Below are 57,671 nucleotides of genomic sequence, written 5' to 3' on the forward strand. Positions count from 1 at the left end.
CATTTCCCCCACCTTCGCCCGGCGCGTCGCCCCCGTCGCGTGCCCGCAAGCGGATCATGGCGCTGATTGTCGCCAGCCTCATGATGATGGAACAGATCGACGGCACCGCCCTGACAACGGCGCTGCCCGCCATGGCGGGGGATTTCCATGTCGATATTCCACAGACCAGCATCGCACTGACGGTGTACATGCTGGGCCTTGCCGCCCTGATCCTGGCATCGGGCCATGTGGCCGAACGCTTTGGCAGCCGCACCACGCTGCGCTGCGCCATCGCGCTGTTCCTGTCGGGTTCGCTGCTGTGCGGCTGGGCGCCCGATCTGCCGGTGCTGGCGCTGGCACGGCTGGTGCAGGGGGCGGGGGGCGCGATGATGGTCCCGGTCGGACGGCTGGTGATCCTGCAGAACGTGCCCAAATCGGAACTGCTATCCGCCATGGCGTGGGTCATGCTGCCTGCCACCATCGGCCCCATGGCCGGGCCCGTGCTGGGGGGCGTGCTGACATCGTGGCTGTCCTGGCGTTGGATTTTCTACATCAACATTCCGCTTGGCCTGCTGGCCATTGCCCTGACAGGGCGGTTCATTCCCCAGATCCGCGCGGCCCGGCCGCCACCGTTCGACCTGCGCGGCAACATCCTGTCCGCAACCGGGCTGGCGGGGCTGATCTTCGGCATGGAAATGCTAACCCATCCGGGTTTCCCGACCGTCATATCGGCAGGGCTGCTGCTGCTTGCCCCGCTCTGCGCCGTGGCCTACCTGCGCCATGCGCGTGGGGTGCGGCACCCGGTACTGGACCTGTCGCTGCTGCGGGTGGCGACATTCCGCATCTCGGTCATGGCGGGCGGGTTTACGCGCATTGCGACGGCGGGGATCATATTCCTCCTGCCATCCCTGTTGCAGACGCGTTTCGGCGCAAGTGCCGCGCAGAGCGGGCTGATCACCTTCATCGCGCCCGTCGGCGCGCTGGCCATGCGGTTTGTCGCCCCCCGGATCTACCGTGGCCGGGGCTTCCGCGCCGTCATGTGCGCGACATGCCTGGTACTGCCGCTCGTCTGCCTGCTGCTGGCCGGGTTCAGGCCGGGCATGGACATGGGCTGGCTGCTGGGCCTGCTGGCGATCAACGGCATGGGGCAGACGCTGCTGTACACCGGCTATAACACCATCGCCTATGCCGACATGCCAAAGACGCGGATGGGGGCGGCCACAAGCCTGTATTCCACATGCCAGCAGGTCATGCTGACAATGGGCATATGCCTGTCCGCGGGCGTTCTGGCCGCGGGCCGCGCGGCATTGCCCACGTCGTGGCAGGGACAGGACTACACCGTGGCCTTCGTGGCATGCGCGCTGATCGCATCCATGGCGCTGCCGATCCTGCTGCGGCTGTCAGCCAATGCGGGGGCCACCGTCAGCGGACATGGCGATACCATTGTCAATCAGAAACGGAATTGAATCGCCATGCGGTTTTCCCCTTCCCCGCCACAGATACAATGTTACATTCGCTAACTTCGACCTATTCGAAGCCATGTTAATACTGCGGCAAGGCGAATCAGAAACCTTGTCTTTATCATAATGGCCCGGTCCTTCAGACAGGACGCCCGTTCGACAGCAGGCAGAAAACCGACCGCATGGATACAACTCCTCCCCCGTCCCATACCCCGGAAAACAGCACGCCGCCCACGGGCCGTCCACGGCGCGGGCGGCGCGTCCTTTATCTGGCGGGCGGGGCGCTGGCTGTTGTCCTGGCGGTGGCCTTCCTGCGCCCCCATTCCACCAGCAAGAAACACGCAACCAGTGGTGACCAGCCCGTGGCGGTCACGACCGTCAGTCGTGGCGACATGCCCGTCATCCTGACGGAACTGGGCACGGTCGTGCCGATCACCAATGTCACGGTGCAGTCGCGCATCGACGGCTACCTCATGCAGGTGCTGTTCACCGAGGGGCAGCACGTGCACAAGGGCGACCTGCTGGCGCTGATCGATACCCGCCCGTACGAGGTGCTTCTGGCGCAGTACGAAGGGCAGCTGGCGCAGGACATCGCCCAGCTGAACGCGGCAAAGGTGGATAACGCCCGTTACCAGCGCCTGATCCGCCAGGACAGCGTCGCGGCCATGACGGCGAAGGACCAGCAGTACAAGGTCGAGCAGCTGGAAGGCACGGTCAAGTCCGACCAGGCACAGGTGGATAACGAAAAGCTGCAGATCACCTACTGCCACATCCTAGCCCCGGTGGACGGGCGCGTGGGCATCCGTGCGGTGGACATGGGCAACTACATCACCGCGGGCCAGACCAACGGGCTGGTGACCCTGACGCAGATGCAGCCGATTTCCGTCATCTTCACCCTGCCTGAAAATGATATCGGCCCCGTGGCGGACCGCCTGCGCCTGGGCACGCCCCTGCCGGTGGAAGCATGGGACAGCGCCAACCTCAACAAGATCGCGACCGGGCAGGTCAGCGTGCTGGACAGCCAGATCGATACCTCCACCGGCACGGTGCGCATGCGCGCGCTCTTCGCCAATTCGCAGGAGGAGCTGTTCCCCAACCAGTTCGTCAACGCCCGCCTGCTGGTCAGCACCGACCATAATGTGCTGCTGGTGCCCACCAACGCCCTGCAGACCGGCCCGAATGGCCAGTTCGTCTATGTGGTCAAGGCCGACAGCACCGTGGAAATGCGTAACGTCAAGACCAGCCACGCCAATAACACCATGACCGTGCTGACCGACGGGGTGAAGGAAGGTGAAAGGGTCGTGACCGACGGGGTGGACCACCTGCGTGATGGCGTGAAGGTCAGCATCCCGCAGCCAGCCGATACGACGACAGGCACCACCACAAGCAAGGGCAAAGGCTAGAGTGTGCGCCTCCACGCCTGCCCCCCTGCCTGACTGCCTACCCCTGCCGCCGCCGGAGATTGCCGCGTGAACCCGTCCCGCCTGTTCATACACCGTCCGGTCGCGACCACCCTGCTCATGCTGGCCATCCTGCTGGCGGGGCTGCTGGGGTATCATTTCCTGCCTGTTTCCGCCCTGCCGGAAGTCGAATATCCAACCATCACGGTACAGACCTTCTATCCCGGCGCCAGCCCGGACGTGATGGCGACCTCCGTCACCGCCCCGCTGGAAACCCAGCTGGGTGAAATGTCGGGGCTGGAACAGATGACCTCGCGCTCGTCAGGCGGGGCGTCGGTCATCACGCTGCGCTTTGGCCTGACCATGACCATGGACATTGCCGAACAGGAAGTGCAGGCCGCGATCAACCAGGCCAATTCCCTGCTGCCCACCGACCTGCCCGCGCCACCGGTCTATGCCAAGGTCAATCCCGCCGACACGCCGGTCATGACGCTGGGCATCTCGTCCAAGACCATGCCGCTGACGGAGGTGGAGGATTATGTCGACACCCGGCTGGCTGAAAAGATCAGCCAGATTTCGGGCGTGGGGCTGGTGACGCTTTCGGGCGGTAACCGCAAGGCGCTGCGGGTGCGGGTCAACATTCCCAAGCTGACATCGTTCGGCATCGACCTTGATACGCTGCGCACCACCATCGGCAACGTGAACGTCAATTCCCCCACCGGCACGTTCGATGGCCCGCAGCGCGCGACCACGCTGCGCATCGACGGGCAGATTTCGGGCGTGGACCAGCTGCTCAACCAGGTCATCGCGTACCAGAACAACGGTCCCGTGCGCATCCGTGACGTGGCCAGCGTGGTGATCGGCCCCGAAAACACCGAACTGGCGGCATGGGCCAACCGCACGCCCGCCCTGGTCATGAACGTGCAGCGCCAGCCGGGTGCGAACGTGATCGGGGTGGTGGACAACATCAAATACGCGCTGCCACGCCTGCAGCAGTCGCTGCCGCCGGGCATCACCATAACCCCCCTGACCGACCGGACCACGACCATCCGCGCATCCGTCGAGGACGTGGAGTTCGAACTGGGCCTGGCGCTGGTGCTGGTGGTGGGCGTGATCTTCGTGTTCCTGCGCAATGTGCCGGCGACCCTGATCCCCAGCCTGTCGGTGCCGCTGTCGCTGGTGGGGACGCTGGCGGTCATGTACCTGTTCGGCTTCTCGCTCGACAACCTCTCGCTCATGTCGCTCACCATCGCCACGGGGTTCGTGGTGGATGATGCCATCGTGATGATCGAGAACATCGCCCGTTACATCGAAATGGGCGACAGCCGCATGGAAGCCGCGCTGAAGGGCGCGGGCGAGATCGGGTTCACCATCATCTCGCTGACCATATCGCTGATCGCGGTGCTGATCCCGCTGCTGTTCATGGGCGATGTGGTCGGTCGCCTGTTCCATGAATTCGCCATGACACTGGCGGTCACCATCATCCTGTCCGCCGTGGTCTCACTGACCCTGGTGCCAATGATGTGCGCGCGCCTGCTGCATGAACGTGACACAAAACATGCCGAACCGGCATGGTCGGCCGCAGTCGAACGCTGGACGGTCGCGACAATCAACGGCTATGGCCGCGCGCTGGATGTGGTGCTGCGCCACCAGCGGCTGACACTGGCGATATTTTGCGCGACCCTGGTGCTGACGGGCCTGCTGGCCGTTGTCATTCCCAAGGGCTTTTTTCCGGTGCAGGACACGGGCGTGATCCAGGGCATTTCGGTCATGGAGCAGTCCACGTCGTTCGCCGCGATGAAGCGCCACCAGCAGGAACTGGCCGACCGGATCCTGCAGGACAAGGATGTGGCCAGCCTGTCTTCGTTCGTCGGCGTGGACGGGCAGAACGTGACGCTGAACCAGGGGCGCTTCCTGATCAACCTCAAGCCGGTGGACAGCCGCGCCGACACCGCGCAGGAGGTGGCGACACGCCTGCGCGCGGAAACGGCGGATATCGCGGGGGCGGACCTGTACCTGCAGCCGGTGCAGGACCTGTCGCTGGATACATCGGTTGCCGCGACGCAGTACCAGTTCCTGCTGGAAAACCCCAGCTATGACCAGTTCACGACATGGGTGCCGAAATTCATCGCGCGCCTGCAACGCGAAAAGGCGCTGTCGGATGTCACATCCGACCTGCAGGCGGCGGGCCTTGTGGCGCATGTCGACCTGGACCGCACAACGGGGGCGCGGTATTCCATCACGCCCCAGACCATCGACAACGTGCTGTATGACAGCTTTGGCCAGCGCCAGATCTCGACCATCTTCACGCAGTCCAACCAGTACCGCGTGATCCTGGAGGCCACGCCCGCGTTCCAGCAGGACATGGGATCGCTCAACCAGATCTATCTACCCGGTATCAGCGGCAACGCGGGGGAAAGCACATCGGGGCCGACGCGTTCGCCCACATCGGGACTGGTGCCGCTGGCGTCCGTTACCAGTGTCACGCGCGATACCGCGCCGCTGCTGATTACCCATGTGGGGCAGTTCCCGGCCACGACCGTGTCGTTCAACGTCAGGTCCGGCTATGCGCTGGGGGACGCGACGGATGCGATCGAACGCGCGGCGAAGGACATCCACCTGCCATCCAGCTTCCAGACATCGTTCCAGGGCACGGCGGCGGCGTTCCGCAGTTCACTGTCCAACGAGGCATGGCTGGTGCTGGCGGCCCTGATCGCGGTCTATATCGTGCTGGGCATCCTGTATGAAAGCTTCGTCCATCCCGTCACCATCCTGTCCACCCTGCCCTCCGCCGGTGTGGGCGCGCTGCTGGCGCTGTGGATCACGGGATCGGGGCTGGATGTCATGGGCATCATCGGGCTGGTGCTGCTGATCGGCATTGTCAAGAAAAACGCCATCATGATGATCGACTTCGCGCTGGAAGCCGAACGGGTGGAGGGCATGACCTCGCTGCAGTCCATCCGCCATGCCGCGCTGCTGCGTTTCCGCCCCATCCTGATGACAACGCTGGCGGCCATGCTGGGTGCGGTGCCCATGATGCTGGGCACCGGCACAGGTTCCGAACTGCGCCGCCCCCTGGGCATCGCCATTGTCGGCGGGCTTGCGGTCAGCCAGTTGCTGACACTGTTCACCACGCCGGTCATCTACCTGCTCATGGACGGGATCAGCCAGAAGCTGTCGCGCCGCTTTGGCAATGCTGATGGCAAGGGCAAGGATGGGCTGCCCGGACCGCAGGCGCAGGCATGACACCGCTTTCCATCTTTGTCCGCAGGCCGGTGGCGACAGTCCTGCTGACGGTGGCGCTGATCATTGGCGGCATCATCGGCTATACCACGCTGCCGGTTGCCGACATGCCCAATGTGGATTTTCCGGTCATACAGGTACAGGCGCAGCAGGCCGGTGGCTCGCCCGAGGAAATCGCCAGTTCCGTCGCAGCCCCGCTGGAGCGGCATCTGGGCGCGATCGCGGGCCTGAACGAAATGACATCGCAGTCATCGGCCAACCAGGCGCGGATCACGCTGCAGTTCTCGCTTGACCGCGACATCAACGGGGCCGCGCGTGATGTGGAGGCCGCCCTGCAGGCAGCCCACGCGGACCTGCCGTCGTCGCTGCGGCAGAACCCGAGCTATTTCAAGGCCAATCCCAACGGCGCGCCGGTCATGATCCTGGCGCTGACATCGCGTACCCGTACTGCGGCACAGCTTTATGACCTTGCGTCCAACGTGCTGCAGCAGCACCTGTCACAGATACAGGGCGTGGGACAGGTTGAAATCGGTGGCAGTTCGCTGCCTGCGGTGCGGGTGGAGATGAACCCGCTGGCGCTGTACAAATTCGGCATAGGGTTCGAGGATATCCGCGCAGCCCTCGCCTCGGCCAACGCCCATACGCCAAAGGGCTTCATCGACGAGGGCGACCACCGTTTCGTGCTGTCGACCAATGACCAGGCGCATAATGCACAGGCCTACCGTGACCTGATCGTGGCCTACCATGACAGCCGTCCCGTCAAGCTGGAGGACGTGGCCTACGTCCATGATGGTGTGGAGGACGTGCGCAACGCCGGCTACGTGGATGGCAGGCACGGGGTGCTGGCCATCATCTTTGCGCAGGCCGGCGCCAACATCATCAACACCAATGACCAGATCCGCGCCAAGCTGCCCATGCTGCGTGATGCCCTGCCGGCCGACGTGGACCTGGGCAGGTTCATGGACCGGTCCACCACCATCCGCGCGGCCCTGGCCGATACGCAGTTCACGCTGGTGCTGTCGGTCTTCCTTGTGGTGCTGGTGGTGCTTCTGTTCCTGCGTTCGCCGCGCATCACCATCATTCCCGCAATCGTCGTGCCGACATCCATCATCGCCGCCTTTGGCGCGATGAAGCTGCTGGGCTATTCCATTGACAACCTGTCGCTCATGGCGCTGACCATTTCGACCGGTTTCGTGGTGGATGACGCCATTGTGGTGGTGGAAAACATAAGCCGCCACATGGAAGCGGGCATGGACCGCCTGCAGGCCACCCTGCTGGGCACGCGGGAGGTGGCGTTCACGGTCCTGTCCATTACCGTATCGCTGATCGCGGTGTTCCTGCCCATCCTGCTGCTCAGCGGTGTGGCGGGGCGTCTGTTCCATGAATTCGCCATGACGATGTCACTGACCATCGTCATTTCCATGATCCTGTCGCTGTCGCTGACGCCCATGCTGACCTCCCGCCTGCTGCGCCCGCATCTGGCGGCCCCGTCGAAGGGCTTTTTCGGCAGGGTTGGCGCATGGCTGGAACATATACTGACTGCCGCCCAGCAGGGTTACGCCAGTTCACTGGAATGGGCGCTGACGCACCGGCGGATCACCATCCTGTCGCTGCCCGTAACCATTGCCATCATGGTCGGGCTGTTCATCAAGATGCCCAAGAGCCTGTTTCCCGAATCCGATACCGGCATGCTGATGGGGCACCTGATGGGTGACCAGTCCATTTCGTTCCAGGCCATGCAGGGCAAAATCGCCACCACGCAGCAGGCCATCATGGCGGACCGTGACGTAGCCCATGTCATGGGGTTCATGGGCGGGCGCGGCAGTTCCAACCAGGCCAACATGTTCGTGACCCTGAAGGACAAGTCGCTGCGCAATGACACACCCGCGCAGACCATTGCCCGCATCACGCGCCGGTTGCGCAACATGGTGGGAGCGACGTTCTACATGTCCGCGCCGGGACAGCTGCGCATAGGCGGACGGCAGAGCAATGCGGCCTACCAGTATTCGCTGCACTCCGATTCCTCGAAGGATCTGTATAAATGGACGCCGCTGCTGGTCAGCGCGTTGCAGAAGCATCCCGAACTGTCCGACATTTCATCGGATGTACTGCAGGGTGGTTCGGCGCTGGATGTGCAGATAGACCGCGATACCGCAAGCCGCCTGAACATTACGCCCCAGCTTGTGTCCAACACGCTGTATGACGCCTATGGCCAGCGTTCGGCCTCGGTCATCTACAATGCCCTCAACCAGTACCGCGTGGTGATGGAAGTCGAGCCACGATTCTGGAAGGACCCGACCACGCTCAAGCAGGTCTGGGTCAGTGTCGCCGGTGGTACGGCAGGTGGCGGCACGCAGTCCAACACCATCCGGGTCAAGACGGATACAGGCACCACGGAATCTCAGCTGAGCGAGGAATCCTTCCGCAACCAGGTGGCCAACACGCTGGCGGGTGGCAACAGTGCCTCCACCGGGTCGGCCGTGTCCACCAGTTCGGAAGCGATGGTGCCGCTGACACTGGTATCGGTGCTGAAACCCACCAAGACGGCACTGAGCATCAACCATGACGGGCAATCGGTTTCCAGCACGGTCTCGTTCAACCTGGCCAATGGCGTCCCGCTGAGCAAGGCGGTGCAGATCATCAATGAAGAAACCGTGCGCCTGCACATGCCCGCCAACATCCAGGGCAATTTCGCCGGTAACGCCGCCCAGTTCCAGAAATCGGTCAACAACGAACCGCTGCTGATCCTTGCGGCCCTGGCGGCGGTGTACATGACGCTGGGCATCCTGTACGAAAGCTACGTGCATCCGCTGACCATCCTGTCCACACTGCCCTCGGCCGGGGTGGGGGCGCTGCTGGCGCTGCAGTTTTTTGGCGAGGCCTTTTCACTGATCGCCATGATCGGGGTGATCCTGCTGATCGGCATCGTCAAGAAAAATGCCATCATGCTGGTGGACTTCGCCATCACGGCCGAACGGGAAGAAGGCCATAGCGCGCTTGATTCGATCCGCATGGCCTGCCTGCTGCGCTTCCGCCCGATCATGATGACCACCTTTGCCGCCGCACTGGGCGCGCTGCCCCTTATATTCGGCCATGGCTATGGCGCCGAACTGCGCCGCCCGCTGGGCATTGCCATTGTGGGCGGGCTGCTGGTCAGTCAGGCGCTGACGCTTTACACGACGCCGGTTGTCTATCTCTATCTCGATCATCTGGGGATAGCCTGCCGCACATTTTTCAACCGGCTGTATGGACGGCTGTCCCGACGCCATCGTCTTTCCCACCAGCAGGATTCCTGAACCGGATGACACCTTTTTCGCCATCCCCCGGCCGTGCCGCCATCCGCCCGTCCCGCGTCCCCCGCCGCTACGCCGCGCGCCTTGCGCTGGCGGCCCTGCCAGTCATGGCGCTGGCGGGATGCATGGTGGGGCCAAAATACCATCGTCCTGCCGCGATCGTATCCCCGCGTTTCAAGGAACTGCGCCCCGAACCGGGATGGGAAATGGCCAACCCCAAGCTGGCCGAACTGCCCAAGCATGACTGGTGGACGATCTATAACGATCCCATCCTGAACGGGCTGGAATCACAGGTTTCGATTTCCAACCAGAACGTCAAGCAGTACGAAGCCAACTACCGTAACGCCCGCGCCATGATCGACAGCGTGCGCGCGCAGCTTTTCCCGACCATCAGCGGCAGCCTGGGCTTCAACCGCAATGGCCACGGCGCGGGTTCGCTGTCCTCATCCGGCAGCAATTACGCAAATGCGGGAACGACCTACAACACCTATGACATCGGCCCCAGCGCCAGCTGGGATCTGGACATATGGGGCAAGATCCGCCGGCAGGTGCAGGAGCAGGTTACCGCTGCACAGGCCAGCGCCGCCGATCTGGCCAACGCCACACTGTCATATCAGGCGCAGCTGGCGACGGCCTATTTCAACATGCGCTATCAGGACAGCCTGACGGACCTGCTGCAGCGTTACGTCAATTTCAACGAACAGGCGCTGCAGATCACCCAGAACCAGTTCGAGGCCGGGACCGCCGATCCCACCGCCGTTTTGCAGGCCCGCACCACGCTGGAACAGAACCGTGCTTCCCTGATCCAGGCGGGGATCAACCGCGCACAGTATGAACATGCCATTGCCGTGCTGATCGGCAAGCCACCTGCCGATGTCACCCTGCCCCCGGCGGAACTGTCGCGCACGGTGCCCCCCATTCCGGTCACGGTGCCAGCCGACCTGCTGCAACGTCGCCCCGACATTGCGGCAGCCGAACGCACGATGGAGGAATACAACGCCATGATCGGCGCGGACATGGCGGCGTTCTATCCGGACATCACCATCAACGCCAGCTATTCGCAAAGTGGTGGCGACCCGGTGACATCGCTGATGTCAGCGATGAACCGCGTCTGGTCACTGGGGGCTTCCGCGACCGAAGTCCTGTTTGAAGGCGGGTCACGCACGGCTGCCGTGCATGAAGCCAATGCGCAGTACGACAGTGCCGTGGCGACCTACCGCCAGACCGTCCTGACCGCATTGCAGGGCACGGAAGATCAGTTGTCCAACCTGCGTATTCTGGCGCAGCAGGCGCAGCAGCAGCAGAAGGCACTGGATTTTGCCAACCGCACGGTCGAGGTCTCGCTGAACCAGTACCGGGCCGGAACGGAAATCTATACCACCGTCATCACCAACGAGAATTCGGCGCTGAGCGATGCCGAAACCCTGCTGGGCATCCAGCAGCAGCGCATGGTGGATAGCGTAAGCCTGGTGCAGGCGCTGGGCGGTGGATGGGATGTCTCGCGCCTGCCTTCCAAGGGTTCGTTGCAGAAGGATAATCCCCTCCTGCCCTCCTTCATCCAGAAGGACACCAATAAATAGGCAGAAAAAAACCCCCTGCGCCAATGGCGACAGGGGGTTTTTCATAAGGATGGACCGCTAGCTGTTAAAAAGCGACTTGGCCGAAAACAGTACGATCAGGACCACGATCACAAAAGCCAGGATGGCGATAAAGAACAGTATTTTCGCCATCCCGGCCGAAACCGCGGAAATGCCAGTGAAGCCAAACAGCCCGGCGACCAGCGAAACAATCAAAAAGAACAGCGCCAGTTTCAGCATGGCATTTTTCCCTGCAAATCAGTCATGCTGCCTTAAACGCGGCAGCACCGTATATGTTGCCCTATGCCCGGCGGCGCAGGAACATGCTGGCCAGAAAGCCCAGCACTGACGCGCCAAGCAGTGCGAACAGCGGCCGGTCGGCCGTTACGTCACGCAGCGTATCAAGGATTTCCCCCATGCCCTGCTGTGCCACGCCACCCGCGCCCTGCAGCCGTCCTGACAACGGGGTGCCCGTATCCCCGACAAAGCCATCCAGACCATCCTGAAGCCGACCGATGCCTTCTTCCAGATGCGCTTCAAAATTGGGGGGATTTGTCATGTTCGATATTCCCTTGCTTGCCATCGGGGGAATAGGGGAAATCCCGTCTCCCCCTGCCCATGCCGTCATGCCCGCAGGCAACAGGCCCGTTACAGCAGACTTATCATATCTCCGATGCCTGCCAATAGGCTGCATCCGCGCCGGGATCCGGCTCCCCCGCAATCAGTCGACGCATGCGCTCCGCCATTGCGCGCATGGCCGGGGCGGTATTGTCACGCGGCCGTGGCCCCACCGCAAAATCCCCCCGCAACCCTGCGGGATGCCCTTCGAGAATGATGATCCGGTCTGCCAGGATCAGGGCTTCGTCCAGATCATGGGTCACGAACAGTACCGTCCCGTGCCGCCGGGCATGGATACGCAACAGTTCATCCTGCAGGGCGCCGCGCGTGATGGCGTCCAGCGCACCAAAAGGCTCGTCCATCAGCAACAGGTCCGGCTCCACCGTCAGCGCGCGCGCAACCCCCACGCGCTGGCGCTGCCCACCCGATAGCTGGCGTGGCCACCGCTCCGCCGTATCCGCAAGCCCGACCAGTTCCAGCGCCGCCATGGCCCTGTCCCGCCGCTGCATGCGTGTCAGTCCCAGTCCTTCCAGACCCAGTTCCACATTGCGCCGTACGCTGCGCCACGGCATGAGCTTGGCGTCCTGAAACACCATGGCCGCCGGGCGATGCGCCGCCGTGGGCGACGCATGCAGGCTGACCGTGCCCTCGCTGGGCTGGACCAGCCCCATGATGACCCGCAACAGCGTGGACTTGCCCACCCCGGACGGCCCCAGCACGGCCACGAATTCGCCACGCCTGATTTCAAGATCCACATGCCGCAGGATGAAACTGCGCCCCTGGTCATGCGACAGGCCGATATTTTCCAGCCTGACCACGACATCATCCGTATCCGTTACCACCGCATTCATCCCTGCCAGCCCAGCAGCCTTCTGCGCACCAGCATGAAAGCCGTGTCGGTCAGCGCATACAGCAGGGCCATGGTCAGCATGTAAACCACCACGAGGTCGGTCGCCAGCAGGCTGGACGCCTGCATCATCCGCGCGCCAATACCGGGCACACCGAACAGTTCCGCCGCGACGACCGACATCCATGCCTGACCCAGCCCCGTGCGCAGCCCCGCCAGCACGCCGGGGGCCGATGCCGGAATCACCACCGTGCGCAGCCGTGCCCAGAACCCGCCATGGCCAAAGGACGCCGCGACTTCATACAGGTCCGGGTCAATCGCCTGCACGGCCCCGTAGGCGGCATAGAAATTGATCCAGAACACCGAAATGGCGATCACGAACGTTGCCCCTGCGGTATCCAGCCCGAACCACAGGATGGCGAACGGCACCCATGCAAGCCCGGGTATGGGTCGCAATACCCGCACGACACCGGACAGCAGCCCATCCAGCAACGGCACCGTGCCGCATAACAGGCCGGTCAGCATGCCCAGGACCGAACCAATGACCAGTCCCATCACGTAATGGGTCAGGCTGTCCCGAATGGCCTGCAGCCATGCCCCGCTGCGCACTTCTTCCAACCATGCCGGACCAAGGCTGCTTGGTGCGGGCAGCAGGCCGGATGGCACCCAGCCCAGCCGGATGGATGCTTCCCATGCCCCGAACAGCACGATCAGGCCCACGGCCCCCAGCAGCGGTCGTATCCAGAGGGAACGGGTGGGCGTCATTGTGCGATCTGCCGGTAACTTTCCAGGTCGAACAGCGACGCCACCGGTTCCGCCTTGCGCAACAGGCCGCTCTGCACTTCGAACTCCTGCAATTTGCCAACCGCGTCCACGATGCCAGCCGGGTCGGATACATAATCAGGTGCCGATGCCTTCAGCGCCTCGATAATGATATCCCTGGGCAGCATGCCCCCACCCAGCGCCTGCTGGACATAGGGTTCCGCCTGTTCCGGATCGGTGGCCAGCAGGTGCGTGGCCTTCACGAAACTGGTCAGGAACGCGGTTTTCCATGCCGCGCGATCCGGCGCGTCCTCATTGACGATTGCCAGCACGGAACCCGGCTGCCCCGGCATGAGGTCATGCCCAGATGCCAGCACCCGCATGCCGGGCATGCGATGACGGATAATGGTCAGCGCCGGTTCGCGCAGGATGGCGCCATCCACCGCACCCGCCAGAAATGCCTGCTGGGCGGCATCAATATCAATGCCGACAATATCCGCCACCTGCGCCGGATCCAGTCCATTGCGGACCTTGAGCCAGTATCGCAGCAGCGTATCGGGCACCGAACCGAGTGGCTGGGCCGCGATCTTGGGCCTGTGACCCGCCTTCGTGGCGAAATCGGCGAAACGCTGACGGACCTCGTCAGCACTCAGGCCCGCAGGCTGTTCCGGCAGGCCATCCGCCAACGCACCGCGGGAGACGATTTCCAGTTCCTCGGTCGCGGCACTGGCCACGACCTTTACATCCGCCCCATGCGCGCGTGCCTGCAGCAGTGGCAGGACACCCGCCACATAGGCGTCAATCTTGCCCGATACCAGCGCCTGAATGGCCTGTGGCCCCGACTGGAACCGGACCAGCTGCATGTCAATACCTGCGTCACGCGTCCAGTTCTTACCCTGCATGACAAACAGCGGCGCCGACCCGATGACAGGAATATACCCCACCCGCACCGTCGCGGCCTGACCGCTTCCGCACAGGCCGATCATGGCGGTCACGGCATAAAGCCCACGGCGTATGACACGCCCGAAAACTGATCCTGTCATGGCGAAGCCCTGTCTGCTGCGCAGGGTATGGTCCTGCATGTCGAAAGCGTATCGAAATATACATGTCGTGACCGAATATCCATATCACGACGCACAAAATGCCAGATCGGCTACCGACATAAAAAAACCCGGCCAAAGGCCGGGCTTTTTCACGCGGGAAGCGAAGTGCCTCAGGCTGCCAGATGGTCTTCCTGAGTGGCTTCCGGACGCGGACCGCTGTCCTTGCCCTTTGCCGACACATCGCGGTCAACCAGTTCGATCACAGCCATGTCGGCTGCATCACCGTGGCGCATGCCCGCACGCAGCACGCGGGTGTAGCCACCCTGACGCGCCTTGTAACGGTCTGCCACCGTATCGAACAGCTTGGACACGATCTTGTCGTCACGCAGCTGGGCGAAAGCCTGCCGGCGGGCGTGCAGATTGCCACGCTTGCCAAGGGTGATCAGCTTTTCCACAACCGGGCGCAGTTCCTTCGCCTTCGGCAGCGTGGTGGTGATCTGTTCGTGCTTGATCAGGGCGACAGCCATGTTGCGAAACATGGCCAGTCGATGGGACGAGGTAACGCCGAGCTTACGGCCGGCAACACCGTGACGCATGATGTAATTTCCTGTTTTATCCGGTTCCGAGGATCAGAACGGCTCGTCGAGCCTCTTGGCCAGATCTTCGATATTTTCCGGCGGCCACGCCGGGACATTCATACCCAGTGAAAGTCCCATGGCGGTCAGGACTTCCTTGATCTCGTTGAGCGACTTGCGGCCGAAGTTCGGCGTGCGCAGCATCTCCTGCTCGGTCTTCTGAACCAGATCACCGATATAGACGATGTTGTCGTTCTTCAGGCAGTTCGCGCTACGGACCGACAGTTCCAGTTCGTCAACCTTGCGCAGCAGGTTACGGTTGAACGGCAGGTCATCCTGCGGCTCTTCCGTGCGCACCGTGCGGGGTTCATCGAAGTTGATGAACAACTGCAGCTGGTCCTGAAGGATACGCGCGGCAAGTGCCACGGCATCTTCCGGTGTTACCGCGCCATTCGTCTCAACCGTCAGCAGCAGGCGGTCATAGTCGGTGACCTGACCCACGCGGGTCTGTTCCACCTTGTAGGACACGCGGCGGACGGGCGAGTAGATGGCATCAACCGGGATCAGGCCGATCGGTGCGTCTTCCGGGCGGTTAGCCGCCGCGGGGACATACCCCTTGCCCATGTTCACGGTGAATTCCATCCCGAACTTCACCCCTTCATCAAGGGTGCAGATCACCAGGTCAGGATTCATGACTTCGATATCATGACCTGTCTGGATCTGTCCGGCACGCACTTCGCCCGGCCCCGTGGCCGTCAGCACCATGCGCTTCGGCCCCTCACCATGCATCCGCAGCGCGAGCTGCTTGATGTTGAGGACGATATCGGTCACGTCTTCACGAACACCCGCCACCGACGAGAATTCATGCAGCACGCCGTCAATCTGGATTGCCGTAACCGCAGCCCCCTGCAGGGACGACAGCAGAACCCGACGGATCGCGTTACCCAGCGTCATGCCAAAGCCGCGTTCCAGCGGCTCGGCAACGACGGTGGCAATGCGTGAAGGTTCCGCCCCCGGTTCGACTTCCAGCTTTTCCGGCTTGATCAGGGATTGCCAGTTTTTCTGGAGGACCAAGGTAATGGCCTTTCAAGACTGATCTGCCACCCGTTACGATGGCAGATGGTATCCTGCGGCAGGATACCGGAATGACAATCTTCCCCCGCATGCGGGGGAATACGACTAAGCAGATTGCGGTTCAGACGCGACGGCGCTTGCGCGGACGGCAGCCGTTATGCGGAACCGGCGTCATGTCACGGATGGCCGTGATCGAGAAACCGACGGCCTGCAGGGCACGCAGTGCGCTCTCACGCCCCGAACCGGGACCGGAAACCTCGATTTCCAGCGTCTCCATGCCGTGTTCACGTGCCTTGCGGCCCGCGTCCTCGGCGGCAACCTGCGCCGCGTACGGCGTGGACTTGCGCGATCCCTTGAAGCCCTGGGCACCAGCGGACGACCAGGCAATCGCGTTGCCCTGTGCATCCGAGATGGTGATCATGGTGTTGTTGAAGGTGGACAGCACATGCGCCACACCGGAAATGATGTTTTTCCGCTCTTTCTTGCGAATACGCGGAGCCGCAGCTTTCGCCATAGTTTTCTCGATCCTGTCAGTTCAAACGGCGCATGGGGCGGGCTGCCCCCCATGCTTACATACCGGACAATCCGCTGATTAGCGGGTTGCCTTCTTCTTGCCCGCAATAGCCACGGCCTTACCCTTGCGGGTACGGGCGTTGGTATGAGTCCGCTGACCATGGACAGGCAGCCCACGCCGGTGACGCAGACCACGGTAGCAGCCAAGGTCCATCAGACGCTTGATGTTCATCGCCACTTCGCGGCGCAGATCACCTTCCACGCGATACTTGCTGTCGATCAGTTCACGGATCTTGCCGATCTCGTCATCAGACAGCTCGTTCACGCGCCGCTCAGCCGGGATTTCCAGCTGGTCGCAGATCGCCTGGGCCTTGGTGGCCCCGATACCATAGATATAACGCAGGCCAATGGTGACCCGTTTGTTGGTTGGGATGTTCACGCCGGCAATACGTGCCACGCCACTTACTCCTCGTCCGCCCTGATACAGGGCACTAACTATCAGGCAGGGCTGCTTCACACCACCTGCCCTATTGGCAGGAGCGCCGTGAACATACCGGTTTCGAACCGGCCAACCCCATCATCATTCATTCCGGCCATACGAGCCGCACCATCAGCGGGCGACTCATGTGACGCTCATACCTTGAGGGCGCGCAATATACTGCTGCCCCCATGCGAGTCAATTATTTTGCATCACTTCTTCGTGATACGATCGATAACAGCGAAGACTTCCTTGGTCACTGCATCGATATCCGCCATCCCGTCAACACGGTACAGACGCTTCTCTTCCTCATAATAAGGCAGGATCGGCGCCGTCTGTTCACGGTAGGCCTTCAGTCGCGCGGCCACGGTATCCCGCCGGTCATCTTCCCGGCGAATGAACTCATGTCCGCCACAGACATCGCATGTGCCTGCCACCTTCGGCTTCTTGAACAGGTCATTATAGCCCGTGCCGCACTTGGCGCAGGTGTAACGACCCGCAATGCGGTCAGCCAGTGCGTTCTCATCCACATCCAGCAACAGCACCGCATCAATATGCTGGCCACTGCGTGTCAGCATCTGGTCCAGCGCTTCGGCCTGCGCCCGGGTGCGCGGGAAGCCATCAAGGATGAACCCCTTCGCGCAATCAGGCTGACGGATGCGGTTTTCGATCATGGCGATGATCAGGTCATCAGGCACAAGCTGGCCTTCTGCCATGATGGTCTTGACCTTCTGCCCCAGCGGGCTTCCGGCCGCGACTTCCGCACGCAGCATGTCACCCGTTGAAATCTGGGCGATTCCATACCGTTCTTCCAGCCGCTTTGACTGGGTGCCCTTACCGGCACCCGGCGGGCCAAGAAAAATAATATTCACCGCATTCTGCCCTTTCTGCCCCGTCCCCGGCGCATAAGTCCCTGATACTGGTGCGCGACCAGATGCGACTGCACCTGCGTCACCGTATCAATCGTCACCGTCACGATAATGATCAGACTCGTGCCACCAAAATAGAAAGGCACGTTGTAATGGCTGATCAGGATCTGCGGCAACAGGCAGACCGCGACAAGATACAGCGCCCCGATGGTCGTAATCCGCGTCAAGATCCGGTCAAAGAACGCAGCCGTATTGGCCCCCGGCCGGATACCCGGCACAAAGCCCCCCTGCTTGCGCAGGTTTTCCGCCGTTTCCTGCGGGTTGAAGGTCACCGCCGCATAGAAATAGGAGAAAAATACAATCATCGCCGCATAGAACAGCATGTAGAGCGGCTGTCCCTGCCCCAGTTCCTGTCCCAGGAAGGACAGCCAGCCGGGCATGGAACTGTTATTGACGAACCCCGCGATCGTGACCGGGATCAGCAGCACGGACGATGCGAAGATGGGTGGAATCGACCCGGCCGTGTTCACCTTCAGCGGCATGTGGGTCGAATCGCCACCAAACATGCGCTGACCGACCTGGCGCTTGGGGTACTGGATCACTACCCGGCGCTGCGCCAGTTCCATGAACACGATGAAAGCGATCGTAATAGCCGCCAGCACCAGGAACACCAGCACGAAGAACGGGGACAGCGCGCCCGTATAGCCAAGCTGGAACAGACTGGCCAGGGCATTGGGCAGGTTCGCCACGATACCCGCAAAGATGATCAGCGAGATACCGTTACCGACCCCCCGCGACGTAATCTGTTCACCCAGCCACATCAGGAACATGGTGCCACCCACAAGGGTCAGCACACAGGACACGATGAAGAAAAGCCCGGGGGAGACAACGGCAGACCCGGCTTCCGTATGCATGTTCTCAAGCCCTATGGCGATGCCGTAGGCCTGGAACAGCGCAATCACGACGGTCAGGTAGCGCGTGTATTCATTCAGCTTGCGCCGTCCGCCCTCCCCTTCCTTCTTGAGTGCTTCAAGCGAGGGGATTGCCGCCGACATGAGCTGTACGATGATCGAGGCACTGATATAGGGCATGATGTTCAGTGCAAACACGGTCATGCGCCCCAGCGCACCACCGGTAAACATATCGAACATACCCAGAATACCGCCCTGATGCCGGGCCAGAAGCTGCCCCATCACCGTCGCATCGACGCCAGGGACGGGGATATAGGTGCCAATCCGATACACGATCAGCGCACCCAGCGTGAACCAGATACGCTTTTTCAGTTCCGTTGCGTTGGCAAAGGAATTGAAATTCAGATTGGCAGCCAACTGTTCGGCCGCGGAGGCCATGCGCCCATCCTTTCACAAGAACAGCGCCACCGCTGGAGGCGGGACGCTGTCATGATAAAAAAAACCGCAAAAAGTAATAAAGCGATGCGCCCGCCGAGTGCAAGCAGCATCGCTTTTATTATGCTCCGGGTACAGAACGTGCCTGTGCCCGGGACCGGTCATTCCGCGGCAGGAGCCTGCTGCTTCTGCGCCTTGACCTGCACCTTGCCACCCGCCTTTTCGACAGCGGCAACGGCGCCAGCCGAAGCACCCGACACTTCAATGGTCACGGCATGGTTCAGTTCACCATCCGCCAGCAGGCGGATACCGGCAAAGCGACCGGAACCGACCAGACCGGCCTTGACCAGGGTCTCTTCCGTCACGACAGCCTTGGCATCGACCTTGCCCGCCGCAATCGCCTTATCCAGAGTGCCCAGATTCACAATCGCATATTCCTTGCGGAAAATGTTCTTGAATCCACGCTTGGGAAGACGACGGTAGATCGGCAGCTGACCGCCTTCAAAACCGTTCAGGGACACACCGGAACGCGCCTTCTGACCCTTCACACCCTTGCCCGACGTCTTGCCCTTGCCAGAGCCGATGCCGCGACCAAGACGCTTCTTGGTGTAACGCGCGCCTTCGTTGTCACGAAGTTCGTTCAGGTTCATCTCAATCCTCCACCTTGATCAGGTGGGACACCTTGCGGATCATACCGCGAACGGAAGGGGTATCCTCCAGTTCACGCGTACGACCAATCTTGTTCAGGCCCAGACCAATCAGTGTCGCCTGCTGGCCCGGCTTCTGTCCGTTCCCGGAATGCACCTGGGTGACGCGCACTTTTGCCTTGGTATCAGACATCGGCCGTGGCCTCCGTCGTTGCCGTAGCTTCGCGACGTCCCAGGATATCCGAAACCTTCTTGCCACGGCGGTTGGCAACCGAACGCGGGCTGGCGCAACGCTCCAGCGCGGCGAATGTCGCCTTCACCATGTTGTGCGGGTTCCGGGTCCCGAGGGACTTCGCCACCACGTCATTGATGCCCAGGCTTTCGAAGACTGCGCGCATCGGACCACCGGCAATGATGCCCGTGCCCGCATCAGCGGAACGCAGGACAACCTTGCCCGCACCGAAGTGACCGGCCACATCGTGATGCAGCGTACGGCCTTCCTTCATCGGAACGCGGATCATCGTCCGCTTGGCGCGATCGGTCGCCTTGCGGATTGCCTCGGGAACTTCACGGGCCTTGCCCGCACCGAACCCGACGCGCCCCTTCTGGTCGCCAACCACAACCAGGGCTGCGAATGCAAAGCGGCGACCGCCCTTTACAACCTTCGCAACGCGGTTGATCGTGACCAGCTTGTCGACCAGATCATCGCCTTCGCGATCGCGGTCGCGACCACCCCGGCCGCCTTCTCTCGGTTCACGTGCCATTATGCGTGACCCTTTCGTCAGAACGAGAGACCGCCCTCACGGGCAGCCTCCGCCAGGGCCTTGATACGCCCATGATAGAGATACGCGCCGCGGTCGAAAACGACCTTCGACACACCTGCAGCCACTGCGCGTTCGGCCAGAAGCTTGCCAACTGCACCCGCCGCCTTGACGTCCGTGCCACCCTTGAGGGCGGTACGCAGGTCCTTGTCCAGGGTCGATGCCGCGGCCAGGGTACGGCCGGCAGCGTCGTCGATCACCTGCGCGTAGATGTTCTTGCCCGAACGGAACACCGACAGACGCGGACGGCCACCGCTCTTGCGGCGAAGCTGGAAACGCAGGCGCTGACGCCGCCGTTCCCGCAGATCCTTCTGCGTGCTCATTATTTCTTCTTACCTTCCTTGCGACGGATGGTTTCCGTTTCGTAACGGACACCCTTGCCCTTGTAGGGCTCGGGCTTGCGGAAGCTACGGATGTCAAGTGCGACCTGACCAACCCGCTGCTTGTCAATGCCTTCGACCGTGACCGCCGTGGGGCGGGGGGTCGTGATCTTGATCCCTGCGGGAATCGCATAAACGATGTCATGCGAATAACCGAGGTTCATGACCAGGTTCGTCCCCTGCACTGCGGCACGGTAACCTGTCCCGGAGATTTCCAGCGTCTTGGAAAACCCTTCGGACACGCCCTTGACCATACCCGCGATCAGGGAACGGGTTGTCCCCCACATCATGCGGGCCTGTGCCTGGGTATCGACCGGCTTGACGGCAACCTTGCCATCCGCAACATCAACCGAAACATGGCTGGACAGCGGCAGCTTGAGTTCACCCAGCTTGCCCTTTGCCGTCAGCACACCATCAGCAATGGAAACCTGAACGCCCGACGGTAATTCGACGGGATATTTGCCCACTCGCGACATTTATCCCTCCTTAGAATACACGACAGAGGACTTCACCGCCAACATTGGCAGCGCGGGCCTCCGCGTCGGACAGGACACCGCGCGGCGTCGACAGGATCGACACGCCCAGCCCGGCATACACACGCGGCAGTTCCTTGATCTTGGAATAGACGCGGCGTCCCGGCTTGGACACACGGTGGATTTCTTTGATGACCGGCTCACCATCGAGATACTTCAGCTCGATGCGCAGCTGGGCCACACCTTTACGCAGTTCCTCGCGTGAGAAACCACGGATATATCCCTCGCGGCGCAGCGCCTCGAGAACACTGGCGCGCAGCTTGGAAGCTGGCGCCACGCAGGCAGCATGCCGTGCACGCTGCGCATTGCGGATCCGGGTGAGCAGATCACCCAAAGGATCAGAAAGTGACATCGTTCCCTGCCCTTACCAGCTCGATTTGACCATACCCGGGATCTGACCATTGGAGGCCAGGTCGCGCAGGGCGATACGGCAGAGTTCGAACTTTCTGTAATTGGCGCGAGGACGCCCCGTCAACTTGCAGCGCAGACGCACGCGGACGCGCGAACCATTGCGAGGAAGTTCAGCAAGCTTGAGCGATGCATCGAAGCGATCTTCAACCGGCAGAGACCGATCCATGATGATGTTCTTCAGTGCAGTCCGCTTAGCCCGGTCCCGGTTTGCCATGCGCTCGCGCTTGACATTCCGGTTAACGGCGGAAATTTTGGCCATGCCTTGTTTTACCCTCCGGAACCTGTCGGGCCAGTCCCAACGGTTTTCCAAACAACGTGTGTATTAGGTCTTCTGGACTTCAGACGGAAGCCCTTTCGCTACATTTTTATGCAGCGAAGGGCAGATCAAACGCCTTGAGCAGAGCCTTTGCTTCCGCATCCGTCTTCGCGGTGGTCACGAAGATGATGTCCATGCCACGGATTTCGTCGACCTTGTCGTATTCGATTTCCGGGAAGACAATCTGTTCCTTCAGGCCCATCGCAAAGTTACCACGACCGTCGAAACCCTTGTTCGCCGGCAGCCCGCGGAAATCACGCACGCGCGGCAGGGCAATCGTCACGAAACGATCCAGGAACTCGAACATCTGCGCACGACGCAGCGTCACCTTGCACCCGATCGGCAGCCCTTCACGGATCTTGAAACCGGCGATGGCCTTCTTGGCCACGGTCTTGACCGGCTTCTGACCTGCGATCAGGGTCATTTCCTTGACGGCTGCATCCAGCTTCTTCTGATCGCCGGCAGCTTCGCCCACGCCCATGTTCAGGACAATCTTCTCAAGACGCGGAACCTGCATCTCGTTCTTGTACCCGAACTGCTCACGCAGTTTCGCGCGCATCTCATCCTGATAGCGCTTCTGCATGCGCGGCACAGGACGGGCTTCTTTCACTTCAGACATACCCGCCTCCTCAGCCTTCGATAACTTCGCCGGTCGCCTTGGCGACACGAACCTTGCGACCATCTTCCAGAACGCGGAAGCCGACCTTCGTCGGGTCACCGCTCTTGGGATCGATCAGCTTCAGGTTGGACAGGTGAACCGGCATTTCCTTCTGGATAATGCCACCCTGCTCACCCATGCGGGACGGACGGGTGTGACGCTTCGCAATCGCCACGCCGCGCACAACAGCCTTGTTGGCTGCGGGCAGGACTGTAACAACCTCGCCACGGGTTCCCTTGGAACCACCGGTGGTGACCAGAACCTGATCACCCTTCTTGATACGAGCAGCCATTACAGCACCTCCGGCGCCAGCGAGATGATCTTCATGAACTTGCGCGCACGCAGTTCGCGCACGACCGGGCCAAAGATACGGGTGCCAATCGGCTCCTGCTGCTTGTTGATCAGCACGGCCGCGTTGCGGTCAAAGCGGATGGCGCTGCCGTCGGCGCGACGCACGGGGTAAGAGGTACGGACGATCACCGCCTGGTGTACGTCGCCCTTCTTGACCTTGCCGCGGGGGATGGCCTCCTTGACGGACACGACAATCACGTCGCCGACCGAGGCAGTCTTCCGCTTGGAACCGCCCAGCACCTTGATGCACTGCACCTGACGGGCACCGGAATTGTCGGCCACGTCAAGGTTGGTCTCGGGATGGATCATGGTCTATGCCCTTCTTTACGCCTGCGCACCAGACGTGGCACCGGCGGCAGCCGTGAGCGGCTGGCCATTCCGGACAACGACAGTCCAGGTCTTGCGGCGGGAAATCGGCTTGCATTCTTCAATGCGCACCGTGTCGCCCACCTTGCATTCATTCAAGCCGTCATGCGCCGCATACTTTTTAGAGCGACGAATGAACTTCTTATACAACGGATGGATAACGCGACGATCGACAAGAACCGTTACGGTCTTGTCCATCTTGTCGCTGGTTACCCGTCCGGTCAGGACGCGCCTTGGCATCGCCCGTCTCCCTTCAGGACTTTACTGCCGGCGCGTGGCCAGCGGAACTCTTCTTCACAACCTCGGTTGCAACAGTCTTCACACGCGCGATTTCACGACGAACTTCGCGCATGCGGGACTGCCCCTCGGTCTGACCGGTCGCATGCTGAAACCGAAGATTGAACTGCTCGCGCTTCAGATCGACGAGAAGCGTATCCAGTTCTTCAACAGTCTTGGCACGCAGATCGGCCGGCTTTGTTGCCTTTGCCATCTCACGCCTCTCCGATACGGGTCACGAACTTGGTCTTGATCGGCAGCTTTGCCGCACCCAGAGCCAGCGCTTCACGCGCGACTTCCGGCGGCACGCCTTCAATCTCGAACAGGATACGACCCGGCTTCACACGAGCCACCCAGTATTCAGGCGACCCCTTGCCGGACCCCATACGCACTTCTGCGGGCTTTGTCGAGACCGGAAGATCAGGGAAAATCCGAATCCAGACACGACCGGCACGTTTCATGGCACGGGTAATGGCACGACGGGCAGCTTCGATCTGGCGGGCAGTGATCCGTTCAGGCTGCAGAGCCTTCAGGCCAAAAGCCCCAAAATTCAGGGTTGTGCCACCCTTGGCCAACCCATGAATACGCCCCTTGTGGGCCTTGCGGTACTTTGTCCGCTTGGGAGAAAGCATTTTCTAAATCCTCACGCGCCGCCTGGCGCATTTAGGTCCATTGGACCCCGCAGATTAGCGCTGCGGGGCCTGTTCGGCGGCGCGACGGTCCTGCGCCAGCGGATCATGGGCAAGAATCTCACCCTTGAAGATCCAGACCTTCACACCACAGGTGCCATAGGTCGTCTTGGCGGTCGCCACACCATAATCAATGTCCGCACGCAGCGTATGCAGCGGCACGCGGCCTTCACGATACCACTCGACACGTGCGATTTCCGCACCGCCCAGACGGCCGGAGCAGTTGATCCGGATCCCCTGCGCACCCAGGCGCATGGCGGACTGCACGGCACGCTTCATGGCGCGACGGAAGGCAACACGACGTTCGAGCTGCTGGGCAATGTTCTCGGCCACCAGGGTCGCATCGATTTCCGGCTTGCGGATTTCGACGATGTTCAGCGCGACGTCGGTCTTGGCCATGCGGGCCAGATCCTTGCGCAGCACATCGATGTCCTGGCCCTTCTTGCCGATCACGACGCCCGGACGGGCCGCGTAGATGGTCACGCGCGGCTTCTTGGCCGGGCGTTCGATCACAACGCGGGATACACCGGCACCGGACAGCTTGCGGCGCAGGTAGGACCGCAGCTTCAGGTCATCATGCAGCAGACGCGCATAATCGGCATCAGCATACCAGCGGCTGTCCCATGTCCGGTTAATACCGAGCCGCAGCCCGATCGGATTAACTTTATGTCCCATGGATCAGGCCGCCTTCTTTTCGGTTTCAGCTTCGGGCTTCTTTTCCGCCACAACGATGGTCAGGTGGCTGAAGAACTTCTCGATGCGGGCCGAACGGCCACGACCACGTGCGTGGAAACGACGCATCACGATCGACTTGCCCACTTCTGCACGGGCAACAACCAGCTGGTCAACGTCCAGCTGATGGTTGTTCTCGGCGTTGGCGATCGCGCTTTCCAGGGTCTTCTTGACCTGCTGGGCGATACGACGCTTGGAGAATGTGAGGGTGGCGATCGCCTGCGCAGCCGGCTTGTTGCGGATCAGACCCGCAACAAGGTTCAGCTTGCGTGGGCTGATGCGGATGTTCCGCGTCAGCGCCTGCGCCTCGGTTTCCGCGAGCGTGCGCGGATGCTTAGGCTTGCTCATGATCAGCCCCGCTTCGCTTTCTTGTCCGAAGAATGACCCGTGAAGGTACGGGTCGGTGAAAACTCACCGAACTTGTGCCCCACCATATTCTCGGAAACCTGCACGGGCAGGAATTTGTGCCCGTTATAGACGCCGAACGTCAGTCCGACGAACTGCGGCAGGATGGTGGATCGACGCGACCAGATCTTGATCACTTCGTTACGGCCCGACGCGCGCGATGCATCGGCTTTGTTCAGCAGATACCCGTCCACGAACGGGCCCTTCCAGACGGAACGTGCCATCTTAAATGCCCCTTACTTGCCGGTCTTCCGGCGACGGATGATCAGACTGTCCGTACGCTTGTTGACCCTGGTCTTGTAACCCTTAGTCGGCTTGCCCCATGGCGTAACCGGATGACGACCGCCCGAGGTCCGTCCTTCACCACCACCATGCGGATGGTCAACCGGGTTCATGACGACACCACGGTTATGCGGACGGCGGCCCAGCCAGCGGTTGCGGCCTGCCTTGCCCAGATGCTGGTTCATGTTGTCCGGGTTGGACACGGCACCAATGGTGGCCATGCACTCCGCACGGACGACACGCAGCTCACCGGACTGCAGCTTGATCTGGGCATAGCCCACATCCTTGCCGACCAGCTGTGCATAGGTGCCAGCGGAACGGGCGATCTTGCCACCACCACCGGCCTTGAGCTCGATGTTGTGGATGATCGTACCCACCGGAACCGACGACAGGGGCATTGCATTGCCCGGCTTGATATCGGCGCGGGTGCCAGCAACAACCTGATCGCCTACCTTCAGACGCTGCGGTGCGATGATGTAGGCCAGCTCGCCATCTTCGTACTTGATGAGGGCGATGAAGGCCGTACGGTTCGGATCGTATTCCAGACGTTCCACCGTGCCGACCACGTCGAACTTGCGACGCTTGAAATCAACATAGCGGTAGGACTGCTTGTGTCCGCCACCGATGAAACGCGAGGTGGTGCGGCCGTGGTTGTTACGACCGCCGCTCTTGTTCTTCCCCTCGGTCAGGCCCTTGACGGGCTTGCCTTTCCACAGCTCCTTGCGGTCGATCAGAACCGTTCCGCGCAGGCTGGGGGTAACTGGATTAAAGTGCTTCAATGCCATTTCTTGTCACCCCACGTCAGACCAGCTTCGCGGTCAGGTCGATGGACTGACCTTCAGCAAGCTGGACAAACGCCTTCTTCACATCCGAACGCTGGCCGGGACGTCCCTTGAAGCGCTTGGCCTTACCCTTCTGGATGAGCGTGTTGACACCCAGAACCTTCACGCCAAACAGCGTCTCGACCGCTACCTTGATTTCCGGCTTCGTCGCATCGATCGCAACCTTGAAACCGACCTGATTCTTCTCGGACAGGGCCGTAGCCTTTTCCGTGATCAGGGGCGCGCGGATGATGTCGTACATCGCTTCGCGCGACATGCGTTCCGCCTTCTTGCGGATTGCCAGGATGTTGGTCATGCCAGACGCTCCTTCAGTCCCTCAACACCTGCGCGGGTAATAGCCAGCACATCGTGGTTCAGGATGTCATAGACATTCGCGCCGATGGTCGGGAGAATATCGATTTTCGGAAGGTTGCGCGCGGCACGGCCGAAGTTTTCCTCAACGGCGGCATCCACGATCAGGGCGGATGTCCAGCCCAGAACCTTCAGCTTCTTCGCAAGCTCAGCAGACTTGCCCGAGGCGGTCGCGGCATCAAGCACGACCAGCTTCCCTTCCGCCGCTTTCTGCGACAGCGCCGAGATCAGGCCCAGACGCCGTACCTTCTTGGGCAGGTCATAGCCATGGTCGCGCACGACCGGGCCATGAACCACACCACCGGTGCGGTACTGCGGCGAACGCAGCGAACCCTGACGGGCGCTGCCGGTGCCCTTCTGGCGGTACGGCTTCTTGGTCGTGCCGGAGATTTCCCCCATGCCCTTGACCTTGTGCGTACCCGCCCGGCGCTTTGCCAGCTGCCAGTGCACCACGCGCGCCATGATGTCCGTGCGCGGGGTTGCGGCGAAAATCTCGTCGGGAAGGCTGGCCTTGCCTGCGCTTCCGTTATCGAGGGTTTTGATATCGTAATCCATTGCCCTCTATCCTCAGCCCGCAGCCTCAACCAGGGCCGCCGGATACGGCGCCTCGGCATGACGGGCCTTCTTGATCGCATCACGAACCAGAACCGATTCATTCTTTCCGCCCGGCACGGAGCCGCGGATCATGATCAGGTTCTTTTCGGCGTCAACAGCCGCAATCTCGAGGTTCAGCGTGGTCACACGCTCGGAACCGAGATGGCCGGCCATCTTCTTGTTCTTGAAAACCTTGCCCGGATCCTGACGGTTACCCGTCGAACCGTGCGAACGGTGACTGATCGAGACACCGTGGGTGGCTTCGAGACCGGCAAAGTTCCAGCGCTTCATCGCGCCGGCAAAACCCTTACCCTTGCTGGTGCCGGTAACGTCCACCTTCTGTCCCACCACAAAATGGGTAGCGGACAGAGAAGCCCCGACTTCCAGGACGGCGTCATCCGCAACGCGGAATTCAGCCAGCTTCTTCTTGGGCTCGACCTTGGCCTTGGCAAAATGGCCGCGGTTCGGCTTCGACACATTTTTGACCTTGGCCTTGCCCGAACCAAGCTGGACGGCGGTGTAGCCATCACGCTCGGTCGTACGGACATCAACCACCTGCAGATCATCAACCTGCAGGACAGTCACCGGCACATGTGTGCCGTCTTCCTTGAACAGCCGGGTCATACCCAGCTTTTTTGCGATCAATCCGGTGCGCATCGTCTGGACCTTAGAGTTTAATCTCGACATCCACGCCAGCGGCGAGGTCGAGTTTCATGAGAGCGTCCACGGTCTGCGGGGTCGGCTCGACAATGTCGAGCAGCCGGCGATGGGTCCGAATTTCGAACTGCTCGCGGCTTTTCTTATCCACGTGGGGGGAGCGGTTCACGGTGAACCGTTCAATATGCGTCGGCAGCGGGATAGGACCCCGAACCCGCGCACCCGTACGCTTCGCCGTGTTGACGATCTCTTTCGTGCTGTTGTCAAGCACCCGATGATCGTACGCCTTCAGGCGAATGCGGATGTTCTGGTTGTCCATCTTTCTGTTTCAGTCCAACTTTACCTGATTCGGGGGAACCCGATCCGCAATGGAAACCCGGCCGGATCGCTCCGACCGGGATGCCACACTTCAGTTATTGTCCAATCACGCCGTGATGGAAGCAACAACACCTGCACCAACGGTGCGGCCACCTTCGCGAATAGCGAAGCGCAGGCCTTCATCCATGGCGATCGGAGCGATCAGCTCCACATCCATGGCGACGTTATCGCCAGGCATGACCATTTCCGTGCCTTCCGGCAGGTGAACGACGCCGGTGACGTCGGTCGTGCGGAAATAGAACTGCGGACGATAGTTGGTGAAGAACGGCGTGTGACGGCCACCCTCTTCCTTCGTCAGGATGTAGGCTTCAGCCTTGAACTTGGTGTGCGGGGTGATGGAACCCGGCTTCGCCAGCACCTGGCCACGCTCAACGTCTTCACGCTTCGTGCCACGCAGCAGCGCGCCGATGTTGTCACCTGCTTCACCGCGATCAAGCAGCTTGCGGAACATTTCAACGCCGGTCACGGTCGTCTTCTGCGTCGGACGCAGACCAACGATCTCGATTTCGTCGCCAACGTTCACGGCGCCACGCTCGACACGGCCCGTCACCACAGTGCCACGACCGGAGATGGAGAACACGTCTTCGATCGGCATCAGGAACGGACGGTCAATCGGACGTTCCGGCTGCGGGATGTATTCGTCAACCGCGTTCATCAGGTCCATGACGCGGTTTTCACCAACTTCCGGATCGCCATCTTCCAGCGTCACCAGGGCAGAACCCTTGATGATGGGGATATCGTCGCCGGGGAACTGGTAAGCGGACAGCAGCTCACGCACTTCCATTTCGACGAGTTCCAGCAGTTCCGGATCGTCAACCTGGTCAACCTTGTTCAGGAACACGACCAGCGCCGGCACGCCAACCTGGCGGGCAAGCAGGATGTGCTCACGGGTCTGCGGCATCGGGCCGTCAGCAGCGGACACAACCAGGATCGCGCCGTCCATCTGCGCGGCACCGGTGATCATGTTCTTCACATAGTCAGCATGGCCGGGGCAGTCGACGTGTGCGTAGTGACGCTTCGCGGTCTCGTACTCGACGTGCGCGGTCGAGATGGTGATGCCACGGGCGCGTTCTTCAGGTGCGGCGTCGATCATGTCGTACGCCTTGAATTCCGCACCACCGGCCTTCGCCAGCGTCTTGGTGATAGCAGCGGTCAGCGAGGTCTTGCCGTGATCGACGTGACCAATCGTGCCGATGTTGCAGTGCGGCTTATTCCGCTCAAATTTAGCCTTTGCCATCGTTTTCTCCGTTAACTCGGCCTCGTGCCGAGAGTCGGGTTGGAAAGTTCCGTTTCGGAAGCCGGGCAGGTCAATAGACCGGCCAGACCGCCTTTACCAGCGGTAATGACTGAATGCCTTGTTGGCTTCGGCCATGCGGTGCGTGTCTTCGCGCTTCTTGACCGCGGCGCCACGATTGTTGACGGCATCAAGAAGTTCGTTCGACAGACGATCCTGCATGGTGTTCTCGCCCCGCTTGCGCGACGCGTCGATCAGCCAGCGGATTGCCAGCGCCTGACGGCGCTCGGCCCGGACTTCGACCGGAACCTGGTAGGTGGCGCCACCAACACGGCGGGAACGCACCTCGACAGCCGGCTTGACGTTGTCCAGCGCGCTGTGGAACATGACCACAGGGTCCGCAGCAGCGCCACCACGGCGACGCAGCACCTCAAGGGCGCCATAGACGATCCCTTCGGCTGTGGACTTCTTGCCATCGTACATCAGGGCGTTCATGAAACGCGTAATGACGACATCACCAAATTTCGGATCGGGAAGAATCTCGCGCTTTACTGCGCGATGACGGCGACTCATGCCTCGTTATTCCTTTTACTTAGGACGCTTCGCGCCATAGAGCGAGCGACGCTGACGACGCTTGGCGATACCCTGGGTGTCCAGAACGCCGCGCAGGATGTGATAACGCACGCCAGGAAGATCCTTAACGCGACCACCACGGATCAGGACAACGCTATGTTCCTGGAGGTTATGCCCCTCACCCGGAATATAGCTCACAACCTCATACCCGTTGGTCAGGCGAACTTTTGCCACCTTACGCAGAGCCGAGTTCGGCTTCTTCGGTGTGGTTGTGTAAACACGAGTACAAACGCCACGCTTCTGCGGACAGCCCTGCAGAGCAGGAACCTTGTTGCGTTTGGCTGCGGGCTCGCGACCTTTCGCGATCAACTGGTTGATGGTCGGCATACGCCTTTCCCGATCCTTACAAAATTCGGCCGGCCAACCCCATATCTGGTTGCCGACTGTCGTTCACAACAAAACCCCAACGAATGACAACCATTCGTTCGGGCATCATATTTACATCCGGCCTGGGCAGCCCGATTCCCGGACTGCGGCACCGCATGTCTGCATGCTGCATTCGACGGCCAACGACGTCTTTCAGACAGGGCTAGCCGAGGGCGCGTTACCTACGGGCAAACTGACCAAAAGTCAAGCCTTGCGCAGGATTCGCTAGCAGTCCGACAGAGCGACTCTGTTCCATCGGACTCGGAGCACCGCTCCGTCAGGCCGCTGATACCGCCTGAATCGGATGGTGACAATAGTGCAGCATCGAATCATGCCAGATACCGAGCATTCGGTATCTGGCATTTCACTCGTATTGTTACTCGGCGGCCTTGGTGGTGGCCACCGTAGCGCGGGCCTGGGCCAGACGCTGCTTGTCCTCGCCCGCTGCAACGGCACGGAGCTTGTTCATCACGCTGCCCGTCCCTGCGGGGATCAGGCGACCGACGATGACGTTTTCCTTCAGGCCGTTCAGCGTATCCTTCTTCCCGGCCGTAGCAGCCTCTGTCAGGACACGTGTGGTCTCCTGGAAGGATGCGGCGGAGATGAAGGACTGCGTCTGCAGCGACGCCTTCGTGATGCCCTGCAGCACAGGCATGGCAACAGCCGGACGCTCGCCCATGTTCAGGCGCTTGGTGTTCTCTTCCTCGTACTCGATACGGTCCACCGTCTCACCGATCAGGTAGGTCGTATCGCCCGGTTCAAGGATTTCCACCTTCTGCAGCATCTGACGGACAATGACTTCAATATGCTTGTCATTGATCTTCACGCCCTGCAGTCGATAGACGTCCTGGATCTCGTTGACGAGATAGTCGGACAGCGCCTCGACACCCAGAACCTTCAGGATGTCATGCGGCACGCGCGGACCGTCGACCAGCGGATCGCCAACCTGGACAAAATCGCCTTCCTGAACGGAAACGTGCTTGCCCTTGGGGATCAGGTAATCCGTCTCCTCGCCCGTCTCGTCGTTCTTCACGATGACACGGCGCTTGGACTTGTAGTCCTTGCCGAATTCCACACGCCCCTCGGTTTCCGAGATGATGGCGTGGTCCTTCGGACGACGGGCCTCGAACAGTTCGGCCACGCGTGGCAGACCACCGGTAATGTCACGCGTCTTGGAGCCTTCACGCGGGATACGCGCCAGCACGTCACCAGCATTGACCTGCGCGCCGTTTTCAACCGACAGCAGCGAATCAGGCGACAGGAAGTAGCGGGCGTCGTTGCCGTTGGCCAGCTTCACCACATCGCCATTGGCGTCCTTCAGCTGCAGGCGCGGCCGCAGGTCGATCCCCTTGGAAGCCTGCTTGTAGTCCACGACCACTTTCGACGTCAGGCCCGTCACCTCATCCATCCGCTCCACCAGGGTGATGGAGTCGATCAGGTCCAGATATTCGACCTTACCGGGCTGTTCGGTGATGATCGGCAGGGTGTACGGATCCCACTCGGCCATCTTCTGGCCACGTGTGACCTCGGCCCCGTCTTCCACCAGCAGGCGCGCACCATAGGGCACACGGTAGCGGGCGCGTTCGGTGCCGCGGTCATCCGTCAGCAGGATTTCACAGTTACGCGACATGACGATGGGCACGTTCTGACTGTTATGCACAACGTTCTTGTTGCGGATCGTCACCTTGCCGTCACGCGATGCCTCGACCATCGACTGCTCGGCGCCACGCTGCGCCGCACCACCGATATGGAAGGTACGCATGGTCAGCTGGGTGCCCGGCTCACCAATGGACTGGGCGGCAATGACGCCCACAGCCTCACCAATGTTGACCGGCGTGCCACGCGCAAGGTCACGGCCATAGCAGTGCCCACACACACCCACACGGCTGTCACAGGTCAGCACAGAGCGGATCAGCAGGCTTTCGACACCCGCCTTCTCGATCTGCTCGGCCTGGGCTTCCTCGATCAGCGTATTGCGCGGGAACAGCACCTTGCCGGTCGCGGGATCCAGCACGTCGGCCGCAAGGGTACGACCCAGCATCCGCTCGGACAGGGACGCGACGACCTCGCCACCATCCATGACCGCACGGACCGTCAGGCCGCGTTCGGTGCCGCAGTCTTCCTCGACAATGATGCTGTCCTGCGCCACGTCGACCAGACGACGGGTCAGGTAACCCGAATTCGCGGTCTTCAGCGCGGTATCGGCCAGACCCTTACGCGCACCGTGGCTGGAGGTGAAGTAATCGAGAACCGACAGGCCTTCCTTGAAGTTGGCGATGATCGGCTGTTCGATGATTTCACCCGACGGCTTGGCCATCAGGCCACGCATGCCGGCCAGCTGCTTCATCTGTGCTGGCGACCCACGCGCACCGGAGTGGCTCATCATCCACACGGAATTGGTTGGCTTGCCGATTTCCTGCTTGGAAATCTCCTTCATCATCGCGGCCTGCACTTCGTCCGTACAGCGCGACCAGGCATCGACCACCTTGTTGTAGCGTTCGCCCGCGGTAATCAGGCCGTCCTGATACTGCTGTTCGAACTCCTTCACCTCGGCGGCGGTGCGATCGACCAGTTCCTTCTTCTCGGTCGGAACGATCATGTCGTCCTTGCCGAAGGAAATGCCCGACTTCGCCGCATGACGGAAACCAAGCCCCATCAGGCGGTCACAGAAGATTACGCATTCCTTCTGGCCGCAGTGCCGGTAAACCGCGTCGATGACGTCCGACACGATCTTCTTGGTCAGCTGCCGGTTGATCAGCGAGAACGGCAGCGCGGCGTTGCGCGGCAGGATCTGGGCGACAAGCATGCGGCCCGGCGTGGTCACGACGGTTTCGCGCGCGACCTTGCCCTCGGCATCGATATTTTCGATACGCGCGCGGATCTTGTCATGCAGCTTCACCGCACCCGTGCTGAGTGCATATTCCACTTCGCCCACGCTGGAGAAGGAAGGCGCGCCCGCAACCGTCACCTGCCCCTTGTCATCATAGCTGTTCTGGTCGGGGGTAGCCCGGAATTCCGGGGTCTCGAGGCTGAGATAGTACAGCCCCAGCACGATATCCTGCGACGGCACGATGATGGGCTTGCCGTTGGCGGGGCTGAGAATGTTGTTGGTTGACATCATCAGCACGCGCGCTTCCAGCTGCGCCTCAAGGCTCAGCGGCACGTGCACGGCCATCTGGTCACCGTCGAAATCCGCGTTGAACGCGGTGCAGACCAGCGGGTGCAGCTGGATCGCCTTGCCTTCGATCAGCACCGGCTCGAACGCCTGGATGCCCAGACGGTGCAGCGTCGGCGCGCGGTTGAGCATGACGGGATGTTCGCGGATCACTTCTTCAAGGATATCCCAGACCTCGGGACGTTCCTTTTCCACCATCCGCTTGGCAGCCTTGATGGTGGTGGCGTGACCGTACTTTTCCAGCTTGGAATAGATGAACGGCTTGAACAGTTCCAGCGCCATCTTCTTGGGCAGGCCACACTGATGCAGCTTCAGTTCCGGGCCAACCACGATGACCGAACGACCGGAGTAGTCAACGCGCTTGCCCAGCAGGTTCTGGCGGAAACGCCCCTGCTTGCCCTTCAGCATGTCGGACAGCGACTTCAGCGGACGCTTGTTCGCACCCGTGATGGCGCGGCCACGACGACCGTTGTCGAACAGCGCATCGACCGATTCCTGCAGCATGCGCTTTTCGTTACGGACGATGATGTCCGGCGCACGCAGTTCGATCAGCCGCTTCAGACGGTTGTTACGGTTGATGACGCGACGGTACAGGTCATTCAGGTCCGACGTCGCGAACCGGCCACCATCCAGCGGCACCAGCGGGCGCAGCTCGGGCGGGATGACCGGCACCAGTTCCAGGATCATCCATTCCGGGCGCGATTCACTGTCGGCAAAGGCCTCGACCAGCTTCAGGCGCTTGACCAGCTTCTTGCGCTTGGCTTCGGACGTGGTGTCCTTCAGTTCCTGACGCAGCTCTTCCTTTTCGACCTTGCAGTCGATGCGTTCCAGGATCTTCTTGATCGCTTCGGCACCGATGCCGACCTCGATCCCCTCGTCACCATGCTCGTCCATGACATCAAGGTACTGGTCTTCCGTCAGCAGGCTGTACTGCTTGAGCGGCGACGTGCCGGGTTCCAGAACCACGTAGCTTTCGAAATACAGGATCTTTTCCAGATCCTTCAGCGTCATGTCGACCATCAGGCCGATACGGCTGGGAAGCGACTTGAGGAACCAGATATGGGCGACGGGGCTTGCCAGTTCGATATGGCCCATGCGCTCACGCCGGACCTTGGCCAGCGTGACTTCAACGCCGCACTTTTCGCAGATGATGCCGCGGAATTTCATCCGCTTGTACTTGCCGCACAGGCATTCGTAATCCTTGATCGGACCGAATATCCGCGCGCAGAACAGGCCATCACGTTCCGGCTTGAATGTCCGGTAGTTGATGGTCTCGGGCTTCTTGATCTCGCCGTACGACCAGGAACGGATCTGCTCGGCCGAAGCCAGCTGGATCTTGATCTGATCGAAGGTCATGGCCTGGCCGCCCTGACCAAGGATCTTCATGAGTTCATTCATGCGCCGCAAACCCCCTGAGGGAATGAAGCGGAAGCAGCCGCGTTACCTGCTTCCACTCCTGAAAGAAAAATGTATGGACCGACGTGCAACACAAGGCCCGGTCAGGAACCGCTCTGTTCCAGGTCAACATTCAGGCCAAGGGACTTCAGTTCCTTGATCAGGACGTTGAAGCTTTCCGGAATACCGGCTTCGAAGTCATCCTGCTCGCGCACGATGGCCTCATACACCTTGGTACGACCGGACACGTCATCCGATTTGACCGTCAGCATTTCCTGCAGTGTGTAAGCCGCGCCGTAAGCTTCCAGCGCCCACACTTCCATTTCACCAAAGCGCTGTCCACCGAACTGCGCCTTACCGCCCAGCGGCTGCTGGGTCACCAGCGAGTACGGACCGATGGAACGGGCATGGATCTTGTCATCAACAAGATGATGCAGCTTGAGCATGTAGATGTAACCGACCGTGGTCTTGCGCTCGAACGGTTCACCCGTGCGCCCGTCGATCAGCTGCGACTGCCCGGATTTGTCCACGCCCGCCTTCTGCAGCATGGTTTCGATATCCGGAATGGACGCGCCATCGAACACCGGCGTTGCAATCGGCACGCCCTTGCGCAGGTTGCCACACAGTTCCAGCAGCTGCGCATCGGTCATATCGCCGATCTGCTCGTCATAAACCTTGTCGCCATAGACCGACTTCAGTTCATCCAGCAGTTCCTGGCGCTTTTCGCCATGGCGCTGGTAATTATCGGCCAGCTGGGCCACCTGGCGGCCGATATTGGCGCAGGCCCAGCCCAGATGCGTTTCAAGGATCTGCCCCACGTTCATGCGCGACGGCACGCCCAGCGGGTTCAGCACGATGTCAACCGAGGTGCCATCCTCAAGGAACGGCATGTCCTCAACCGGCACAACGCGGGAGACGACACCCTTGTTACCATGGCGACCGGCCATCTTGTCACCCGGCTGCAGCTTGCGCTTCACCGCGACAAAGACCTTGACCATCTTCATCACGCCCGGCGGCAGTTCGTCACCGCGCTGCAGCTTCTCGACCTTGTTGTCGAAACGGGCCTGGATCTTGGAAACGGCAGCATCGAATTCACGACGCAGCGTTTCCAGTTCCGCCATGACCTCATCGGACATTACGGTGATGTTGCGCCATGCGCCGCGCGGATGCTCGGACAGGACCTCATCCGTGATCTCGGTGCCCGAACGGATGCCCTTGAAGCCCGTGCCAGCCGTCTGGCCGATCAGGTGTTCGCGCAGACGGTTGTAGAAGGAACGTTCCTGAATGGCGCGTTCATCGTCACGGTCCTTGGCAAGGCGTTCGATCTCGGCGCGTTCGATCGCCATCGCGCGCTCGTCCTTGTCCACGCCACGGCGGGAGAACACGCGCACGTCAACGATGGTGCCCGTCGTGCCCGGCGGCAGCTTGAGCGAGGTGTCACGGACATCGGACGCCTTTTCACCAAAAATGGCGCGCAGCAGCTTTTCTTCCGGCGTCATCGGGCTTTCGCCCTTTGGCGTGACCTTGCCGATCAGGATGTCGCCGGGATTCACCTCGGCGCCCACATACACGATCCCGGCTTCGTCGAGGTTGCGCAGCGCTTCCTCACCGACATTGGGAATATCGCGGGTGATTTCTTCCTGACCCAGCTTGGTGTCACGGGCCATGACCTCGAATTCCTCGATATGGATCGAGGTAAACACGTCATCACGCGCGATCCGTTCGGAAATCAGGATCGAATCTTCGAAGTTGTAGCCATTCCAGGGCATGAACGCGACCAGCACGTTACGGCCCAGCGCCAGTTCACCCAGTTCGGTGGACGGGCCATCGGCGATGATCTCACCCGCACGGACCTGGTCACCCACGCGCACCAGCGGACGCTGGTTGATGCAGGTGGACTGGTTGGAACGCATGTATTTGCGCAGGCGGTAGATATCCACGCCCTGCGTCGCACCGGCATCATCCGTGGCACGGACAACGATACGCGCACCGTCAATCTGGTCCACCACGCCATGGCGACGGGCCACGATCGCGGCACCGGAGTCATGAGCCACGGCGGCTTCCATGCCCGTGCCGACCAGCGGCGCGTCCGAACGCACCAGCGGCACGGCCTGACGCTGCATGTTCGAGCCCATCAGTGCGCGGTTGGCGTCATCGTTCTCAAGGAACGGGATGAGGGCCGCGGCGACGGAGACAAGCTGCTTGGGGGAGACGTCACACGCCGTCACATCAGTCGGCGGAACCTGACGGAAGTCACCACCACGGCGCACCGAAACCAGGTCGTCCGTCAGGTGGCCCTGCGCGTCCTGCTTCGCATCCGCCTGGGCAACGACCAGCTTTTCCTCTTCCATGGCGGAAAGGTATTTCCAGCCATCCTGAAGGACGCCGTCCTCAACCATGCGGTACGGGGTTTCGATAAAGCCGTACTTGTTTACCTTGGCATAGGTAGCCAGGGAGTTGATCAGACCGATGTTCGGGCCTTCCGGCGTCTCGATCGGGCAGATACGGCCATAATGCGTCGGGTGCACGTCACGGACTTCGAAGCCCGCGCGCTCACGTGTCAGACCACCCGGGCCAAGCGCCGAAAGACGACGCTTGTGCGTGACTTCCGACAGCGGGTTGGTCTGATCCATGAACTGGCTGAGCTGCGACGAACCGAAGAACTCACGCACCGCAGCCGCTGCCGGCTTGGCGTTGATCAGGTCATGCGGCATGACCGTGTCGATATCGACGGAACCCATGCGTTCGCGGATGGCGCGCTCCATACGCAGCAGGCCAACGCGGTACTGGTTTTCCATCAGCTCGCCAACCGACCGCACGCGACGGTTGCCAAGGTTGTCAATATCGTCAATCGCGCCGCGACCGTCCTTCAGTTCGCACATGATCTTGACGGTGCGCAGGATGTCTTCCTTGCGCAGGACGCGCACCGTGTCGGGCACGTCCACGCCAAGGCGCATGTTCATCTTCACGCGGCCAACGGCAGACAGGTCATAACGGTCCGGATCGAAGAACAGGCCGGAGAACATGGCTTCCGCCGTTTCGGGCGTCGGCGGCTCACCGGGGCGCATGACACGATAGATGTCGGTCAGCGCCTCATCACGCGAGGCATTCTTGTCCACGGCCAGCGTATTGCGGATCCACGGGCCATTGGCCGCGTCAACTGCAAGGGTGGACAGCGTGGTCAGGCCCGCTTCCTCGAGTTCTTCCAGCTTCTGCTCGGTCAGTTCGTCACCGGCTTCAGCAAAGATCTCGCCCGTGTGTTCATTGACGATGTCGGATGCAACGAAACGCCCGATCAGCCCGGCCGGACCAACCAGCACTTCCTTGGTATTTTCCTCGATCTTGCGGACCATGCGCGCGGTCAGCTTCGCATCGACCGGGGCGACTTCCTCACCCGTCTGGGCATCGATCAGCGGCTCAAGCAGCTTCATGCCACGGAAGGAATCAGCATCAAAGCGGCGGGCCCAGCCCTTTTCCGTCTTGGTAAACTCGACCTTGCCGTAGAAGTAGCTCAGGATCTCGTCAGGATCCATGCCACGGATTTCCATGGACTCCACGTCGCCACCCTCAGCGGCCTTGGCGGCGCGGGCGACTTCGGATGCCTCCCCTTCCAAGGCGTACAGCAGCGTGGTGACCGGCAGCTTGCGCTTGCGGTCGATGCGGACGTAGATCAGGTCCTTGCTGTCAAATTCGAAGTCGAGCCACGACCCGCGATAGGGAATGACACGCGCGGCGAACAGGAACTTGCCCGAAGAATGGGTCTTGCCCTTGTCATGGTCAAAGAACACGCCGGGGCTGCGGTGCATCTGGCTGACGATGACACGCTCGGTCCCGTTGATGATGAAGGTGCCGTTATCGGTCATGAGCGGCATGTCGCCCATGTAAACCGGCTGTTCCTTGATATCGCGGATCGAGCGCGATCCGGTATCTTCATCCACGTCCCACACGATCAGGCGCAGGATCACCTTCAGCGGCGCGGCGAAGGTCAGGCCGCGCTGGATGCATTCCTCGACGTCGTATTTCGGTTCTTCCAGCTCATAGCTGACGAATTCCAGACGCCCGCGCCCCGCGAAATCATTGATCGGAAAGACGGAACGGAACACTTCCTGCAGGCCCGTCGGCGTCCGGCTGTCGGGCGCCACATTCATCTGAAGGAACGTCTCGTAGCTTGCCCGCTGCACGTCGATCAGATTGGGCATCGGAGCGACCTCGGGTATATGCCCGAAGCTCTTGCGGATGCGTTTGCGTCCCGTGAACGATTTTGTAATCGCGTTCATCGCCTATCCAGCCCCCATCCACACAGGTCCGCACGACCGTGACACGAATGTCACGCGGACTGCGCGGCCCGTAAAAATCCTTGGCGGATCGACCGGACCTGCGGCCCGACCAACCCTTTACTACCGCCAAAGGCACCCGAAGCCTCGCGGCCAGGGTGCCTGTAACGCCCAAGGGGGCGGAAACCAGACGGTTTCCACCCTCACCTGAACAATCAGCCTGAGTGCGTCATAAACGACGCATCCCGATTGGCCAACTTATTTGATTTCGACAGCAGCGCCGTTGTCTTCAAGGGTCTTCTTGATCTTCTCGGCTTCATCCTTGCTGGCGCCTTCCTTGATGGTCTTGGGCGCGCCCTCGACCAGATCCTTGGCTTCCTTCAGGCCCAGACCCGTGATCGCGCGGATTTCCTTGATCACGTTGATCTTCTTGTCGCCGGCCTTGGTCAGGACAACGTCAAATTCGGTCTTCTCTTCAGCCGGCGCGCCACCAGCAGCGGCACCCGGAGCAGCAGCCACGGCAACCGGAGCAGCAGCGGAAACGCCCCACTTTTCTTCCAGCAGCTTGGACAGCTCGGCAGCTTCCAGAACGGTCAGAGCGGACAGGTCTTCAACAATCTTGTTCAGATCGGCCATAATTTTGGTCTTCCTAATTTATACACTGGTTGGCACAGCACAATCCCGTTTTTTCAGGAAAATGCCATTTTTTTGATAACCCGGCGGGCCGGGTCATAGGTCTCAGGCTGCTTCGCCCGTCTTGGCATAGGCACCAAAAACCCGTGCAAGCTGTCCTGCCGGCGCCTGCAGCACGCCTGCGATACGCGTGGCTGGCGTGGAGATAAGCCCCACCAGCTGCGCGCGCAGAACGTCCAGGGACGGCAGCTCGGCCAGAGCCTTGATGCTTTCGACGCCGAGCGTCTGGGCACCAAGTGATCCACCAAGCAGAACAAGCTTTTCATTGGTTTTGGCGAACTCGACCAGCACCTTCGCCACGGCCACGGGTTCATCCGCCCACGATAACGCGGTCGGCCCCTTCAGCAGCGGCTTGATGCCTTCGAACTGGGTCCCTGCCAGGGCGAGAGAGGCCAGCCGGTTCTTCGCGACCTTGTGTGTAGCTCCTGCCGCACGCACGCGACGCCGAAGTTCCGTCACATCAGCCACGCTCAGCCCGTCATTACGGGTGACGATGACCATGGACGTCTCAGCGAACACGGCTGCGAGGGAGGCAACAAACTCCCGCTTCTCCGTACGGTCCAAATCCCGTCTCCATCATCACCTGCCAGCAAAAAGCCAACAGGTAGGGTTTACCCTTGGGATATTCCGGCGTGCCGGTCATATCCCGGTTCGCCTGTCCTTTCAAACGGAACAACCAGTGTGGGCTTTCGCCCCGATCCGGCAATCCCCGTCTCCCGGTTGCAGCCCCTGCGGGCAATCAAGGCTTGCGCCACATCCGGTCATGGACAGGTTCGGAAAATGACGGCCAGGCCGCCATCTCCTGTTCCCCCACCCCTGTTACGGGGCGGGGTCATTCTTCAGCTGACGTCAGCCCGCGGTGAACGCGGACGCATCAACCGTAACACCCGGCCCCATGGTGGAGGACAGGGCGATCTTCTTCACATACGTGCCCTTCGCACCCGTGGGACGGGCCTTCTGGACGGCGTCCACGAACGCACGGATGTTTTCGGCCAGCTTGGCTTCGTCAAACGACGCCTTGCCAACGCCAGCATGCACGATACCGGCCTTTTCCGCGCGGTATTCGACCTGACCGGACTTGGCTGCGGAAACCGCGCCCTTCACGTCCATGGTCACGGTGCCCAGCTTCGGGTTGGGCATCAGGCCACGCGGGCCGAGGATCTTGCCCAGACGACCGACCAGCGCCATCATGTCCGGCGTCGCGATGCAGCGATCGAACTCGATTTCGCCAGCCTTCACCTTTTCGGCCAGGTCTTCGGCGCCAACCACGTCGGCACCGGCCGCCGTCGCTTCCTCGGCCTTCGGGCCACGGGCGAACACGCCAACGCGCAGGGTCTTGCCCGTGCCGTTGGGCAGGGACAGCAGGCCACGGACCATCTGGTCGGCATGACGCGGGTCGATGCCCAGGTTCATGGAGATTTCGACGGTCTCGTCAAACTTCGCCTTGGCGTTGTTCTTGACCAGGTTGATGGCCTCATCCAGGCCATACTGCTTCGTGCTGTCGACAGCGGCGCGGGCTGCGGTCAGACGCTTGTTCTTTGCCATTGTAATCAGCCCTCCACCACGTCGAGACCCATGGAGCGGGCGGAACCCGCCAGCATGCGCACGGCGCCGTCGATATCGTTGGCGTTCATGTCTTTCTGCTTCGTCTCGGCAATCTCGCGCAGCTGCGCGATCGTGACCTTACCGACGGACGCCGCCTTGCCTACCGTGGAGCTGCCCTTGGAAATCTTGGCGGCCTTCATCAGGAAGTAGGTGTTCGGCGGGGTCTTGGTAATGAAGCTGAACGTACGGTCGGCATACGCGGTGATGACGACGGGAATCGGCATACCGGGTTCGAGACCCTGCGTCTTCGCGTTGAACTCCTTGCAGAACTGCATGATGTTCAGGCCGCGCTGACCCAGTGCCGGACCAACCGGCGGGGACGGATTCGCCTTGCCGGCGGGGATTTGCAGCTTGATGTAGCCAACGATTTTTTTGGCCATATCCGGGGCTCCTGACTGTTTCACCCGGACCGCGGTTCTGGTGGCCCGCCCCCGCCCGGCATGGGCAGGGAGCGCGACCTCCCGCGTTCCGATAAGAGGCGCGCACCTACCGCTATTTGGCGGGGGCTGTCAAGTCCCCGTCATGAAATCCCTTGCCCGACAGGTCGAGGGAATCGGGACCGTTATCGACATTCACGCCACTGAAGGACCGCGGCATGCGCATATGTGTGTACTGCATGGGGCCGAAAGGCTTGATCTGCTTGTTATTCGGCAGTTCCGCCGTGGTCCATCCGCCGCCCAGCGCACGGATCAGTTCCACCTGCGCCTGCATGTAGCGGGTTTCCACCTGCACTTCGGAAATGCGCGCCTGCAGGGCCGCGACCTGCGCCACCACCACATCCAGGTAATTGGTCAGGCCGCCGGTATAAAGCTGCATGGTCATGTTCTGCGTGCGCATGGAAGCCTGCACGGCCTCGGCCTGCTGCCCGGCCTCTATATTGAGGTCATGCGTCAGGCTCAGCCCGTCTTCCACATCCTTGAATGCATCCAGCACGATGGCGCGGTACTGGTCTTCCGCCTGACGGTACTGCGACCAGTTGCGCTGCACTTCCGCGCGCCGCAACCCGCCCTGGAACAGGGGCATGACCGCCTGCGCGGCATAGGAGTACATGCCGTTGGCGAATTTATCGAGTGTGAAGCCGTTATCCATGAAACCGGCTGTCGCGCTGAAGGTTACACGCGGGAAGAATGCCGCGCGCGAGACGCCGATGGCCCGGTTGGCCGCCGCCATGTGCCGCTCGGCACTGGCGATGTCGGGCCTGCGTTCCAGCAGGGTGGCGGGAATGCCGACCGGGGTCGCCACCTTGGGGAAGGTAATCTGGTTACGGGGCTGGATATGGAAACTGGTCGGGGTCACGTTCACCAGAATCGCGATCGCGTGCTCCATCACGGCGCGCCGGGCCTGCAGGTCCGTATCCGCCGCCTGGGTGGAGGAAAGCTGCGTCTGGGCGCGCGACACGTCGATACCGGCCGCAATCGCGCCGGCCTGCCGCATCCTGGTGATCTTGACCGCGGTTTCGTAATACCGGATCGAGTCGAGATAGACGGCGTGCTGCGCATCCATGCCGCGCAACTGCATGTAGTCATTGGCCAGTTCGGACTGGATGCTCAGCCGCGCCACCGCAAAATCGGCTGCCGCTGCCTGTGCCAGACGCTGCTGCACGCGCCTGCGGTTACGGATGGCGGACCAGAAATCCGGCTCCCATCGCGCGGCGGCGCTATACTGTTCGGATGACATGTAGATCGGGCCGGTCGATCCCATGCCACGCCACAGCCTGTGGTTCGACGCCTGGTTCTGGGACGCACCTGCCCCACCCGAGATCTGTGGGTACAGGTTCGACTGTGCTTCCGCCACGATGTCGCGTGCCTGGGTGAAGGTTTCCGCATCCGCCTGCAGGTTCGGGTTCAGGTGACTGGCGCGTTCTTCCAGTTCATCAAGGGTGGAGTCGTGAAAGACCTTCCACCAGTCCCCCCGTGCCGCGCCATCCTGCGGGGCGCCGAACTGCACTACGGCATCCCCCTTCCAGTTGTCGGGCAGCATGTAATGCTGGCCATGGTATTTCGGGGCCAGATCCACGCAGCCACACAGCGTGCTGGCGATTGCAGCACACCCGGCCAGCGAAAGCATGCGCCGGGACAGCATGGGACATGACGGGTCGCGTGGTGCGCCGTTCATTGGCGCACCCCCCTGTCACCCGCATTACTGTCGCCCGTGGGCATGGCCCGCACGTCATCGCCCTTGTCCACCGCGGGCGAGGCGGTTGCACCCGCGTCGTTATATCCCGGCGTCGCACCGACCAGATAGACCTTCTGGCCTTCCAGCAGCCCCGCCGACGGGTTGTTCACAATCCGGTCCTTTGGACCGATACCAGCCAGAACCTGCACTTTTGTCCCCAGATTGGTGCCAACCGTTACATTGCGCAGGCGGATGCGGTCATCGGCATCCACGACCGCCACCTGCATGCCCTGCGCGCGGAACACAAGGGCACCTTCGGGAACTATCAGGATATCGGGATCACCGGGTGCGACAAAGTGTACATTGGCATAGGAATCCGGCCACAGTTCACGCTTGTCATTATCGACCACCAGTTCGGTCGTCACCGTACGCGTGCCCGCATTGAACGCCTTGGCGGTCGCCAGGAACTTGGCCTTGAACACCCGCCCCGGATACTGCGGCACGGATACGTCACCTTCCAGCTTGGGGCTGATGATATCGGCATAATCCTGCGGCACGGACACGAACACGCGCATGCGGTGCACGTCGGCCACGCTGAATAGTTCGGTTGCGGTGCCACGGGACGAGACATCGCCACCGCCCGCGTTCACGTAATCGCCCACATCCGCCAGACGCGATGTCACCACGCCATCAAACGGGGCCACGATCTGCTTGAACGCGATCAGGGCGGCATAGCGGGAGACTTCATGCCGCGCGGCCTCGACCTCCGCCTCCCGGGCTTCGGCATTGGCTGCCTGCACGTCCACTTCCTGCTGTGACACCGCCTGCGTCCCCTGCAGCGCACGCCAGCGCCTGGCGGTGATCTGGGCCAGCCTGTACCGCGCCATGGCCACGTCAAAATTGGCCTTGGATGCCGCGTACTGCGCATCCAGTCCCGGCGTGTCGATGGTGGCCAGGATCTCGCCCGCCTTCACCTTCGCGCCGATGTCCTTGTACCACATCTGCACATAGCCCGAGACCTGCGCGAATATGGGCGCCTGGTACCACGCCGAGATATTGCCCGGCAGGTCCAGCGTGCGGGTCTTGGGCCCCTTCTGCGGCAGGATGACCTGCACGCGGGGAATGGCCGCGTCCTGCGCCACGTCCTTCAGATGCGATACATGGATCCGGCGTTCAAGAATGCCACCCGCAACAATGGCGGCCACCACAACCCCACCCAGGGTGACATACAGCCGCGCGCGTCCGGACATGCGTGGCTTGGGGGTTTCGCCTGTGGCGGTCATGCGTGTTCTCCTTCGCCAGCGGCGGACTTCTTGGACTTTCTGGAATGGATCAGGGCGAATACGCAGGGAACGAACAGCAGGGTTGCGCATGTCGCCACCAGCAGGCCACCCATCACGGCGCGTCCCAGCGGGGCATTCTGCGAATTGCTCAGCGACATGGGCAGCATGCCGATGATCATGGCCGACGCCGTCATCAGCACGGGACGGATACGTTCATACCCCGCCTCGATCGCGGCGCGCAGTGCATCGCCATGCACATCCATCCGTTCCCGCGCGAAGGATACGACAAGGATGGAGTTGGCCGTGGCCGTGCCCATGCACATGATCGCCCCCGTCAGCGCCGGGACCGACAGCGCCGTATGTGTCAGGAACAGGCTCCACGCGATCCCCGCCAGCGCCCCGGGAAGGGCCGTGATGATGATGAACGGGTCCAGCCATGACTGGAAGTTGACCACGATGATCAGGTACACCAGCAGGATCGACATCGCCAGACCGCCGATAAGCTGGGTATAGGCCCCGTTCATGGTCTCCGCCTGACCACGGATGGTCAGGCTGGACCCCGCGGGCAGGTCCTTGCGCACGTCATCCACCACGCGGGCGACCTGCCGCGACACCGCGCCAAGGTCCAGCCCCTCGGTCGAGGCATAGATGTTGAACACCGGCATGATGTTGTAGTGCGAGACCTCGCCCGGGGTGCCGGTCTGCACGATATCGCTCAGGCCGCCCAGGATCTGCGGCGCCTTGTCAGACGGGTTGCCATCCCCCTTGTCGATGGGAATGGTCTCAAGGTCGTTCATGGTCTGCAGGAACTGCAGCGGCGTCTGGATATCCACCAGATGCGAAACCCCGGTCTTGGGATCAAGCCAGTAGGTCGGCGCCACCTGCCCGCTGCCCGAAAGGACGGCCAGCGCGTTGTTGGCCACATCCGCTTCGGTCAGGCCGGTGCCCAGCGCGTAGGTCCGTCGCGCATTGACGCGCAGCGTGGGCGTATTCAGCGGTTCCTGCACCGCCACGTCGGCAATGCCTGTGACATGGCGCAGCTTTTCCGCCAGCTTTTCGGCAAAGTCGAAATTGGCGTACAGATTACGTCCCGTGACCTGCACATCCAGCGGCGCGGGCAGCCCGAAGTTCAGGATCTTTGCCGTAAGGTCGGCCGGCATGAAGGTGATCTCGGTGCCGGGGAATTTCTCCGCCAGTCCCTTGCGCAGGATCGTGCGGTATTTCGCGACGGGCGCTTCCTCATCCTTCAGCGTCACGGTCAGGTCGCAGTCCTGTGCGCCAACGGTAGGCGTGGGGATGAAGGCCTGGTTGAGCGGGCTGAACGGCAGGCCGCAATTGTTGACGATATTTTCGACCTGTCCGGGCAGCAGGCGTTCGATCTCGTAATTCACCAGCATGGAAATCTTGCCGGCTTCCGCGATCTTGGTGCCCATGGGCGCGCGCATGTGCAAAGCCAGCGCATTGGAATTGATTTCGGGAAAGAAGTCCTGCCCCGCGAACACCAGCAGCACGAGCGAGGAAAACGCCCCGATACCGAATATCGGCACGAACCGCCCGCGTATGCTGATCAGGTGTTCAAGGATGGCGCGATAACGGTTGCGGAAGGCAATGAATTTCCGCTCGAACCCCTGCTGGAAGCGGCCGAAGATATTGCGCGGTTCCTGGTGCCCCCGCGCCGCCTTGGCCGCTGCATGGGCCGCGACCTGGGCTGCCAGCATATATTTGGCCATGGTCGGCACCAGCGTGCGCGACAGGATGAAGGACGCGATCATGGCGAAGATGATGGCTTCGGCCATGGGCATGAACAGCCAGCCTGCGACACCCGTCAGCTGGAACAGCGGCATCCACACGATACAGATACATAATGTGGACACGAAAGTGGGGATAACGATCTGGTTGGCGGCGTCGATGATGGCCGTTTCCAGATCCTTTTCCATTTCAAGATGGGCGTCGATGTTCTCGATCATGACGGTGGCATCATCAACCAGGATACCGACCGCCAGCGCCAGGCCACCCAGCGTCATGACATTGATGGTCTGCCCCGCCATGCCCAGCCCGATGACCGAACACAGCATGGCCAGCGGGATGGAGGTGGCGATGATGACCGTCGATCGCCACGACCCCAGGAACAGGAGCACCACAAGGCTGGTCAGCAGGGCGGCGGTGCCCATTTCCTGCACCACGTCGCGCACCGCCTCCTTCACGAAGGTCGAGGCATCGCCCAGCACGGTGATATCGACCCCGGGTGGCAGCGTGCGGACAATGGAGGGCAGCAGCGCCTTGATCCCGCTGACCACCGACAGGGTAGAGGCGTCACCACTTTTCATGATGACGATCAGGACGGCCTGATGCCCCTTGACCAGCACCATGTTGGTCTGTGGCGGCCCACCGGCATGCACCCACGCCACGTCACGCAGGTAGACGACGGAATTGCCTTCCTGCTTGATGGGCATGTTGTTGAAACTGTCTATTTCCTCGGGCGAGGCATTGGTCTGGACCATCCAGTCGAACGCGCCGATCTGCTGGTCACCGGCAGGCAGCACGATGTTCTGCTTGCCCAGCGCGTTGCCGATATCCGTTGCTGACAGGCCATGGGCCAGCAGCTTGCTCTGGTCCAGGTCAACCATGATGTTGCCCGGCTGGCCGCCATACGGGTTGGGAATGGCCGCCCCCGCAACCGATACCAGCGCAGGGCGGATCAGGTTGGAGGACATGTCATAGATCTGCGACGCCGTCATGGAATCGGACGACACCTGCAACGTCAGCACCGGCACGGATGATGCGTTGTAGGTCAGCACCAGTGGCGGCGTCATGCCCGCGGGCATCTGCTTGATGACGGTCTGGGAAACGGAGGTGATCTGCGTCTGCGCCACGGCGGTATCGGTGCCGGGCTGAAAGAATACCTTTACGATGCCGCGCCCGTAATAGGACTGGCTTTCGATATGTTCGATATTGTTGACCGTCGCGGTCAGGGCGCGTTCGTAATAATAGACGACGCGGCCGGACATGTCCTCGGGCATGAGGCCGGTATAGGTCCAGCAGATCGCAACGACGGGAATATTGATGCTGGGGAAGACGTCGGTTGGCGTGCGCAGCAGCCCACGGACACCGAATACGACAATCAGGATGGAAAGGACGACGAAAGTATAGGGCCGCTTGAGCGCGGTAACAACGATACCGTTCATGCGCGGCCTGTTTCCCTCCGTCCGGTCGGCTGACCTTCCACGGACCCGGGCCGGGACAGGTGGTGTCTGTACATATCTCGTCTCCCCGTCTGTCCTTCCGGTGTTAACGGGGGCACGACAGGTCGCAAATGAAATTTCAATTTAGTTTCCAGCCTGAATCAAGGTCGATGGTGGGAAAATGATACCCATTGTAACCCCCGGCAGACTGTCATGCACCCGCGACGGCATGATATCGAGCCGCGCGTGATGCAGCGCGAGGATGGCCGACACAAGGCTAAGCCCAAGCCCGCTGCCGGGGATGTGGCGACTTTTATCCGAACGGTAAAAACGTCCCATGACCGCCTTGCGTTCCCCCGCCGGGATACCGATTCCGGTATCGACAACCTGCAGCAGCGCGCAGTCGCCACTCATGCGGGTGCGGATTTCAACCCGGCCGCCTTCGGGCGTGAACTTGATGGCGTTGTCCACCAGGTTGGCCAGCACCTCGATCAGCAAGTCCCTGTCCCCCTGCACCTGTATCGGCGTGTCCGCGCCCGCATGCGACAGGATGATACCCTTGGTTTCGGCTATGGGTTCATACAGATCCACGATATCGGCCACCAGCGCGCCAAGGTCCACAGTGCCGAACCCCGCGCGCCTGCGGCCATTCTCGATCTCGCCAATGCGCAGCAGGGCGGTGATGATGGAAAAGGACTGGTCCAGGTCATCTATGGTGCGGGAAATGACATTGCGCAGCGCTTCGGCCGAATGATCGGCATTCAGCGCGCGGTCAAGGCGGGCGCGCACGCGCGCCAGGGGCGTACGCAGGTCGTGGGCGATGTCGTTGCCCACGTCGCGTATTTCATCCAGCAGCTGTTCCAGCCGGTCCAGCATGCGATTGACGCTGCCCGCAAGGCGCTGGAGGTCGTCATTCTGTTTTCCCGCCGGCAGGCGTTCATGCAGGTCGCCTTCCATGATGCGGTCGATCGCCTCATGCATGTCCTTGACCCGCGACAGGGCGCGATGGCTGAGGATGATGCCGGTTATCAGCGCGAACAGGACGGTCGGCACGATCGAGACCAGCATGGAATGCCGCATCATCAGCCGCAGTTCGGTGCGCATGTGCCGGCTGCGCCCCAGCACCAGATAACGCCCCCCCCGCACCCGCACCGCCACCATGCGCAGCACGGTGGCGGACCCGCCGCCCATTGCCTCGGGTTCGATGACATGGACATGCCCGTCCGCCACCAGCCCGGTGGGCCAGTTGTGCAGGTCGCCCACGATATAATGCTGCTGCGCGTCAAACAGCGTGGTGACGTTCATGATAATGCGCAGGTCATCGGTCGCGCGGTCGCGCACCTGCTGCTCAAGCTCGGAAGGGGGTTCACGCTGCAGGATGCTGGCTTCGCGCAGCAGCAGCGTGTCTGACCGCCGGGCCTCGAACACGCTGGCCTGGCTGTAGCCGAAAAAGAACTGCAACGCGGCTGAACAGATCATTGCCGCCACCACCGCCAGCGTCAGGCGGAAGGTGGCGGTACGGAACAGTTCGTTACGAAGCACGCAGCATGAACCCCGCGCCCCGGATGCTCTGGATCAGGGGGGGCTTGCCGCTTTCATCGATCTTGCGGCGCAGCTTGCCGATATGCACGTCCACAAGGTTGGTCTGGGGAATGAAGCGGTAATTCCACACATCCTCCAGCAGCATGTTGCGTGTCAGCACCTGCCCCGGACGACGCATGAGGTATTCCAGCAGGCGGAATTCACGTGGCAGCAGGTCGATCGGCTCGCCATTACGCGTGACCGTGCGTTCGATCAGGTCCATTTCCAGCGGGCCGACACGCAGCATGGTATGGCGTGAAGTATCGGGCCTGCGCAGCAACGCCTCCAACCGCGCGGCCAGTTCCTCCATCGCGAACGGCTTGGTCAGGTAATCATCGCCCCCCGCCTTCAGCCCGCTGACCCGGTCATCCACCGCCGACAGGGCGGACAGCACCAGCACGGGTACATGCACCCTGCGCTCACGCAGGGTCTCGATCAGCGTAAGGCCATCGAGTTCGGGCAGCATGCGGTCCACGATCATGACATCGAAATGCGCGTTCAGCCCCATGGCCAGACCGGCAGCACCTGATTCCTCGTGCTGGACATGGAAATGGCGGCTTTCGAGTTCCTCCACCACTTCCTGCGCGATCTTGCTGTCATCCTCCACCAGCAGGACACGCGGCGCAGCCTCGCCCGTGGGGGCAACGGGCCCGGTTTCAGGACGGGGGGTTTCAGACGGAACACTCATCATCCCTTCCTTATGCAGCGCGTGCCGGAACAGGGCCAATTAAAATCGTTTTCAGCTACGCCCCGTATCCCCCCGCCCCTTCACGCGACCATGACGGCGCCATGTCGGCCTGTGCCCCGGCACCGTCGCCCGCGGCGGGGGCCGGGGTCGCGCCGCCATCATCCCCGGCGGGGGGAGCACCGGTATCCACATCCAGTTCGCGCAGCCTGCGGGTCACGAGGCCGGTGCGCCTGCGGGCCTCGTCGATCGAGGATGACATGGCCGACGCATTGCGGGCCAGTTTTTCCAGCACCCCGTCCATGCGCAGCATTTCCTGACGCGTGGCGCCCAGCAGGCGCGCGATGTCATCTGTGCGCCGTTCCAGCGCCAGCGTCACGTAACCAAGATGGATGGTGCGCAGCATGGCGGGCATGAGACCCGGCCCCATCACTATGACGCGATAGGTCCGGCCGATTTCATCCAGCAGGCCGGGAATCCGCGCGACCTCCGCATACAGCCCGTCAGTCGGCAGGTACAGGACGGCGAATTCAACCGTCACGGGTGGCACGATGTATTTGGTCGCGATCTTGCGCGCCTCGATCCGCAGGGTGGTTTCCAGCGCGCGGCGGGCGGCGCGTTCGGCGTCGGGGTTGCAGTCCTCCACCGCCTGCAGAAGGCGTTCATAGGCTTCGGTCGGAAATTTGGAATCAATCGCCAGCACCGGCGGGACCGTGGCCCGCACCGGCATGCGCACGGCGAATTCCACGACCTCCCGGCTGTCATCGCGCAGGCGGCGGTTGGTTTCGTACGCCCCTTCGGGCAGCACGTCGTCCAGAATGCTGCGCAGCTGGGATTCGCCCCATCCGCCACGGGTCTTGACGTTGGAAAACAGGCGCTTGAGGTCACCAACCTGCGCGGTCATGGCCGAAACCTCGCCCATGGCCTTCTGCATCGCGCCGATCTGTTCCAGCACGCGCTGGAAAGATGTCTGCATCTGCTTTTCCACCGCCTGATGCAGGCGTTCATTCACGGCGGCACGCAATTCATCGCTCTGCCGCCTGCCCTCCTCTGCCATTTCGCGCAGGGCTTCGGACTGCGTCACCCGCATTTCCGCAAGGTCGCGGCCCATCATGCGGGCAATGCGGTTGAAGGTTTCGGTCATTTCCTGATGCCGCTGGTCCAGTTTTGTCGACAGCGCGCGTTCGATTTCCGCCATGCGGGCGCGCTGGGCCTCGTTTTCCGCCACGCGGGCTGCGGTCTCACGCTCCGTCATCACGCACAGCCGCGCCAGTTGGTCTGCATCCCCCCCCTGTCCCGCCATAAGGGAAAGCCGGCGCAGAACGATCAGGGACAACAGGCATGACAGGGCGGCAAGCAGCATTCCGATCCACAAGACGGGCGATGCGGACAGATCGGGCATGGCGGAGTATTTCCCATCATAAAGAACAAAACATGTCCGTGCCCTGTAATGCGGGTGATGTAAACCCATCATGTTTTTTTGGAATATCTGGCAACCGTGATATGCACCGACCGTAACGATCCGCCTTTCACCTGATTTTCAGGTTCGCATGGCGCCAAAACCCACTAGCGTGCCCCGGCATGCCTTCACCCCGCCCGTTCGCGGTGCCGGAAACCGAACCGTTCTTGAGGACCCATCCACCATGCCCGAGGAAACGCAGACCTGCCCGCAAGCCCGACCGGCGCGGCGCGGATCCCTGTTTCGCAGCCTGTATGCGCAGGTTGTCATCGCGGTGGTGGCGGGCATCGCGCTGGGATATTTCTGCCCGCATGCGGCGGTGACGCTGAAACCGCTGGGGGATGGCTTCATCCGACTGGTCAAGATGGTGATCCCGCCAGTCATCTTCCTGACGGTGGTGACGGGGGTGGCCAGCCTGTCCGACCTGGGGCAGGCGGGCCGGCTGGCGGCGAAGGCGATGGTCTATTTCCTGACCTTTTCGTCGCTGGCGCTGGTGGTGGGCATGGTCATGGCCAATATCGTGCGCCCCGGCGCGCATATCCATGCCGACCCCGCGACACTGGATACCCACGCGGTCGCAGCCTTCACCGCGCGGGCACAGGCGCATTCGTTCAGTGACTTCCTGCTCAACATCATTCCCGACACGGTGGTCAGTGCCTTTGTCTCGGGCGATATCCTGCAGGTGCTGCTGATCGCCATCCTGTTCAGCATCAGCCTGTCGCACATGGGGGCAAAGGGGCATGCCATCCTGTCGCTGCTCAAGCAGCTGACCCAGCTGGTGTTCGGGGTGGTGCGGCTGGTCATGTATGCCGCCCCCATCGGGGCGCTGGGGGCGATGGCGTTCACCATCGGGCGGTTTGGCATCGGTTCGGTGCTGCACCTCGCCTTCCTTGTGGTGACCTTCTATGCCACCTCCGCGCTGTTCGTGGTGGTGGTGCTGGGGGCGGTCGCGCGGTACAACGGGTTCCGTATCCTGCCGCTGCTGGCCTACCTGCGTGAGGAACTGCTGATCGTGCTGGGTACCAGTTCGTCCGAATCAGCACTTCCCAGCCTCATGACCCGGATGGAGAACGCAGGCTGCGCGCCATCCGTCGTTGGGCTGGTTGTGCCGATGGGCTATTCCTTCAACCTGGATGGCACCAACATCTACATGTCGCTGTCGGCCCTGTTCATTGCACAGGCGACGGATGTACATCTGGGACTGGGCCAGCAGATCAGCCTGCTGCTGGTCGCCATGATCAGTTCCAAGGGGGCCGCCGGGGTCACGGGAGCGGGTTTCGTCACCCTTGCCGCGACACTGGCGGTGGTGCCGGACGTGCCGGTGGCGGGCATGGGGCTGATCCTGGGCATTGACCGTTTCATGTCGGAATGCCGGTCGCTGACCAACATCATCGGCAACGCGGTAGCCACCATCGTGCTGGCCCGGTGGGAAGGCGCGCTGGATACCGAACGCCTTGCGGCCGCCCTGTCGGGCCGGATCAGCGATGCGCAGGCCGATACCCCCATCATTGCCGGGACGGATGCCGTATCCGGCAGTCCCGCACGGACGACCCCGTCCCTGCCCCATTCATCCTGACGATCTTTTCGCCCCCATAGGTTGCACATCATGCCTGTTTTCAAGACCCAGACCGGCGCACTGACTACCGCGCAGAGAATACGAAGCATTATTGCGGGTTCATCCGGAAATCTGATCGAATATTACGACTGGTACGTCTATGCGGCATTTTCCATGTATTTTGCCCACGCCTTCTTTCCCAAAGGCAACCAGACGACGGAACTGCTGCGCAGCGCGGCGGTATTCGCCATCGGCTTCCTCATGCGGCCGGTGGGCGGGTGGCTCATGGGGCTTATGGCGGACCGGCATGGACGGCGCGCGGCACTGAGTGTGTCGATTGTCGCCATGTGCGCAGGCTCACTGGCCATTGCCATATGCCCGACCTATGAACGCATTGGCGTCGCGGCCCCGTGCGTGCTGCTGTTCGCGCGCCTGCTGCAGGGGCTGAGCCTGGGGGGTGAATACGGGGCCAGCGCCACCTATCTGTCGGAAATCGCACCACCCGCGCAGCGTGGGTTTTACGCCAGTTTCCAGTATGTCACGCTGGTCATGGGGCAGCTACTGGCGCTTGTGGTGCTGCTGATCCTGCAGTTTGCGCTGCTCAGCCCGGCGCAGCTTGGGGCGTGGGGGTGGCGCATTCCATTCTGTATTGGCGCTCTGCTGGCGCTGTCCATCCTGTGGTTCCGTCGCGGCATGGCGGAAAGCGAGCAGTTCAGTACGGCCAGCCATGACCACAATGCCCATGGCGGCCTGCGCGTGCTGCTGCGCCACCCGCGTGAGGTACTGGGCGTATGCGGCCTGACGCTGGGGGGCACGGTCGCGTTCTATACCTTCACGATTTACATGCAGAAATACCTGGTCAACACGGCGGGGCTGAGCAAGGAGCAGTCCACGCTGGTCTCCACCGCGTCGCTGGTAGTGTTCGCCATGGTCCAGCCCGCCTTTGGCGCGCTATCGGACCGGGTGGGCCGCAGGCGGCTGCTGCTGTCATTCGGCGTTATCGGCTGCCTTGCCACCGTACCGCTCATGCGGGCGCTATCAGGCGTGCATTCCCCGCTGGCGGCTTTTGGCCTGGTGACGGCGGCGCTGGTCGGGATTTCGGGCTATACCTCCATCAACGCGGTGGTGAAGGCCGAACTGTTCCCCACGCGCATTCGCGCGCTGGGGGTGGCGCTGCCCTATGCGCTGACCGTTTCGGTCTTTGGCGGCACGGCGGAATACGTGGCCCTGTGGTTCAAGCAGATCGGGCATGAAGGGCTGTTTTACTGGTACGTGACCGGCTGCATCGCCTGTTCGCTGCTGACCGTGCTGTTCTTGCTGCCCGGCCATGATCGCATTACGAACGAACGCTAATCGGCAAAAGTTTTTGGGTGCCGCCTTTTTTAAAAAGGCAGCGTTCTTCCAAAGCTGTTTGAAAAAAGCTGCACCAGAAACTTCTTTCTGTTTTACAGGCGGCCCGCGCCTTCAGTGGATATGCATGAGATTACGCAGGAAGCCGGGCAGCAGCATGGCATAGGGGTTCACATGCACCGCCGGGTTATCCATCGGTCCCGTGACCTGATAGGTGGCGGAGACGACACCCCCGTTCTTTTCAGGACTGAACAGCCAGCCCAGCAGGCCCGGCAGGTGCCCCGGCGCCGCATTCACGGCAAAGGCGGGGATGATCGTGCCATCCAGATTGAGTGTCTTCTTTTCCAGATTCACATCCCCTGACACCGTGGCCCCAAGGGATGCGTTGCTGACCAGACCGTCTGCAATATGGATGTTGCCTTCATCCAGCGTGACCGGCGCGTCCAGCTGCTCGACTTGGAAGCTGGGCGCATGTGGCGCGCGCAGCCAGCCATAGATCGAGGCGTTATTGGCCATGCGCACCACCGCCGGCACGTTGCGCAATTTGAACGGCCCCATATGCACTTTGCCCGAGAAGGGCGCGGTCGCAACGCTGTCGTCAAAGCTGCCGGTGATGTCGGTGACACCGCCCTGCATCTCATCGGTCACCTTCATGTCCTGCAGCAGCGCGCCAAGGCTGGCCACATGCACATCCAGCACGCGCGTATTGCCCTTCGGGTTCAGGTGCGCCGCAGCCGCCACCGGTCCCTCGACCGTCATGAAGCCACGCGTCAGGCGCACACCATCGGTTTCCAGATGGCTGTGTACGTTCGTCAGCACATCCTTCTGGCTGTAATACAGGGTCTGGGCATCAACATTCAGATCCCACCGGCGTCCCGGCGGTCCCTTCACGCGCCCGCTGGCCATTTCAGGCACATGATAGCCACTGTTGCCCTGCCCGGCCGACGCCCTGGCGGAAGCCGAGCTGTCTGGCGTGGTCTGGAATGACACCAGCGGCGACAGGTCCAGCACCCTTGCCGCCACATTCACCCCGATCGGGTCGCTTTCACGCGCCGGCAGCATGACCGAGGCATTGCCCATTGACCGGCCGACATGGAACCCGCGCAGGATCAGGCGGCGGGCGACACCGGATGCGGTCTCGGCATGGCCATCAATCAGCAGGTCGGGACCTACCGCGCGGATATTCTCGATGCTGGAGATCTGGCCATGGTCAAGATCCAGCTCGACCGAGGCATTTGCCTCCTGCCCCACCCTTTTGGACCAGATGGGAATGTTCAGCGCCGCACGGTCAAGGTCCAGGTCGATATTGACCTGCGCCCTGCCGCCCACATACCGGTCGTAATCCACATCCAGCTGGGCGCTGCCGGCAAAATGCTCACCCATCTCGAATCCCGCGCGCCGCACGCCCTCAGGGGTGACGTGCCCCTGCAGGCTGGCGCTTTCCACCGCATGCACCATCGGCCCGTTCCGGAAATCCATGGTGTAGATCACGCTGGAGGGAATGCCCGCCAGCACCCCGGTCCCCTGCAGCAGCAGGCCGTTGATCGTGGCGTCAATGCCAAGGTTGCCGTTGTCCAGCGGCCGCCCCACCACCACATTGCCCAGATGCACCTGCGCCAGATCGGTATGGCTGCGCAGGTCGATCTGGTCCAGCCGCACATGCGCATCCAGTGGCAGGGCGATATGCAGCGACACATTGGCCCGGCCCGCAGGGTGCGTAAACGACATGGGATGACGCGAAAGCACATTCAGCCGGGGTTCGGCCAGCAGCGCCAGCACGTCACGCGCATTGCCCAGCAGGGTGACGTTGATGTCGCCTACCTGCACCTTTTCATTCAGGCCCGTGATCCGCATGGAACCGGGGCCGACCTCGATCCGTCCCGTGCCGGTGGCGTCCACGTGCCGGTCCGCAAGGTCCACCAGCTGGTAGGCGTGGCCAAAGCGGATCATGATCTCATCCGGACCATCGAAGGTCAGGTGGGCATCCATTTCATGCATGGGCGGGATGGGGCGCAGCCAGTGCAGTTCCATCCTGTCGGCGTCAATCGTGCCCCCAAGGGATACAAGGTCCAGCCCGTTCCAGCCCTTGTGGCTGGCCAGCCCCATGTTGACCTGCAGTTCCTGTACGTGCCCCTGCGGAATGTTCTGCGTAACCCACCGCCGCGCGCCCTTCATTGCGCGCGGGGGCCAGAAATCACCCAGTGTCGCGAAATCCAGCGACCGCGCGCGCGCGTCCACGTCCACCTGCGCCGCCTTCGGATCCAGCAGGGACGTTGATTTCAGGTCCGCCGTGGCATCCAGCGTGGGGCCGCTGCCATCA

55 protein-coding genes (1 of these 55 running past the window's edge) are annotated in these 57,671 nt (G+C 61.7%); 7 read left to right on the plus strand and 48 right to left on the minus strand.

Going from position 1 to position 57,671, the window contains the following annotated elements:
* The 5 genes from F1542_RS07465 to F1542_RS07485 all read left to right on the plus strand — a co-directional run.
* Positions 1–1,445, plus strand: a 1,445-nt coding sequence (locus F1542_RS07465; protein WP_227672560.1) for an MFS transporter, incomplete at its 5' end; no start/stop codon positions are given.
* A 176-nt stretch (positions 1,446–1,621) separates the two neighbouring features.
* Complete coding sequence (locus F1542_RS07470; protein WP_193732491.1) at positions 1,622–2,842, plus strand: efflux RND transporter periplasmic adaptor subunit; 1,221 nt, start codon at positions 1,622–1,624, stop codon at positions 2,840–2,842.
* Between the two features lie 66 nt (positions 2,843–2,908).
* A complete protein-coding gene (locus F1542_RS07475) occupies positions 2,909–6,085 on the plus strand; it encodes an efflux RND transporter permease subunit (RefSeq protein ID WP_193732492.1) in 3,177 nt (1,058 codons plus the stop codon).
* Positions 6,082–9,378 carry an efflux RND transporter permease subunit gene (locus tag F1542_RS07480; RefSeq protein WP_193732493.1) on the plus strand — a complete coding sequence of 1,099 codons (3,297 nt, stop codon included), beginning with the start codon at positions 6,082–6,084 and terminating at the stop codon, positions 9,376–9,378. The genes F1542_RS07475 and F1542_RS07480 overlap by 4 nt, the downstream gene beginning before the upstream one ends.
* Before the next feature lie 5 nt (positions 9,379–9,383).
* Positions 9,384–10,955, plus strand: coding sequence for an efflux transporter outer membrane subunit (locus F1542_RS07485; RefSeq protein ID WP_193732494.1), 1,572 nt, complete (start codon positions 9,384–9,386; stop codon positions 10,953–10,955).
* A 57-nt stretch (positions 10,956–11,012) separates the two neighbouring features.
* On the opposite strand, the gene F1542_RS07490 is transcribed toward F1542_RS07485, so the two are convergent.
* The 47 genes from F1542_RS07490 to F1542_RS07720 all read right to left on the minus strand — a co-directional run bounded on the left by F1542_RS07490 (position 11,013) and on the right by F1542_RS07720 (position 52,389).
* The gene (locus F1542_RS07490; protein ID WP_193732495.1) at positions 11,013–11,192 is read right to left on the minus strand and encodes a DUF1328 domain-containing protein; all 180 of its coding nucleotides are present in this window, start codon (positions 11,190–11,192) and stop codon (positions 11,013–11,015) included.
* A 61-nt stretch (positions 11,193–11,253) separates the two neighbouring features.
* Positions 11,254–11,511: a hypothetical protein gene (locus F1542_RS07495; protein WP_193732496.1), complete on the minus strand. Its 258-nt coding sequence runs from the start codon at positions 11,509–11,511 to the stop codon at positions 11,254–11,256.
* Positions 11,512–11,614: 103 nt separating this feature from the next.
* Positions 11,615–12,421 (minus strand): ABC transporter ATP-binding protein, encoded by an 807-nt coding sequence (locus F1542_RS07500; protein ID WP_193732497.1) that lies wholly within the window; start codon positions 12,419–12,421, stop codon positions 11,615–11,617.
* A complete protein-coding gene (locus F1542_RS07505; protein WP_193732498.1) occupies positions 12,418–13,182 on the minus strand; it encodes an ABC transporter permease in 765 nt (254 codons plus the stop codon). The genes F1542_RS07500 and F1542_RS07505 overlap by 4 nt, the downstream gene beginning before the upstream one ends.
* Positions 13,179–14,222 (minus strand): ABC transporter substrate-binding protein, encoded by a 1,044-nt coding sequence (locus tag F1542_RS07510; protein ID WP_193732499.1) that lies wholly within the window; start codon positions 14,220–14,222, stop codon positions 13,179–13,181. The genes F1542_RS07505 and F1542_RS07510 overlap by 4 nt, the downstream gene beginning before the upstream one ends.
* Before the next feature lie 170 nt (positions 14,223–14,392).
* A complete protein-coding gene (rplQ, locus tag F1542_RS07515) occupies positions 14,393–14,818 on the minus strand; it encodes a 50S ribosomal protein L17 (protein ID WP_010506694.1) in 426 nt (141 codons plus the stop codon).
* Positions 14,819–14,851: 33 nt separating this feature from the next.
* A complete protein-coding gene (locus F1542_RS07520) occupies positions 14,852–15,871 on the minus strand; it encodes a DNA-directed RNA polymerase subunit alpha (RefSeq protein WP_007399646.1) in 1,020 nt (339 codons plus the stop codon).
* Positions 15,872–15,992: 121 nt separating this feature from the next.
* Complete coding sequence (gene rpsK / locus F1542_RS07525; RefSeq protein ID WP_003621069.1) at positions 15,993–16,385, minus strand: 30S ribosomal protein S11; 393 nt, start codon at positions 16,383–16,385, stop codon at positions 15,993–15,995.
* Between the two features lie 78 nt (positions 16,386–16,463).
* On the minus strand, positions 16,464–16,841 hold the full coding sequence (gene rpsM / locus F1542_RS07530; protein WP_010506706.1) for a 30S ribosomal protein S13: 378 nt from the start codon (positions 16,839–16,841) through the stop codon (positions 16,464–16,466).
* 233 nt (positions 16,842–17,074) lie between these two features.
* Positions 17,075–17,734 carry an adenylate kinase gene (locus F1542_RS07535; protein WP_193732500.1) on the minus strand — a complete coding sequence of 220 codons (660 nt, stop codon included), beginning with the start codon at positions 17,732–17,734 and terminating at the stop codon, positions 17,075–17,077.
* Entirely contained in the window at positions 17,731–19,080 is a 1,350-nt protein-coding gene (secY, locus tag F1542_RS07540) for a preprotein translocase subunit SecY (protein WP_193732501.1), read from the minus strand. The genes F1542_RS07535 and secY overlap by 4 nt, the downstream gene beginning before the upstream one ends.
* Before the next feature lie 158 nt (positions 19,081–19,238).
* Positions 19,239–19,727 carry a 50S ribosomal protein L15 gene (gene rplO / locus F1542_RS07545; protein WP_193732502.1) on the minus strand — a complete coding sequence of 163 codons (489 nt, stop codon included), beginning with the start codon at positions 19,725–19,727 and terminating at the stop codon, positions 19,239–19,241.
* A gap of 1 nt (position 19,728) precedes the next feature.
* Positions 19,729–19,917, minus strand: coding sequence for a 50S ribosomal protein L30 (gene rpmD / locus F1542_RS07550; RefSeq protein WP_010506714.1), 189 nt, complete (start codon positions 19,915–19,917; stop codon positions 19,729–19,731).
* Positions 19,910–20,488 carry a 30S ribosomal protein S5 gene (rpsE, locus tag F1542_RS07555; RefSeq protein WP_193732503.1) on the minus strand — a complete coding sequence of 193 codons (579 nt, stop codon included), beginning with the start codon at positions 20,486–20,488 and terminating at the stop codon, positions 19,910–19,912. The genes rpmD and rpsE overlap by 8 nt, the downstream gene beginning before the upstream one ends.
* 17 nt (positions 20,489–20,505) lie before the next feature.
* Positions 20,506–20,868, minus strand: a complete 363-nt coding sequence (gene rplR / locus F1542_RS07560) for a 50S ribosomal protein L18 (protein ID WP_193732504.1) — start codon at positions 20,866–20,868, stop codon at positions 20,506–20,508.
* Positions 20,868–21,401, minus strand: a complete 534-nt coding sequence (gene rplF / locus F1542_RS07565) for a 50S ribosomal protein L6 (RefSeq protein WP_193732505.1) — start codon at positions 21,399–21,401, stop codon at positions 20,868–20,870. The genes rplR and rplF overlap by 1 nt, the downstream gene beginning before the upstream one ends.
* A gap of 10 nt (positions 21,402–21,411) precedes the next feature.
* Positions 21,412–21,810: a 30S ribosomal protein S8 gene (rpsH, locus tag F1542_RS07570; protein WP_010506719.1), complete on the minus strand. Its 399-nt coding sequence runs from the start codon at positions 21,808–21,810 to the stop codon at positions 21,412–21,414.
* Between the two features lie 12 nt (positions 21,811–21,822).
* The gene (rpsN, locus tag F1542_RS07575) at positions 21,823–22,128 is read right to left on the minus strand and encodes a 30S ribosomal protein S14 (protein ID WP_010506721.1); all 306 of its coding nucleotides are present in this window, start codon (positions 22,126–22,128) and stop codon (positions 21,823–21,825) included.
* Between the two features lie 106 nt (positions 22,129–22,234).
* Positions 22,235–22,804: a 50S ribosomal protein L5 gene (rplE, locus tag F1542_RS07580; RefSeq protein WP_039732878.1), complete on the minus strand. Its 570-nt coding sequence runs from the start codon at positions 22,802–22,804 to the stop codon at positions 22,235–22,237.
* A gap of 10 nt (positions 22,805–22,814) precedes the next feature.
* Complete coding sequence (gene rplX / locus F1542_RS07585; RefSeq protein WP_025439065.1) at positions 22,815–23,135, minus strand: 50S ribosomal protein L24; 321 nt, start codon at positions 23,133–23,135, stop codon at positions 22,815–22,817.
* Positions 23,135–23,503 carry a 50S ribosomal protein L14 gene (gene rplN, locus F1542_RS07590; RefSeq protein WP_007399629.1) on the minus strand — a complete coding sequence of 123 codons (369 nt, stop codon included), beginning with the start codon at positions 23,501–23,503 and terminating at the stop codon, positions 23,135–23,137. The genes rplX and rplN overlap by 1 nt, the downstream gene beginning before the upstream one ends.
* 15 nt (positions 23,504–23,518) lie before the next feature.
* Positions 23,519–23,800, minus strand: coding sequence for a 30S ribosomal protein S17 (rpsQ, locus tag F1542_RS07595; protein ID WP_193732506.1), 282 nt, complete (start codon positions 23,798–23,800; stop codon positions 23,519–23,521).
* A 13-nt stretch (positions 23,801–23,813) separates the two neighbouring features.
* Complete coding sequence (rpmC, locus tag F1542_RS07600) at positions 23,814–24,050, minus strand: 50S ribosomal protein L29 (RefSeq protein ID WP_010506728.1); 237 nt, start codon at positions 24,048–24,050, stop codon at positions 23,814–23,816.
* 1 nt (position 24,051) lies between these two features.
* A complete protein-coding gene (gene rplP / locus F1542_RS07605) occupies positions 24,052–24,468 on the minus strand; it encodes a 50S ribosomal protein L16 (protein WP_007399626.1) in 417 nt (138 codons plus the stop codon).
* A 54-nt stretch (positions 24,469–24,522) separates the two neighbouring features.
* Complete coding sequence (gene rpsC / locus F1542_RS07610; RefSeq protein WP_010506729.1) at positions 24,523–25,200, minus strand: 30S ribosomal protein S3; 678 nt, start codon at positions 25,198–25,200, stop codon at positions 24,523–24,525.
* 3 nt (positions 25,201–25,203) lie between these two features.
* Positions 25,204–25,605, minus strand: a complete 402-nt coding sequence (gene rplV, locus F1542_RS07615) for a 50S ribosomal protein L22 (protein ID WP_007399624.1) — start codon at positions 25,603–25,605, stop codon at positions 25,204–25,206.
* A 2-nt stretch (positions 25,606–25,607) separates the two neighbouring features.
* Positions 25,608–25,886: a 30S ribosomal protein S19 gene (rpsS, locus tag F1542_RS07620; protein ID WP_007399623.1), complete on the minus strand. Its 279-nt coding sequence runs from the start codon at positions 25,884–25,886 to the stop codon at positions 25,608–25,610.
* Positions 25,887–25,898: 12 nt separating this feature from the next.
* The gene (gene rplB / locus F1542_RS07625; RefSeq protein WP_010506731.1) at positions 25,899–26,729 is read right to left on the minus strand and encodes a 50S ribosomal protein L2; all 831 of its coding nucleotides are present in this window, start codon (positions 26,727–26,729) and stop codon (positions 25,899–25,901) included.
* A 16-nt stretch (positions 26,730–26,745) separates the two neighbouring features.
* Entirely contained in the window at positions 26,746–27,042 is a 297-nt protein-coding gene (locus F1542_RS07630) for a 50S ribosomal protein L23 (RefSeq protein WP_010506732.1), read from the minus strand.
* Positions 27,043–27,077: 35 nt separating this feature from the next.
* Entirely contained in the window at positions 27,078–27,692 is a 615-nt protein-coding gene (gene rplD, locus F1542_RS07635) for a 50S ribosomal protein L4 (RefSeq protein WP_010506735.1), read from the minus strand.
* Positions 27,693–27,704: 12 nt separating this feature from the next.
* Positions 27,705–28,388 (minus strand): 50S ribosomal protein L3, encoded by a 684-nt coding sequence (gene rplC, locus F1542_RS07640; RefSeq protein ID WP_029329235.1) that lies wholly within the window; start codon positions 28,386–28,388, stop codon positions 27,705–27,707.
* 10 nt (positions 28,389–28,398) lie between these two features.
* Positions 28,399–28,707: a 30S ribosomal protein S10 gene (gene rpsJ, locus F1542_RS07645; protein ID WP_007282720.1), complete on the minus strand. Its 309-nt coding sequence runs from the start codon at positions 28,705–28,707 to the stop codon at positions 28,399–28,401.
* Positions 28,708–28,812: 105 nt separating this feature from the next.
* Positions 28,813–30,003 carry an elongation factor Tu gene (gene tuf / locus F1542_RS07650; RefSeq protein ID WP_010506739.1) on the minus strand — a complete coding sequence of 397 codons (1,191 nt, stop codon included), beginning with the start codon at positions 30,001–30,003 and terminating at the stop codon, positions 28,813–28,815.
* A 93-nt stretch (positions 30,004–30,096) separates the two neighbouring features.
* The gene (rpsG, locus tag F1542_RS07655) at positions 30,097–30,573 is read right to left on the minus strand and encodes a 30S ribosomal protein S7 (RefSeq protein WP_007399617.1); all 477 of its coding nucleotides are present in this window, start codon (positions 30,571–30,573) and stop codon (positions 30,097–30,099) included.
* A gap of 15 nt (positions 30,574–30,588) precedes the next feature.
* A complete protein-coding gene (gene rpsL / locus F1542_RS07660; protein ID WP_003621118.1) occupies positions 30,589–30,960 on the minus strand; it encodes a 30S ribosomal protein S12 in 372 nt (123 codons plus the stop codon).
* A 415-nt stretch (positions 30,961–31,375) separates the two neighbouring features.
* Positions 31,376–35,572, minus strand: coding sequence for a DNA-directed RNA polymerase subunit beta' (gene rpoC / locus F1542_RS07665; protein WP_193732507.1), 4,197 nt, complete (start codon positions 35,570–35,572; stop codon positions 31,376–31,378).
* Positions 35,573–35,673: 101 nt separating this feature from the next.
* On the minus strand, positions 35,674–39,846 hold the full coding sequence (gene rpoB / locus F1542_RS07670) for a DNA-directed RNA polymerase subunit beta (RefSeq protein ID WP_193732508.1): 4,173 nt from the start codon (positions 39,844–39,846) through the stop codon (positions 35,674–35,676).
* Positions 39,847–40,101: 255 nt separating this feature from the next.
* Positions 40,102–40,479, minus strand: coding sequence for a 50S ribosomal protein L7/L12 (gene rplL / locus F1542_RS07675; RefSeq protein WP_010506747.1), 378 nt, complete (start codon positions 40,477–40,479; stop codon positions 40,102–40,104).
* A gap of 102 nt (positions 40,480–40,581) precedes the next feature.
* On the minus strand, positions 40,582–41,100 hold the full coding sequence (gene rplJ, locus F1542_RS07680; protein WP_193732509.1) for a 50S ribosomal protein L10: 519 nt from the start codon (positions 41,098–41,100) through the stop codon (positions 40,582–40,584).
* A gap of 285 nt (positions 41,101–41,385) precedes the next feature.
* The gene (rplA, locus tag F1542_RS07685; protein ID WP_193732510.1) at positions 41,386–42,081 is read right to left on the minus strand and encodes a 50S ribosomal protein L1; all 696 of its coding nucleotides are present in this window, start codon (positions 42,079–42,081) and stop codon (positions 41,386–41,388) included.
* 5 nt (positions 42,082–42,086) lie between these two features.
* Positions 42,087–42,521, minus strand: coding sequence for a 50S ribosomal protein L11 (gene rplK, locus F1542_RS07690; protein ID WP_010513094.1), 435 nt, complete (start codon positions 42,519–42,521; stop codon positions 42,087–42,089).
* Between the two features lie 112 nt (positions 42,522–42,633).
* Entirely contained in the window at positions 42,634–44,256 is a 1,623-nt protein-coding gene (locus F1542_RS07695) for an efflux transporter outer membrane subunit (RefSeq protein WP_193732511.1), read from the minus strand.
* Positions 44,253–45,539, minus strand: coding sequence for an efflux RND transporter periplasmic adaptor subunit (locus F1542_RS07700; protein ID WP_193732512.1), 1,287 nt, complete (start codon positions 45,537–45,539; stop codon positions 44,253–44,255). Before F1542_RS07700 ends, F1542_RS07695 begins: the two co-directional genes overlap by 4 nt.
* Positions 45,536–48,724 carry an efflux RND transporter permease subunit gene (locus F1542_RS07705; RefSeq protein ID WP_193732513.1) on the minus strand — a complete coding sequence of 1,063 codons (3,189 nt, stop codon included), beginning with the start codon at positions 48,722–48,724 and terminating at the stop codon, positions 45,536–45,538. The genes F1542_RS07700 and F1542_RS07705 overlap by 4 nt, the downstream gene beginning before the upstream one ends.
* A gap of 141 nt (positions 48,725–48,865) precedes the next feature.
* A complete protein-coding gene (locus tag F1542_RS07710; RefSeq protein WP_193732514.1) occupies positions 48,866–50,263 on the minus strand; it encodes an ATP-binding protein in 1,398 nt (465 codons plus the stop codon).
* Positions 50,253–50,990, minus strand: coding sequence for a response regulator transcription factor (locus F1542_RS07715; protein ID WP_193732515.1), 738 nt, complete (start codon positions 50,988–50,990; stop codon positions 50,253–50,255). Before F1542_RS07715 ends, F1542_RS07710 begins: the two co-directional genes overlap by 11 nt.
* A gap of 55 nt (positions 50,991–51,045) precedes the next feature.
* Entirely contained in the window at positions 51,046–52,389 is a 1,344-nt protein-coding gene (locus tag F1542_RS07720; RefSeq protein ID WP_193732516.1) for a DNA recombination protein RmuC, read from the minus strand.
* A 241-nt stretch (positions 52,390–52,630) separates the two neighbouring features.
* Here F1542_RS07720 and F1542_RS07725 point away from each other — a divergent pair, with 241 nt between their 5' ends.
* Both F1542_RS07725 and F1542_RS07730 read left to right on the plus strand, forming a co-directional pair.
* On the plus strand, positions 52,631–54,022 hold the full coding sequence (locus F1542_RS07725) for a dicarboxylate/amino acid:cation symporter (RefSeq protein ID WP_193732517.1): 1,392 nt from the start codon (positions 52,631–52,633) through the stop codon (positions 54,020–54,022).
* Between the two features lie 30 nt (positions 54,023–54,052).
* Positions 54,053–55,354, plus strand: coding sequence for an MFS transporter (locus F1542_RS07730; protein ID WP_193732518.1), 1,302 nt, complete (start codon positions 54,053–54,055; stop codon positions 55,352–55,354).
* A gap of 111 nt (positions 55,355–55,465) precedes the next feature.
* Here the strand turns inward: F1542_RS07730 and F1542_RS07735 are convergent, their stop codons facing one another.
* On the minus strand, positions 55,466–57,671 hold the 3' portion of the coding sequence (locus tag F1542_RS07735) for an AsmA-like C-terminal region-containing protein (RefSeq protein ID WP_193732519.1). 1,127 nt of this gene lie beyond the right edge of the window; 2,206 of the gene's 3,333 nt are visible here — the last part of the coding sequence; its start codon lies off the right edge, out of view; the stop codon is at positions 55,466–55,468.

Origin of the sequence: Komagataeibacter sp. FXV3, from assembly GCF_015155755.1 — a bacterium.
GTDB lineage: Bacteria > Pseudomonadota > Alphaproteobacteria > Acetobacterales > Acetobacteraceae > Komagataeibacter.

Coding starts and splice junctions, on each gene's coding strand:
- F1542_RS07470 (WP_193732491.1), top strand. CDS start 1,622: ATGGATACAACTCCTCCCCCGTCCCATACCCCGGAAAACAGCACGCCG.
- F1542_RS07480 (WP_193732493.1), top strand. CDS start 6,082: ATGACACCGCTTTCCATCTTTGTCCGCAGGCCGGTGGCGACAGTCCTG.
- F1542_RS07485 (WP_193732494.1), top strand. CDS start 9,384: ATGACACCTTTTTCGCCATCCCCCGGCCGTGCCGCCATCCGCCCGTCC.
- F1542_RS07490 (WP_193732495.1), bottom strand. CDS start 11,192: ATGCTGAAACTGGCGCTGTTCTTTTTGATTGTTTCGCTGGTCGCCGGG.
- F1542_RS07495 (WP_193732496.1), bottom strand. CDS start 11,511: ATGACAAATCCCCCCAATTTTGAAGCGCATCTGGAAGAAGGCATCGGT.
- F1542_RS07500 (WP_193732497.1), bottom strand. CDS start 12,421: ATGAATGCGGTGGTAACGGATACGGATGATGTCGTGGTCAGGCTGGAA.
- F1542_RS07505 (WP_193732498.1), bottom strand. CDS start 13,182: ATGACGCCCACCCGTTCCCTCTGGATACGACCGCTGCTGGGGGCCGTG.
- F1542_RS07510 (WP_193732499.1), bottom strand. CDS start 14,222: ATGACAGGATCAGTTTTCGGGCGTGTCATACGCCGTGGGCTTTATGCC.
- rplQ (WP_010506694.1), bottom strand. CDS start 14,818: ATGCGTCACGGTGTTGCCGGCCGTAAGCTCGGCGTTACCTCGTCCCAT.
- rpsK (WP_003621069.1), bottom strand. CDS start 16,385: ATGGCGAAAGCTGCGGCTCCGCGTATTCGCAAGAAAGAGCGGAAAAAC.
- secY (WP_193732501.1), bottom strand. CDS start 19,080: ATGGCCTCCGCGGCCGAACAGTTGGCTGCCAATCTGAATTTCAATTCC.
- rplO (WP_193732502.1), bottom strand. CDS start 19,727: ATGAACCTGAACGAACTTCGTGACAACGAAGGCGCGCGTTACACCAAG.
- rpmD (WP_010506714.1), bottom strand. CDS start 19,917: ATGTCTGATACCAAGGCAAAAGTGCGCGTCACCCAGGTGCATTCCGGG.
- rpsE (WP_193732503.1), bottom strand. CDS start 20,488: ATGGCACGTGAACCGAGAGAAGGCGGCCGGGGTGGTCGCGACCGCGAT.
- rplR (WP_193732504.1), bottom strand. CDS start 20,868: ATGAGCACGCAGAAGGATCTGCGGGAACGGCGGCGTCAGCGCCTGCGT.
- rplF (WP_193732505.1), bottom strand. CDS start 21,401: ATGTCGCGAGTGGGCAAATATCCCGTCGAATTACCGTCGGGCGTTCAG.
- rpsH (WP_010506719.1), bottom strand. CDS start 21,810: ATGTCACTTTCTGATCCTTTGGGTGATCTGCTCACCCGGATCCGCAAT.
- rpsN (WP_010506721.1), bottom strand. CDS start 22,128: ATGGCCAAAATTTCCGCCGTTAACCGGAATGTCAAGCGCGAGCGCATG.
- rplE (WP_039732878.1), bottom strand. CDS start 22,804: ATGTCTGAAGTGAAAGAAGCCCGTCCTGTGCCGCGCATGCAGAAGCGC.
- rplX (WP_025439065.1), bottom strand. CDS start 23,135: ATGGCTGCTCGTATCAAGAAGGGTGATCAGGTTCTGGTCACCACCGGT.
- rplN (WP_007399629.1), bottom strand. CDS start 23,503: ATGATCCATCCCGAGACCAACCTTGACGTGGCCGACAATTCCGGTGCC.
- rpsQ (WP_193732506.1), bottom strand. CDS start 23,800: ATGCCAAGGCGCGTCCTGACCGGACGGGTAACCAGCGACAAGATGGAC.
- rpmC (WP_010506728.1), bottom strand. CDS start 24,050: ATGGCAAAGGCAACAAAGCCGGCCGATCTGCGTGCCAAGACTGTTGAA.
- rplP (WP_007399626.1), bottom strand. CDS start 24,468: ATGCTTTCTCCCAAGCGGACAAAGTACCGCAAGGCCCACAAGGGGCGT.
- rpsC (WP_010506729.1), bottom strand. CDS start 25,200: ATGGGACATAAAGTTAATCCGATCGGGCTGCGGCTCGGTATTAACCGG.
- rplV (WP_007399624.1), bottom strand. CDS start 25,605: ATGAGCAAGCCTAAGCATCCGCGCACGCTCGCGGAAACCGAGGCGCAG.
- rpsS (WP_007399623.1), bottom strand. CDS start 25,886: ATGGCACGTTCCGTCTGGAAGGGCCCGTTCGTGGACGGGTATCTGCTG.
- rplB (WP_010506731.1), bottom strand. CDS start 26,729: ATGGCATTGAAGCACTTTAATCCAGTTACCCCCAGCCTGCGCGGAACG.
- F1542_RS07630 (WP_010506732.1), bottom strand. CDS start 27,042: ATGTCGCGCGAAGCGATGTACGACATCATCCGCGCGCCCCTGATCACG.
- rplD (WP_010506735.1), bottom strand. CDS start 27,692: ATGGATTACGATATCAAAACCCTCGATAACGGAAGCGCAGGCAAGGCC.
- rplC (WP_029329235.1), bottom strand. CDS start 28,388: ATGCGCACCGGATTGATCGCAAAAAAGCTGGGTATGACCCGGCTGTTC.
- rpsJ (WP_007282720.1), bottom strand. CDS start 28,707: ATGGACAACCAGAACATCCGCATTCGCCTGAAGGCGTACGATCATCGG.
- tuf (WP_010506739.1), bottom strand. CDS start 30,003: ATGGCAAAGGCTAAATTTGAGCGGAATAAGCCGCACTGCAACATCGGC.
- rpsG (WP_007399617.1), bottom strand. CDS start 30,573: ATGAGTCGCCGTCATCGCGCAGTAAAGCGCGAGATTCTTCCCGATCCG.
- rpsL (WP_003621118.1), bottom strand. CDS start 30,960: ATGCCGACCATCAACCAGTTGATCGCGAAAGGTCGCGAGCCCGCAGCC.
- rpoC (WP_193732507.1), bottom strand. CDS start 35,572: ATGAATGAACTCATGAAGATCCTTGGTCAGGGCGGCCAGGCCATGACC.
- rpoB (WP_193732508.1), bottom strand. CDS start 39,846: ATGAACGCGATTACAAAATCGTTCACGGGACGCAAACGCATCCGCAAG.
- rplL (WP_010506747.1), bottom strand. CDS start 40,479: ATGGCCGATCTGAACAAGATTGTTGAAGACCTGTCCGCTCTGACCGTT.
- rplA (WP_193732510.1), bottom strand. CDS start 42,081: ATGGCAAAGAACAAGCGTCTGACCGCAGCCCGCGCCGCTGTCGACAGC.
- rplK (WP_010513094.1), bottom strand. CDS start 42,521: ATGGCCAAAAAAATCGTTGGCTACATCAAGCTGCAAATCCCCGCCGGC.
- F1542_RS07695 (WP_193732511.1), bottom strand. CDS start 44,256: ATGAACGGCGCACCACGCGACCCGTCATGTCCCATGCTGTCCCGGCGC.
- F1542_RS07700 (WP_193732512.1), bottom strand. CDS start 45,539: ATGACCGCCACAGGCGAAACCCCCAAGCCACGCATGTCCGGACGCGCG.
- F1542_RS07705 (WP_193732513.1), bottom strand. CDS start 48,724: ATGAACGGTATCGTTGTTACCGCGCTCAAGCGGCCCTATACTTTCGTC.
- F1542_RS07715 (WP_193732515.1), bottom strand. CDS start 50,990: ATGAGTGTTCCGTCTGAAACCCCCCGTCCTGAAACCGGGCCCGTTGCC.
- F1542_RS07720 (WP_193732516.1), bottom strand. CDS start 52,389: ATGCCCGATCTGTCCGCATCGCCCGTCTTGTGGATCGGAATGCTGCTT.
- F1542_RS07725 (WP_193732517.1), top strand. CDS start 52,631: ATGCCCGAGGAAACGCAGACCTGCCCGCAAGCCCGACCGGCGCGGCGC.
- F1542_RS07730 (WP_193732518.1), top strand. CDS start 54,053: ATGCCTGTTTTCAAGACCCAGACCGGCGCACTGACTACCGCGCAGAGA.